The organism is Rhodococcus sp. KRD197, from assembly GCF_017168235.1.
Classification (GTDB): domain Bacteria; phylum Actinomycetota; class Actinomycetes; order Mycobacteriales; family Mycobacteriaceae; genus Rhodococcoides.
In genome coordinates this window covers 655,895-711,723 of the sequence record NZ_JABFAO010000004.1, presented here as the reverse complement: position 1 = coordinate 711,723, position 55,829 = coordinate 655,895, and the positions used below count along the sequence as shown (strand labels likewise).

66 protein-coding genes (1 of these 66 cut by a window edge) are annotated in these 55,829 nt (G+C 64.7%); 12 read left to right on the top strand and 54 right to left on the bottom strand.

Annotated features, from left to right (window positions below):
* From tsaD to glmS, 8 genes are all read right to left on the bottom strand, one after another.
* Positions 1-371, bottom strand: partial view of a tRNA (adenosine(37)-N6)-threonylcarbamoyltransferase complex transferase subunit TsaD gene (gene tsaD, locus J1M86_RS09655; RefSeq protein WP_206510026.1) — the beginning only. 673 nt of this gene lie to the left of the window's left edge; 371 of the gene's 1,044 nt are visible here — the first part of the coding sequence; its start codon is at positions 369-371; the stop codon falls past the left edge of the window.
* Positions 372-382: 11 nt separating this feature from the next.
* Positions 383-859 carry a ribosomal protein S18-alanine N-acetyltransferase gene (gene rimI / locus J1M86_RS09650; RefSeq protein WP_206509653.1) on the bottom strand — a complete coding sequence of 159 codons (477 nt, stop codon included), beginning with the start codon at positions 857-859 and terminating at the stop codon, positions 383-385.
* Positions 856-1,545, bottom strand: coding sequence for a tRNA (adenosine(37)-N6)-threonylcarbamoyltransferase complex dimerization subunit type 1 TsaB (gene tsaB / locus J1M86_RS09645; protein WP_206509652.1), 690 nt, complete (start codon positions 1,543-1,545; stop codon positions 856-858). Before tsaB ends, rimI begins: the two co-directional genes overlap by 4 nt.
* Before the next feature lie 52 nt (positions 1,546-1,597).
* On the bottom strand, positions 1,598-2,104 hold the full coding sequence (gene tsaE / locus J1M86_RS09640) for a tRNA (adenosine(37)-N6)-threonylcarbamoyltransferase complex ATPase subunit type 1 TsaE (protein ID WP_206510025.1): 507 nt from the start codon (positions 2,102-2,104) through the stop codon (positions 1,598-1,600).
* A gap of 13 nt (positions 2,105-2,117) precedes the next feature.
* Positions 2,118-3,116, bottom strand: coding sequence for an alpha/beta fold hydrolase (locus J1M86_RS09635; RefSeq protein ID WP_230557630.1), 999 nt, complete (start codon positions 3,114-3,116; stop codon positions 2,118-2,120).
* Positions 3,117-3,154: 38 nt separating this feature from the next.
* A complete protein-coding gene (gene alr / locus J1M86_RS09630) occupies positions 3,155-4,327 on the bottom strand; it encodes an alanine racemase (protein ID WP_307786618.1) in 1,173 nt (390 codons plus the stop codon).
* A 152-nt stretch (positions 4,328-4,479) separates the two neighbouring features.
* A complete protein-coding gene (locus J1M86_RS09625) occupies positions 4,480-5,913 on the bottom strand; it encodes an NAD(P)H-hydrate dehydratase (RefSeq protein WP_206509650.1) in 1,434 nt (477 codons plus the stop codon).
* A gap of 24 nt (positions 5,914-5,937) precedes the next feature.
* A complete protein-coding gene (gene glmS / locus J1M86_RS09620) occupies positions 5,938-7,800 on the bottom strand; it encodes a glutamine--fructose-6-phosphate transaminase (isomerizing) (protein WP_206509649.1) in 1,863 nt (620 codons plus the stop codon).
* A gap of 75 nt (positions 7,801-7,875) precedes the next feature.
* Between glmS and J1M86_RS09615 the strand changes: the two genes are divergently transcribed.
* A complete protein-coding gene (locus J1M86_RS09615) occupies positions 7,876-8,730 on the top strand; it encodes a dienelactone hydrolase family protein (RefSeq protein WP_206509648.1) in 855 nt (284 codons plus the stop codon).
* A gap of 35 nt (positions 8,731-8,765) precedes the next feature.
* Here the strand turns inward: J1M86_RS09615 and J1M86_RS09610 are convergent, their stop codons facing one another.
* From J1M86_RS09610 to J1M86_RS09600, 3 genes are read right to left on the bottom strand one after another with little or no spacing between them, the layout of a single operon-like run.
* On the bottom strand, positions 8,766-9,071 hold the full coding sequence (locus J1M86_RS09610; RefSeq protein ID WP_206509647.1) for a hypothetical protein: 306 nt from the start codon (positions 9,069-9,071) through the stop codon (positions 8,766-8,768).
* On the bottom strand, positions 9,068-10,849 hold the full coding sequence (locus J1M86_RS09605) for a hypothetical protein (RefSeq protein ID WP_206509646.1): 1,782 nt from the start codon (positions 10,847-10,849) through the stop codon (positions 9,068-9,070). Before J1M86_RS09605 ends, J1M86_RS09610 begins: the two co-directional genes overlap by 4 nt.
* Positions 10,846-11,145: a hypothetical protein gene (locus tag J1M86_RS09600; RefSeq protein ID WP_075838849.1), complete on the bottom strand. Its 300-nt coding sequence runs from the start codon at positions 11,143-11,145 to the stop codon at positions 10,846-10,848. The genes J1M86_RS09605 and J1M86_RS09600 overlap by 4 nt, the downstream gene beginning before the upstream one ends.
* Before the next feature lie 152 nt (positions 11,146-11,297).
* On the opposite strand from J1M86_RS09600, the gene J1M86_RS09595 reads away from it, so the two are divergent.
* Positions 11,298-12,338, top strand: coding sequence for an LLM class F420-dependent oxidoreductase (locus J1M86_RS09595; RefSeq protein WP_206509645.1), 1,041 nt, complete (start codon positions 11,298-11,300; stop codon positions 12,336-12,338).
* 4 nt (positions 12,339-12,342) lie between these two features.
* On the opposite strand, the gene glmM is transcribed toward J1M86_RS09595, so the two are convergent.
* From glmM to eccCa, 8 genes are all read right to left on the bottom strand, one after another.
* Positions 12,343-13,683, bottom strand: a complete 1,341-nt coding sequence (glmM, locus tag J1M86_RS09590; RefSeq protein WP_206509644.1) for a phosphoglucosamine mutase — start codon at positions 13,681-13,683, stop codon at positions 12,343-12,345.
* 118 nt (positions 13,684-13,801) lie between these two features.
* Entirely contained in the window at positions 13,802-14,338 is a 537-nt protein-coding gene (rpsI, locus tag J1M86_RS09585) for a 30S ribosomal protein S9 (RefSeq protein WP_206509643.1), read from the bottom strand.
* Complete coding sequence (gene rplM, locus J1M86_RS09580) at positions 14,335-14,778, bottom strand: 50S ribosomal protein L13 (RefSeq protein ID WP_075838880.1); 444 nt, start codon at positions 14,776-14,778, stop codon at positions 14,335-14,337. Before rplM ends, rpsI begins: the two co-directional genes overlap by 4 nt.
* Before the next feature lie 177 nt (positions 14,779-14,955).
* Entirely contained in the window at positions 14,956-15,309 is a 354-nt protein-coding gene (locus J1M86_RS09575; protein ID WP_206509642.1) for a TraR/DksA C4-type zinc finger protein, read from the bottom strand.
* A 103-nt stretch (positions 15,310-15,412) separates the two neighbouring features.
* Positions 15,413-15,706: a WXG100 family type VII secretion target gene (locus J1M86_RS09570; RefSeq protein ID WP_075838847.1), complete on the bottom strand. Its 294-nt coding sequence runs from the start codon at positions 15,704-15,706 to the stop codon at positions 15,413-15,415.
* Positions 15,707-15,839: 133 nt separating this feature from the next.
* On the bottom strand, positions 15,840-16,148 hold the full coding sequence (locus J1M86_RS09565) for a WXG100 family type VII secretion target (protein ID WP_075838846.1): 309 nt from the start codon (positions 16,146-16,148) through the stop codon (positions 15,840-15,842).
* A 169-nt stretch (positions 16,149-16,317) separates the two neighbouring features.
* Positions 16,318-17,934, bottom strand: a complete 1,617-nt coding sequence (locus J1M86_RS26830) for a type VII secretion-associated protein (RefSeq protein WP_206509641.1) — start codon at positions 17,932-17,934, stop codon at positions 16,318-16,320.
* On the bottom strand, positions 17,931-21,941 hold the full coding sequence (eccCa, locus tag J1M86_RS09555; RefSeq protein ID WP_206509640.1) for a type VII secretion protein EccCa: 4,011 nt from the start codon (positions 21,939-21,941) through the stop codon (positions 17,931-17,933). Before eccCa ends, J1M86_RS26830 begins: the two co-directional genes overlap by 4 nt.
* 204 nt (positions 21,942-22,145) lie before the next feature.
* Here eccCa and J1M86_RS09550 point away from each other — a divergent pair, with 204 nt between their 5' ends.
* The 3 genes from J1M86_RS09550 (at position 22,146) to mycP (ending at position 26,252) form a co-directional block, all read left to right on the top strand.
* Positions 22,146-23,156, top strand: a complete 1,011-nt coding sequence (locus J1M86_RS09550) for an LLM class flavin-dependent oxidoreductase (RefSeq protein WP_206509639.1) — start codon at positions 22,146-22,148, stop codon at positions 23,154-23,156.
* A 109-nt stretch (positions 23,157-23,265) separates the two neighbouring features.
* Positions 23,266-24,813 carry a type VII secretion integral membrane protein EccD gene (gene eccD, locus J1M86_RS09545; RefSeq protein WP_206509638.1) on the top strand — a complete coding sequence of 516 codons (1,548 nt, stop codon included), beginning with the start codon at positions 23,266-23,268 and terminating at the stop codon, positions 24,811-24,813.
* A complete protein-coding gene (gene mycP, locus J1M86_RS09540; protein ID WP_241259744.1) occupies positions 24,771-26,252 on the top strand; it encodes a type VII secretion-associated serine protease mycosin in 1,482 nt (493 codons plus the stop codon). Before eccD ends, mycP begins: the two co-directional genes overlap by 43 nt.
* On the opposite strand, the gene eccB is transcribed toward mycP, so the two are convergent.
* Complete coding sequence (gene eccB, locus J1M86_RS09535) at positions 26,201-27,652, bottom strand: type VII secretion protein EccB (RefSeq protein WP_206509636.1); 1,452 nt, start codon at positions 27,650-27,652, stop codon at positions 26,201-26,203. The genes mycP and eccB overlap by 52 nt on opposite strands.
* A gap of 186 nt (positions 27,653-27,838) precedes the next feature.
* On the opposite strand from eccB, the gene eccE reads away from it, so the two are divergent.
* Entirely contained in the window at positions 27,839-29,551 is a 1,713-nt protein-coding gene (eccE, locus tag J1M86_RS09530; RefSeq protein WP_206509635.1) for a type VII secretion protein EccE, read from the top strand.
* On the opposite strand, the gene J1M86_RS09525 is transcribed toward eccE, so the two are convergent.
* The 23 genes from J1M86_RS09525 to J1M86_RS09415 form a co-directional block, all read right to left on the bottom strand.
* On the bottom strand, positions 29,545-30,111 hold the full coding sequence (locus J1M86_RS09525; RefSeq protein ID WP_307786580.1) for an NAD(P)H-dependent oxidoreductase: 567 nt from the start codon (positions 30,109-30,111) through the stop codon (positions 29,545-29,547). The two genes, eccE and J1M86_RS09525, sit on opposite strands and share 7 nt — an antisense overlap.
* A gap of 46 nt (positions 30,112-30,157) precedes the next feature.
* On the bottom strand, positions 30,158-31,057 hold the full coding sequence (gene truA / locus J1M86_RS09520; RefSeq protein ID WP_206509633.1) for a tRNA pseudouridine(38-40) synthase TruA: 900 nt from the start codon (positions 31,055-31,057) through the stop codon (positions 30,158-30,160).
* A 5-nt stretch (positions 31,058-31,062) separates the two neighbouring features.
* A complete protein-coding gene (rplQ, locus tag J1M86_RS09515; RefSeq protein WP_206509632.1) occupies positions 31,063-31,638 on the bottom strand; it encodes a 50S ribosomal protein L17 in 576 nt (191 codons plus the stop codon).
* A 34-nt stretch (positions 31,639-31,672) separates the two neighbouring features.
* Entirely contained in the window at positions 31,673-32,737 is a 1,065-nt protein-coding gene (locus J1M86_RS09510) for a DNA-directed RNA polymerase subunit alpha (RefSeq protein WP_075838841.1), read from the bottom strand.
* A 101-nt stretch (positions 32,738-32,838) separates the two neighbouring features.
* The gene (rpsD, locus tag J1M86_RS09505; protein WP_075838840.1) at positions 32,839-33,444 is read right to left on the bottom strand and encodes a 30S ribosomal protein S4; all 606 of its coding nucleotides are present in this window, start codon (positions 33,442-33,444) and stop codon (positions 32,839-32,841) included.
* A 21-nt stretch (positions 33,445-33,465) separates the two neighbouring features.
* A complete protein-coding gene (gene rpsK / locus J1M86_RS09500) occupies positions 33,466-33,879 on the bottom strand; it encodes a 30S ribosomal protein S11 (protein WP_019663574.1) in 414 nt (137 codons plus the stop codon).
* Positions 33,879-34,253 (bottom strand): 30S ribosomal protein S13, encoded by a 375-nt coding sequence (gene rpsM / locus J1M86_RS09495; RefSeq protein WP_206509631.1) that lies wholly within the window; start codon positions 34,251-34,253, stop codon positions 33,879-33,881. The genes rpsK and rpsM overlap by 1 nt, the downstream gene beginning before the upstream one ends.
* 220 nt (positions 34,254-34,473) lie before the next feature.
* The gene (gene rpmJ, locus J1M86_RS09490) at positions 34,474-34,587 is read right to left on the bottom strand and encodes a 50S ribosomal protein L36 (protein ID WP_003938068.1); all 114 of its coding nucleotides are present in this window, start codon (positions 34,585-34,587) and stop codon (positions 34,474-34,476) included.
* 99 nt (positions 34,588-34,686) lie between these two features.
* On the bottom strand, positions 34,687-34,908 hold the full coding sequence (infA, locus tag J1M86_RS09485) for a translation initiation factor IF-1 (protein WP_005140011.1): 222 nt from the start codon (positions 34,906-34,908) through the stop codon (positions 34,687-34,689).
* A 269-nt stretch (positions 34,909-35,177) separates the two neighbouring features.
* Positions 35,178-35,975 carry a type I methionyl aminopeptidase gene (map, locus tag J1M86_RS09480; protein ID WP_206509630.1) on the bottom strand — a complete coding sequence of 266 codons (798 nt, stop codon included), beginning with the start codon at positions 35,973-35,975 and terminating at the stop codon, positions 35,178-35,180.
* Complete coding sequence (locus tag J1M86_RS09475) at positions 35,975-36,529, bottom strand: adenylate kinase (protein ID WP_075838837.1); 555 nt, start codon at positions 36,527-36,529, stop codon at positions 35,975-35,977. The genes map and J1M86_RS09475 overlap by 1 nt, the downstream gene beginning before the upstream one ends.
* Positions 36,526-37,848, bottom strand: coding sequence for a preprotein translocase subunit SecY (gene secY / locus J1M86_RS09470; protein WP_075838836.1), 1,323 nt, complete (start codon positions 37,846-37,848; stop codon positions 36,526-36,528). The genes J1M86_RS09475 and secY overlap by 4 nt, the downstream gene beginning before the upstream one ends.
* Positions 37,849-38,195: 347 nt before the next feature.
* Positions 38,196-38,639 carry a 50S ribosomal protein L15 gene (rplO, locus tag J1M86_RS09465; RefSeq protein WP_075838835.1) on the bottom strand — a complete coding sequence of 148 codons (444 nt, stop codon included), beginning with the start codon at positions 38,637-38,639 and terminating at the stop codon, positions 38,196-38,198.
* 2 nt (positions 38,640-38,641) lie between these two features.
* A complete protein-coding gene (rpmD, locus tag J1M86_RS09460) occupies positions 38,642-38,821 on the bottom strand; it encodes a 50S ribosomal protein L30 (protein WP_075838834.1) in 180 nt (59 codons plus the stop codon).
* Positions 38,821-39,489 carry a 30S ribosomal protein S5 gene (gene rpsE, locus J1M86_RS09455; protein ID WP_075838833.1) on the bottom strand — a complete coding sequence of 223 codons (669 nt, stop codon included), beginning with the start codon at positions 39,487-39,489 and terminating at the stop codon, positions 38,821-38,823. The genes rpmD and rpsE overlap by 1 nt, the downstream gene beginning before the upstream one ends.
* A 34-nt stretch (positions 39,490-39,523) precedes the next feature.
* On the bottom strand, positions 39,524-39,940 hold the full coding sequence (gene rplR, locus J1M86_RS09450; RefSeq protein ID WP_075838832.1) for a 50S ribosomal protein L18: 417 nt from the start codon (positions 39,938-39,940) through the stop codon (positions 39,524-39,526).
* 1 nt (position 39,941) lies between these two features.
* The gene (gene rplF, locus J1M86_RS09445) at positions 39,942-40,481 is read right to left on the bottom strand and encodes a 50S ribosomal protein L6 (protein WP_075838831.1); all 540 of its coding nucleotides are present in this window, start codon (positions 40,479-40,481) and stop codon (positions 39,942-39,944) included.
* A gap of 14 nt (positions 40,482-40,495) precedes the next feature.
* Positions 40,496-40,894: a 30S ribosomal protein S8 gene (gene rpsH / locus J1M86_RS09440; RefSeq protein WP_072806577.1), complete on the bottom strand. Its 399-nt coding sequence runs from the start codon at positions 40,892-40,894 to the stop codon at positions 40,496-40,498.
* A gap of 583 nt (positions 40,895-41,477) precedes the next feature.
* Positions 41,478-41,663 (bottom strand): type Z 30S ribosomal protein S14, encoded by a 186-nt coding sequence (locus tag J1M86_RS09435; RefSeq protein ID WP_072806574.1) that lies wholly within the window; start codon positions 41,661-41,663, stop codon positions 41,478-41,480.
* A 4-nt stretch (positions 41,664-41,667) separates the two neighbouring features.
* Positions 41,668-42,240, bottom strand: coding sequence for a 50S ribosomal protein L5 (gene rplE / locus J1M86_RS09430; protein ID WP_075838830.1), 573 nt, complete (start codon positions 42,238-42,240; stop codon positions 41,668-41,670).
* Position 42,241: 1 nt separating this feature from the next.
* The gene (rplX, locus tag J1M86_RS09425) at positions 42,242-42,559 is read right to left on the bottom strand and encodes a 50S ribosomal protein L24 (RefSeq protein WP_206509629.1); all 318 of its coding nucleotides are present in this window, start codon (positions 42,557-42,559) and stop codon (positions 42,242-42,244) included.
* Positions 42,560-42,928: a 50S ribosomal protein L14 gene (gene rplN, locus J1M86_RS09420; RefSeq protein ID WP_008718280.1), complete on the bottom strand. Its 369-nt coding sequence runs from the start codon at positions 42,926-42,928 to the stop codon at positions 42,560-42,562.
* A 155-nt stretch (positions 42,929-43,083) separates the two neighbouring features.
* Positions 43,084-44,022 carry a glycosyltransferase family 2 protein gene (locus J1M86_RS09415; RefSeq protein WP_206509628.1) on the bottom strand — a complete coding sequence of 313 codons (939 nt, stop codon included), beginning with the start codon at positions 44,020-44,022 and terminating at the stop codon, positions 43,084-43,086.
* A gap of 257 nt (positions 44,023-44,279) precedes the next feature.
* On the opposite strand from J1M86_RS09415, the gene J1M86_RS09410 reads away from it, so the two are divergent.
* Positions 44,280-45,569: an AIM24 family protein gene (locus tag J1M86_RS09410; protein ID WP_206509627.1), complete on the top strand. Its 1,290-nt coding sequence runs from the start codon at positions 44,280-44,282 to the stop codon at positions 45,567-45,569.
* A gap of 89 nt (positions 45,570-45,658) precedes the next feature.
* On the opposite strand, the gene rpsQ is transcribed toward J1M86_RS09410, so the two are convergent.
* Genes rpsQ through rpsJ form a run of 11 tightly spaced genes read right to left on the bottom strand, consistent with a single transcriptional unit; the run spans position 45,659 to position 50,951 of the window.
* Positions 45,659-45,937, bottom strand: coding sequence for a 30S ribosomal protein S17 (rpsQ, locus tag J1M86_RS09405; protein ID WP_075838828.1), 279 nt, complete (start codon positions 45,935-45,937; stop codon positions 45,659-45,661).
* Positions 45,934-46,179, bottom strand: coding sequence for a 50S ribosomal protein L29 (rpmC, locus tag J1M86_RS09400; RefSeq protein ID WP_019663551.1), 246 nt, complete (start codon positions 46,177-46,179; stop codon positions 45,934-45,936). The genes rpsQ and rpmC overlap by 4 nt, the downstream gene beginning before the upstream one ends.
* A complete protein-coding gene (gene rplP / locus J1M86_RS09395; RefSeq protein WP_075838827.1) occupies positions 46,179-46,595 on the bottom strand; it encodes a 50S ribosomal protein L16 in 417 nt (138 codons plus the stop codon). The genes rpmC and rplP overlap by 1 nt, the downstream gene beginning before the upstream one ends.
* A gap of 2 nt (positions 46,596-46,597) precedes the next feature.
* Entirely contained in the window at positions 46,598-47,401 is an 804-nt protein-coding gene (rpsC, locus tag J1M86_RS09390; protein ID WP_206509626.1) for a 30S ribosomal protein S3, read from the bottom strand.
* On the bottom strand, positions 47,401-47,820 hold the full coding sequence (rplV, locus tag J1M86_RS09385) for a 50S ribosomal protein L22 (protein ID WP_075838825.1): 420 nt from the start codon (positions 47,818-47,820) through the stop codon (positions 47,401-47,403). Before rplV ends, rpsC begins: the two co-directional genes overlap by 1 nt.
* Positions 47,817-48,098, bottom strand: a complete 282-nt coding sequence (gene rpsS, locus J1M86_RS09380; RefSeq protein WP_008718309.1) for a 30S ribosomal protein S19 — start codon at positions 48,096-48,098, stop codon at positions 47,817-47,819. Before rpsS ends, rplV begins: the two co-directional genes overlap by 4 nt.
* Positions 48,099-48,111: 13 nt before the next feature.
* Positions 48,112-48,951 carry a 50S ribosomal protein L2 gene (rplB, locus tag J1M86_RS09375; RefSeq protein ID WP_075838824.1) on the bottom strand — a complete coding sequence of 280 codons (840 nt, stop codon included), beginning with the start codon at positions 48,949-48,951 and terminating at the stop codon, positions 48,112-48,114.
* Between the two features lie 38 nt (positions 48,952-48,989).
* Positions 48,990-49,295, bottom strand: a complete 306-nt coding sequence (gene rplW, locus J1M86_RS09370; protein WP_068432316.1) for a 50S ribosomal protein L23 — start codon at positions 49,293-49,295, stop codon at positions 48,990-48,992.
* Complete coding sequence (gene rplD, locus J1M86_RS09365) at positions 49,292-49,969, bottom strand: 50S ribosomal protein L4 (RefSeq protein WP_075838823.1); 678 nt, start codon at positions 49,967-49,969, stop codon at positions 49,292-49,294. Before rplD ends, rplW begins: the two co-directional genes overlap by 4 nt.
* The gene (rplC, locus tag J1M86_RS09360) at positions 49,966-50,631 is read right to left on the bottom strand and encodes a 50S ribosomal protein L3 (RefSeq protein WP_206509625.1); all 666 of its coding nucleotides are present in this window, start codon (positions 50,629-50,631) and stop codon (positions 49,966-49,968) included. Before rplC ends, rplD begins: the two co-directional genes overlap by 4 nt.
* Before the next feature lie 14 nt (positions 50,632-50,645).
* Positions 50,646-50,951 (bottom strand): 30S ribosomal protein S10, encoded by a 306-nt coding sequence (gene rpsJ / locus J1M86_RS09355; RefSeq protein WP_003938093.1) that lies wholly within the window; start codon positions 50,949-50,951, stop codon positions 50,646-50,648.
* A 482-nt stretch (positions 50,952-51,433) separates the two neighbouring features.
* Between rpsJ and J1M86_RS09350 the strand changes: the two genes are divergently transcribed.
* From J1M86_RS09350 to J1M86_RS09330, 5 genes are all read left to right on the top strand, one after another.
* Entirely contained in the window at positions 51,434-51,946 is a 513-nt protein-coding gene (locus tag J1M86_RS09350; RefSeq protein ID WP_206509624.1) for a hotdog fold domain-containing protein, read from the top strand.
* Between the two features lie 29 nt (positions 51,947-51,975).
* Entirely contained in the window at positions 51,976-52,875 is a 900-nt protein-coding gene (locus J1M86_RS09345; protein ID WP_206509623.1) for an NAD-dependent epimerase/dehydratase family protein, read from the top strand.
* Entirely contained in the window at positions 52,872-53,828 is a 957-nt protein-coding gene (locus J1M86_RS09340; RefSeq protein ID WP_206509622.1) for a diiron oxygenase, read from the top strand. The genes J1M86_RS09345 and J1M86_RS09340 overlap by 4 nt, the downstream gene beginning before the upstream one ends.
* Before the next feature lie 125 nt (positions 53,829-53,953).
* Entirely contained in the window at positions 53,954-54,925 is a 972-nt protein-coding gene (locus J1M86_RS09335) for an ATP-binding cassette domain-containing protein (RefSeq protein ID WP_206509621.1), read from the top strand.
* Positions 54,922-55,767: an ABC transporter permease gene (locus tag J1M86_RS09330; RefSeq protein ID WP_206509620.1), complete on the top strand. Its 846-nt coding sequence runs from the start codon at positions 54,922-54,924 to the stop codon at positions 55,765-55,767. Before J1M86_RS09335 ends, J1M86_RS09330 begins: the two co-directional genes overlap by 4 nt.
* Positions 55,768-55,829: the final 62 nt, after the last annotated feature.

Here is a 55,829-nt window from a genome sequence, read left to right as displayed (position 1 = left end):
TCGAGCGTGTCGACGGCAACGTGACCACCGAGGTGATTGACCGCGTAGAAGGGCACACCCCACGCAGCCGCATACGCTTTGGCAGCAGCGACGCCGACCAACAGGGCGCCCGCGAGACCCGGACCGATCGTCACCGCTACCGCGTCCGGGCGGTCGATATCGGCGGTAGCCAGTGCACGCCGCATCGTCGGCACGATCGCTTCGAGATGTGCACGCGAGGCCACCTCGGGCACTACACCGCCGTACCGTGCGTGTTCGTCGACGCTGGACGCGACCTCGTCGGCGAGTAGTTCGCAGGTTCCGGATTCATGCCAGCGCACGATTCCCACACCGGTTTCGTCGCAGGAACTTTCGATGCCCATGACCTTCAGGCCGTCGACGTTCACGCTTGATTCACCGCCCCCACGACCGGGCGCTGCATCGTGAAAGCGTCTGCGCCACTGGGTTGATAGTAGTTTCGTCGAGTGCCGACCACCACGAATCCTTCCCTGTTGTACAACTCGATGGCCGGGGTGTTGTCGGTTCGCACTTCGAGGAACACCGGGCCACCGTGCCGGTCGGCAGTATCGAGCAGCGCTTTCAGCAGGGAACCGCCGACTCCGCGGCGATGCGCGGCAGGGTCGACGCCGATGGTGTGTACCTCCGATTCGACCGCTTCCCCCCGGCCGAGCAGAGCGATGCCCGCGTAACCCACGAGGTGGTCCCCTTCTCGCGCAGCGAAGTAATGATTGTGCGGCGCAGCGAGTTCCGACAGGAAAGCACGCTCGGACCAGGGGTCGTCACCCGGGAACAACACGCTTTCGAGTTCGGCGCAACGCGCGGCATCGGCCGCCACCATCGACGTGATCTCCACGCTCATCGGCCGACCTGCTTCGCTGCTTCCCGCTCGGCGATGGTCTTCGCGTCCGGTCGCCGCAGGTACATCGGGACGAGCGGTTGCGGCGTCGCTCCGGAGATCAATGCGGTGGCCGCTACCAGCACCAGCCCGTGCGGAGTCGGCGACATCACTTCTCGCACCGGCATCTCGAACAGTGCCGCGTGCGCAGGGGAGCCTGCCGCCACGGTGGCTCCACCGCGGTCGACCGACTCGGGACCACAGACCTGCGGACCTGCCACCCGGACACCATTGCGATACCGCGCCCAATACACCTCACGCCGGCGCGCGTCTGTGACCACCAGCAACTCCGGTTCCGACAACAATTCGGCGGCGATGGCGTCGAGACTGCAGACACCGTGAACCGGTATGCCCAAGGCGTCACCGAAGGCGGCCGCGGTAGCCATCCCCACGCGTAGTCCGGTGAACGGACCGGGGCCGATACCGACCACGACGGCGTCGAGATCGGATGGGGCGAGAGCCGACTGTTCGAGACATTCGACGATGTTCGGGGTGAGCACCTCGGCATGCAGTCGCGCATCGACCACGATGCGCTGCGCGAGAGTCTCGATACCGGCATCGCTTCCCTCGGCTGCCGTCGAGCGGGGTGCGAAACGAACGACGCCGGCGGTGACAGCGGGAGTGGAGGTATCGACGGCGAGAACGAGCACGGTAGTTCAGAGTACCCGCACGGAACTACCGGTTCGGTCCGCGCCGCGAGAGTCACACCCCGCGCGCGGGCACCGCCCCGACGCGACGCACACGCACACGTCGCACATCCGACTCGTCGTCTCTGCGCAACTGGACGAGTAGGTGACTGTCCGTGAGTGTCTCCACCAAGCCCTCGCCCCACTCGACGACGACCACCGCGCCGACCAGATCGGTATCGAGATCGAGGGCATCGAGTTCGTCGAGCGCCGACTGCCCGGTCATCCCCAGTCGGTAGGCGTCGACGTGAACCAGGGTTACCGAAGGCAGCCCTCCGGGCCGCGGTCCCGGTCGATGCTCACGCGCAATGACGAACGTCGGCGAACTCACCCTGCCCTGCACACCGAGTCCGGCGGCCAACCCACGCGCCATGGCCGTCTTGCCGGCGCCGAGGGGGCCGTCGAGAATCACCAGGTCCCCGGCATTCAACGTGTGCGCGAGTTCGAACCCGAAGGCCTCGGTGTCCGCCACGGTGGGCAAAGCTCGCTCGCGGTCCTCGGCACTCTCGGCCGCGGCGGACACGTCCCCGTGTGAATCAGACAATGCCCCTCCGCCCGGATCGACGCTTCGACCGCATCTCCTTTGCCCGCGTACCCAACCGCACGAGCGCAGCGTTGACCTTGTCCGGAAACTCCAGCTGCACGAGGTGGCCGGCTTGGCGGATGCGCACCATGTCCGAGTGCGGCAGTGCATCCGCCAGCGCAACCGATTTGTCGAACGGGATTATCCAGTCGTCGTCCCCACAGACGACCGCGACTGGTATGCGGGCGAGGTGAACCAGTGCGTCGGTCTCGTCGTGCAGCTCGAGAGTCTCCAGAAAATTGACGATCGTGACCACGGAGGTGTCGTCGATCATCTGCTGTGTGAAGTCGACGAGTCTCGGGCTCACGCGGGTTCCGTAGGACGCGGCCCGCAGCACCGGAGCCACCATTGCCTTGGCCGCGCCGCGACCCAGCTGGACCACGCCAGGGGAAGTTCGCACAGCCCGACGAAATGCGTCGACCACAGGATTGGAGAGGCTTCGTCCGAGGCCGGTCTTCGTCAGGCCGGCTGCCGTCGTGGAGATCAGCGCGACCCCGATTACCCGTTCGCGCACTATCTCCGGCTTCTGACGAGTCATGGCCAGAATCGTCATGCCGCCCATCGAGTGGCCGATCAGCATGAGGTGCCCGCGGGGCGCAACCGACCTGAGCACCGCGTCGAGATCGAGTCCGAGTTGAGCGATGGTGCAGCTCTCCGGTGTTGGCAGACCCGACCGCCCGTGCCCGCGCTGATCGTAGAAGACCATGCGGACACTCGATCCCCATTCCTGCTCCAGCGCCTGGCGCTGGAAATGCCAGGAGGCCATCCGCAGGCAGTAGCCGTGTACGAACACCGCGGTGATCGGCGCGTCCGCAGGACCGACCTCGCGCACAGCGAGGGGAACCCCGTCGTCCGCGATGACGATCGAACCTCGGTCGGCGTCCATCAACTCGAAGTTCTCGGTGGCCAACGGATCCTTGTTGGAACGCAGCACTGTCTCGCGCAGGGCGATTCCGACACTGTTCAGAATTCCCAGGTTCTGTGCCAACTTCACGTCGACGTCTCCTCGGGTGCCGTCGGTTGCGGTGTCCGTTCGCCTTCCACAGGTCCAAACTGGGCCAGGCCGGTGTACCGACGTCGAGCACGTCCGCCGATGCCGGTGACGACCTCGTAGTGGATGGTGTCCAGCGTATCTGCCCATTCCTGGGCACGGGGTTGCCCTGCCTCACCCGATCCGAACAGCACGGCGGTGTCCCCCGCCTGCACGCCCGCACCATCCGGGCCCAGGTTCACCACGAACTGATCCATGCACACTCGACCGACCGACGGAAAACGGCGCCCCCCGATCGCAACGTCGAATCGGCCGCTCAAGCTCCGTGGCACACCGTCGGCATAGCCCATGGGAATCAAGCCGACGATGGTGTCCTCGGGTGTGGTCCAGGTGTGGCCGTACGACACGCTCTCCCCCGCCCCGATCTTCTTCACCAACGCCACCTGCGCGGACGCCGTCATCGCCGGCTTCAACCCGAAATCGCCGAGTTCGGGAATCGGGGACAACCCGTACATCGCGATGCCGGGTCGAATCATGTCGAAGTGAAGATCGTGGCGGGTCATTGCAGCAGCGGAGTTGGCCAGGTGCACCACCTCGGGGCGAACTCCAGCCGCCACGGCACGGGCCACACACTCCCGCAACACTGTTGCCTGCCGGTCGTTCGCCGGATGCCCCGGCTCGTCCGCGCACGCGAGGTGGGAGAAGATGCCGCGCAGGCGAACCGACTGCTCTGCCGACGACCGCGCGAGTAGCGACAAGACGGCGTCGAACTCCCCGGCCGCTATTCCGTTTCGATTGAGTCCGGTATCGACCTTGAGCGTCACCTGCGCGGTGCGATGCGCGCCACGAGCGGCATCGACGACGGCGGCCAACTGCCCGAGCGAGGACACTCCGATCTCGACGCCGGAGGCGATCGCCGGCGCGAAATCGGTGTCCGTCCGGTGCAGCCAACACAGAATCGGTGCAGTGATGCCGGCGTCTCGGAGCGCGAGTGCCTCGGCGACGGTGGTGACCCCGAGCTCGTGTGCACCCGCAGCCAGAGCCGCGTGCGCGACGTGGACCGCGCCGTGGTTGTACCCGTCTGCCTTCACCACGGCCATCGTCGCGGCGTCCCCCGCGTGCTCGCGGAGAACGCGAACATTGTGGTCGATGGCGGCGAGATCGACGACGATCGAGCCGCCGCCCCCGGTCTCGGTGAACCTGTCGGTCTCGGAGACGGTGTCGGAACTACCCGATGCACCGACCCGTCCATTCTTCACAAGTGTCGATAGTGCCACTCGTGGGCGTGCATGTTCACGCGAGGGGGAGCATTCTCGCTCTCCGCTCATCGCGTGACCGAACGCACGATCCTGATCGCGTCGCGCACCGATGCGAGCAGCGGACCGGCGGAGATCGGTGCCGCGAACTCCCCTCCCGCCCCGTAGGCGGCTGTGGCCGCGGCCAGCGCGTGCACCCGAGCACCGCAGGCCGCGGCGATCATCGGATCCAGGCCCGAGGCAAGGAGGGCCCCGAGGATGCCGGCCAGGACGTCTCCCGACCCAGCGGTCGAGGCCGCCGACCCGCCTGCATCGTTGACGAGCACTCTGCCGTTCCGGTCAGCGATCACCGTGGCACGCCCCTTGAGCAGCACGGTCACACCCCACTGCGAGGCCAACGCGCGAACAGCCTCGACGCGGTCCGGGCCGGTCGCGTGTCCGGTCAGCCGTTCGAACTCGCCGGCATGCGGGGTCAGCAGAGTCGGCGCCGCACGGCCGCTCACCAGTTCGGGCGCTGAGGCGATGACGGTGAGCGCGTCGGCGTCGAGGACAACAGGGAGGTCCGATCGAAGAACCTCGGCGAGCGACGCCTTCGAATCCGCATCCGTGCCGAAACCCGGTCCGATCACCCAGCCCTGCACACGTCCGGCATCATTCGGATCGGATGCGACTATCACCTCTGGATAGTGCGAGACCACCTCGGCGGCGGCGGTTCCCAGATAGCGAACCATTCCCGACGTGGCAGCCACCGCGGCGCCCGTACACAGCAGTGCCGCGCCCGGGTAGCGATCGCTGCCCGCCATGACACCGACGACGCCCTGCGTGTACTTGTCGTCCTCCGCGGTGGGTATCGGCCAGATCGCTCCCACCTCGGCCGGTTCGAGAGCGGACAGATACGGCTCCGGGAGCGAGAGTCCGATATCGACGAGTTCGACTCGACCGCAGTAGGGAACGGCCAGTACGTGAGCGGGTTTGCGCGCACCGAAGGTCACGGTGACCGCCGCCCTGACGGCCGGCCCGTCGACGGCCCCCGTCTGCGGGTCGACACCGCTGGGGATATCGGCCGCCACTATCGGCGCTTCGATCGCGCCGACCATGTGGGCGGCATCCGGACGCAGCGGGCCTTTCCCCGAGATGCCCACGATGGCATCGATGACGATATCGGCAGGCCCCGGAATCGACACCACACGTCCGCCCGCACGGCGGAAGGCAGCGAGCCCTGCTGGGTGGGTGCGATCCGGGTTCGACAGAACAGCCGTGACCGCGGCCCCGCGTCGGCGCAGGATCGACCCTGCCCACAGCCCGTCGCCACCGTTGTCACCGGATCCGACGAGAACGCACACCCTTCGCCCGAACACGCCTCCGGTTCGAGCGATCAGCTCGGCAGCCACCACGGTCGCCAGGCCCTGTGCAGCTCGACGCATCAGCACGCCGGATTCCAACGAGTCCAGCAGGGGCCGCTCGGCCGCCCTCACCTGATCTGGGGTGTAGTACTGCCGCATCTCGTCCCTTCCGGTGCCAGCGGGTTATTCGACGGTGACGGACTTGGCCAGATTCCGCGGCTTGTCGACGTCGTATCCGCGAGTCTGAGCCACCTCCGCGGCGAAGACCTGAAGCGGCACAGTCGACAGCAGTGGCTGCAGCAGCGTCGGGGCCGCCGGAATCTCGATCAGATGGTCGGCGAACGGCCGTACGGCCTCGTCACCCTCCTCGGCGATCACGACGGTGAGAGCACCCCGAGCCTGGATTTCGCGAATGTTGCTCAGCAGCTTGGAGTGGAGCACCGCGCGGCCCTTCGGCGACGGCATCACCACGATGACCGGGACGCCGTCCTCGATGAGCGCGATGGGGCCGTGCTTGAGCTCGCCGGCGGCGAAACCCTCCGCATGCATGTAGGCGAGCTCCTTGAGCTTCAGCGCGCCCTCCAGCGCCACCGGATATCCGACGTGCCGACCGAGGAACAGGATGGTCGGCGAATGAGCGAGCTCACGAGCCAGCTCACGCACCGGCTCGACTGTCTCGAGCACACGTGCCACCAGCGCCGGCATGGCTTCGATGTCGGCGAATTCCCTGGCCACCTCGTCCGGGTACTTGGTTCCACGGGCCTGAGCCAACGCCAGGCCGACGAGGTAGTTCGCGGTGACCTGAGCAAGGAATGCCTTGGTCGAGGCCACGCCGATTTCCGGTCCCGCCCGGGTGTAGAGAACGGCGTCGGCCTCCCGTGGGATCTGAGAGCCGTTGGTGTTGCAGACCGCCAGCACCCGCGCCTTCTGATCCTTGGCATGACGGACGGCCTCGAGGGTGTCGGCGGTCTCACCGGACTGCGAGATGGCCACTACCAGGGTCGAGCGGTCGAGGACCGGGTCGCGGTAGCGGAATTCGCTGGCCAATTCCACCTCGACGGGCAGACGAGTCCAGTGCTCGATGGCGTACTTGGCCACCAAACCGGAGTGGTAGGCGCTGCCGCAGGCAACGACGAACACCTTGTCGACGTCGCGCAGCTCCTGATCAGAGAGTCGCTGCTCGTCGAGCAGGATGCGGCCATGATCGAAGTGACCGATCAACGTGTCCGCGACGGCAGCCGGCTGCTCTTCGATTTCCTTCAGCATGAAGTAGTCGTGGCCACCTTTTTCCGCTGCCGCCAGGTCCCAGTCGATGCGGAACGGGCGGCCGGCCACCTCTTCGCCGCCGAAATCGGTGATCGTGTAACCCGCGGCGGTGATTACCACGACCTGGTCCTGCCCCAGCTCCACCGCATCGCGGGTGTGTTCGATGAACGCAGCGACATCGGATCCCAGGAACGTCTCACCCTCGCCGACGCCGACTACCAGGGGCGTCGAACGACGGGCCGCGACGATGGTGTCGGGGTGGTCGGAATGGGTGAAGACCAAGGTGAACGCGCCTTCGAGTCGACGCACGACCGTCTTGGCGCTCTCGATGAAGTCACCTGCGGTCTTGCCGCTCGCGTAAGCCTGGGAGACGAGGTGCACGGCCACCTCGGTGTCGGTATCGCTGTGAAACTCGATTCCTGCTGCTTCCAGCTCCGACCGCAGCGGCGCAAAGTTCTCGATGATTCCGTTGTGGACCACCGACACCGCACCCGACGCGTCCCGGTGTGGATGCGCGTTGCGATCGGTCGGACGACCGTGGGTGGCCCAGCGGGTGTGCCCCATACCCGTCGTACCCACGAACTTGTCGGCGCCTATTTCGTCGAGCTCGGCCTCCAGGTTCGACAACCGCCCCGCTTTGCGCTCGACGGCCGTGGACCCAGCACCGTCGAGAATGGCTATCCCGGCAGAGTCGTAGCCTCTGTATTCCATGCGCCGCAGCGCCTCGATCACCACACCCAGAGCTGGGCGGTGTCCGACGTATCCCACGATTCCGCACATGGTGGTTCAGGGTACCCGGCATTGCATCGGCCCCATACCTGCCTCGAGCCCACCCGATCCGATAGCGTTGCAGCCGTGGCGACACCCAAGAAGCTTGCAGCACTCCTCGGCAAACGCGGTCCGCACAAGGTGCTTCGCGGCGACCTTGCTTTCGCCGGCCAACCGGGAGTGGTATTCACCCCGGCCGAGGGTTACAACTTGCCTGCCGTCGCTTTCGGCCACGGCTGGCTTCTCGGAGCCAACCGATACAAGGGCACCCTCGAACACCTCGCTTCCTGGGGAATCGTGGCGGCAGCGCCCGACACCGGCCGCGGCCCGATGCCGTCACACCGCGGTCTCGCCACCGATCTCGGCACAGTCCTCGACATCGTGACCGGGGTTCGACTCGGCGGCGGCGACATCAGCGTCCACCCCGACAAGCTGGGTGTCGCAGGCCACGGAATGGGCGCCGGTGTGGCGGTTCTCGCAGCTGCAGCGCGTCACGATGTCAAAGCCGTCGCAGCGCTCTTCCCGGCGCCGACCTCGCCGAGCGCGGAGGACGCGGCCGCAACACTGACCGTGCCCGGGTTGGTTCTCGGCGACGCCGCACTGACCGACACATTGAACGACAACACGAACTCACTGGCGCAGGCCATGGGAGAGCAATCCACGTTCCGTCGGCTCGAGAAGGCATCATCCGACGGGATGGTGGAAGGCAGAAGGCTGCTGAGCCCGCTCGGGGTCGCCAAGACCGAGCGATGGACGGTCAACACCACCCGGGTACTACTGACCGCATTCATGCTCTACCACCTCACGGGTGAGTCGAAGTACGAGGACCTCGCGGGCAGCGGAGAGCTGAAGAACACCCGCGTCGTCGATCCCCACGAGCCCATCGAGGACCAGGCGAAGTCGAGCCCGATTTCCACCGTGCGCGCTCTGATCGGTCGCTGACGGTCGACCTTGCCTGCGGGATCGAAACCGAGGCTTCACTGCAGCCAGCTGGTACGAGGAAGGTCTGGGTCTTCCTCCTCCTGCGGCCATGTCGGGCGGGTTCGTCGATCGAGATGTGCCGCCACCAGGTAGGACGTAGGTTCGTCGGGAGAAGTCGGCTGCGGAGCCGTGTGCTGGCCGGTGTGCACCGATTTCCCGGCCGAGCGCACCCGAGCCGCTGCCTGCACTGTTCGACCGAACTTTCGGTCGGCCTCGGCAAGCGCTGCTGAACGCTCTGCGCTGAATTTTCGCATCTCGCTGCGCCACCACGGCATATGAGTGGTCGGCGTATGAGTGGTCACAGCGGCCCAGCCTCCATCAATCGTGCACCGGACTTACCGTGCACTTCCCCCGCCGCTGGCATCGCAGCGGGTTCAGGTGTGGGTGTGGGAACGGCAGCGGGCTCGGGCTCGGGTGCCGGTGTGGGTGCGGCAGGGGCTTGCGGCCCGTTGTCCTCCCGCTGAACCGGTGCCGGAGTGAATGCTCCGACAGTGTCCGTCGGCTCGTCCGTGCACACCACGATCGGCAGCCCGAACGGTCCAGGCTTCAGCTCGAAGCGACTGCTCCCGGTCGGCGTACCCAATTCCAATGCCACTGCCCCGTTGTGTGCCAACGCAATTCGTGCACTGTGCCCGTCGAGGGCTGCCTCGAAATGGCCGCGCTCGACGAACTCCCCGGCCGGGGGCGCTGGCTGCGAGGGTATTGGATGCGGGGGCGCCGCCTCGGGTGCCGGACGTGCTCCCGAGGCAGCGCCCTCGTCGCGGTCCACCCCGCCGAAAGCGGATGGGCGGTCGTCAGGGCTATCGGGGTTGTCGGAAGGGCTGGGAGTTTGGGAAGTTCTGGGGGTTTCGGAAGTTCCGGGGGTTTCGGAAGTTCCGGGACACCCTTGCCCACCCGTATCCGACGAACCGGCATCGTTCGCCACCAGAGCAGCGACGGCCTCGCCGAGCAGTGACTTCATCCGCTCGGTCAGCTCGTGCCCCGCCCGCTCGAACGCCCGACCGAGTTGCTCGCAGTCGGGTTCGGTTCCGAGCACCGATTCGACAGCAGCTCGCACGTCTGCAGGTCGCCCGGCAGCAGGTGTCGGTGTGGACTCCTCACCCGACGCGGGCGCAAGGGGTGAACCTCCCGACATTCGGGCACGCTCCGCTGCGGCTGAGGTGCCGGCTGGATTCTCACCGCCTACGGCGCGCGGTGTGGCCTCCGCGGTTGCTGCACGTACAGGCACCTCTGTCCCAGGAGGTCCATCGCCGTTCACTGCATCGACGACCGCCGCGAGCGTCGACAGAACGCCACGCACCTCGGTATCCGTCGCCGCACACACGTCCACGAGATTCCGGCAGGCACCGTCCACGATGGGTGCGAAGGTCTCACGCAACCACTTGTCGCTTACTGCCCGTGCGTGCCGCAACTGCTCGGTGGGCCCGTGCTCGGTGGGTCCGAAACCCTCAGGTCCGGGAGAGGCTGGTGGCGGAGCGATGACGGACGGCAGCACGGCAGCGAGTGATCGGATGTCACCGAGGCCCTGAGCGAAGGTCAACGACTCGGATGGGTCGATCGTGGCGAGAAAGTCGATAGCCCGGACTTGGTCGAATGTCATACCGTCGACCGAGGATCGCTCGTGGGGGTCGCTCGAAGTGGGATCGAATTGGCCGATCACCGCTGCCTTGTCCGCAACGGCGCTGTGGAGTGACTCAGCGGCGAACGACACGGCTCCACACAGCTCGTTCAGGGCCTCGGTTCGCGCTCGTCCACGGCGAACGTCCGATCGGAGGTCCGCTACCGCGGATTCCGCCGCGACACCGCTCCAGGCGCTGTCCAGCTGGTCTATCGATCCCTGCTGAAGAGCGAGCTGGTCTCGCGCTACCGCAACACAACCGGACAGCGTGCTCGCGTCGAGAACCAACGTGTTCGTATCCAGCCCACGTTGTTCGTCGTATCGCGCGCACAGATCGGGATGGTTCCAGTTCGATGCCGGGTCCACACGGCGCAGTATCGGAAGATAACGCTCGAAGTACAGGAGTCCACGACTGCCCTCGTCGAGCAGCGATTCGACCGTGGATTTTTCGGGCGGACTCATCGCGGCACCACCCCGCGAATCGACTGCGCCGTCCCACCATCAGCCGCGGTGTACGCAGCTACCGCGCTACGAAGCCGCGTCGCGTTGTCGTCTTCACCCTCGCTCCACCGGCGAATCACAGCCTCGACCTCGCCGTAACCCGCAGCAATTCGCGCACCGAGGTCGGTGTAGACACGGCCCGCGACAGCCGGGCCGAAACTCAGCTCGGTCACCGCATCTGCTGCGTCGGTCAGAGCGGCCGCAGACCGGACCAGCTCGTCGGCGACACCGGCCACCTTCTCGACATCGATTTCCATTGCGGATCCATTCCCCCACCGTCGAAACCCTTCGAGGCACATCAACCCCTGTCATGTTCGACGCAGCCCACGTGGAAACGGTTCCGCTCACTGCAGGTAACGTCCGAGAACATAAAGCGAGCCAGAGCACATCTCACCTGCGAGGAGCATCGATGCACATCGGAACCATGGTTAACTACTCGGGGGGATTCAATGAAACGGTCGCCGAGGTGGCCGAGCTCGAAAAAGCCGGGTTGGACATCATCTTCGTACCCGAGGCGTACTCGTTCGACGCAGTGAGCCAGCTCGGATTCCTGGCGGCCAAGACCTCGACGATCAAGATCGCGTCGGGAATCTTTCAGATCTACACCCGCACGCCGTCCCTGACTGCCATGACCGCCGCGGGCCTCGACTACGTTTCCGACGGGCGTTTCGTGCTCGGCCTCGGAGCTTCGGGACCCCAGGTGGTCGAGGGCTTCCACGGCGTCAAGTACGACGCACCCATCGCCCGTACCCGCGAGGTCATCGACATCTGCCGCCAGGTGTGGCGTCGCGAGAAGGTTCAGCACCAGGGCAAGTACTACCAGATCCCGCTCCCGGCCGAGAAGGGAACAGGTCTGGGCAAGCCACTGAAGCTGATCAATCATCCGGTGCGCGAACGCATCCCGGTCGTCATCGCGGCGCTCGGCCCGAAGAACGTCGAACTGACCGCCGAGATCGCAGAGGGCTGGCAGCCGATCTTCTACTACCCGGAAAAGGCCGAACAGGTCTGGGGCGAGGCGTTGGCTGCAGGCAAGGCCAAGCGAGACCCCGCCCTCGGCGACCTACAGGTGTTCGCGAGCCCAGCCCTCGCCATCGGCGACGATGCCGAAAAGTACCTACCGTGGGTCAAACCGCATCTCGCCCTGTACATCGGCGGCATGGGCGCAAAAGGAAAGAACTTCTACAACGATCTCGCCCAGCGTTACGGCTACGAAGCCGAGGCCGAGAAGATCCAGGACCTCTACCTCGCCGGCAAGAAGGAGGAAGCTGCCGCTGCGGTACCGGACGAACTGGTGCGGGCAGTCAACCTCATCGGACCGGAGAGCTTCGTCAAGGAGCGAGTTGCCGCGTTCGCCGAAGCCGGCGTGACCACCCTGAACGTCGCTCCGCTGGCCGCGGATACTGCCGGACGCGTCGCGCAGCTCAGCGCACTGAAGAACCTGACCGACTGACCTCTCAGACCTGTCCGACCCGGCTCGCCAGCTCCTCGGCGAGCCGGCGGGCGAGGCCGGGTTCGGCTGCCTCGACCATCACACGCACGAGTTGCTCGGTCCCGCTCGGCCGCAGCAGGACTCGGCCGGTGTCGCCGAGAACGCGCTCCACATCGGCCACCCCGTCGAGAACCGTCGGCGCGGTCGCAACTGCGGCCTTGTCCGACACCTCGACGTTGATCAGCACCTGCGGCAGCGTAGTCATCACCGAGGCCAGGTCCGCGAGTGAGCGCCCCGTCTGCGACATCCGGCCCATCACGAGCAGCGCAGTGAGCACGCCATCCCCCGTCGTGCCGTGGCGCGGAACGACCACGTGCCCGCTCTGCTCGCCACCCAGGGCGAAACCGCCCGCACGCAACTCTTCCAGAACATAGCGGTCACCTACGGCAGCGGTCCGCATGGCGATACCCGCCTCGCGCATCGCGATATGCAACCCGAGATTGCTCATGACCGTCGCCACCAGTGTGTTGTCGGTCAAGACGCCGGATTCCTTCATCCCGACCGCCAGCACCGCCATGATGGCGTCCCCGTCGACGATCGAACCCGAAGCGTCAACGGCCAGGCATCTGTCCGCGTCACCGTCGTGCGCGATACCGAGATCGGCACCGTGCTCGACGACAGCCTTCTGCAGGTCCTCCATGTGGGTCGAACCGCAACCGTCGTTGATGTTCAGACCATCCGGGTCTGCGTTGATCGCGACGACGGTCGCACCGGCGGCGGTGTAGATCGCGGGGGCGACGAACGACGCCGATCCGTGCGCGCAGTCGACCACGACCGTCAAGCCGTCGAGTCGACCGGAAAGCGCGGCGCCCACGTGGCAGATGTAGCGGTCGGCGGCGTCCGGTGCCGAGTTCACACGGCCGATACCTGCACCGGTGGGTGCCGATACCGTGTCGCCGCCGCGCGCGATGCACTCTTCGATCCGCACCTCCACCTCGTCGTCCAGCTTGTGGCCGCCTGCAGCGAAGATCTTGATCCCGTTGTCCGGCATGGGATTGTGCGAGGCCGAGATCATGACGCCCAGACACGCGCCGTATTCGGCCGTCAGAAATGCGACAGCCGGAGTAGGTAGAACACCGACGTCCACGACATCGACGCCGGATGCGGTGAGCCCAGCCGTGACAGCGGCCGCCAGCATCTCCCCACTTGCGCGTGGATCTCGGCCGACAACAGCTACCGGCCGAGCATCGCCCGAGGCCGGAACCAGCACCGTTGCCGCGGCTCTGGCGACTTTCAACGCCAGTTCCGGCGTCAACAGCCCGTTGGCCAGACCTCGAACACCGTCGGTACCGAACAGTCGAGTCATGCGGACCCGTCCCCCTATCGCCGGAGCAGAACAAAGAATCGATTGTGCGAAACGCCGCGAGGGCAGGCACCGGATACTGCATCGGCGCCTGCCCTCGCGGGTAGAACTTGGTAAAACGTCAGCGCTTCGAGTACTGCGAAGCCTTACGGGCCTTCTTCAGGCCGTACTTCTTACGCTCGACTGCACGCGCGTCACGCGTGAGGAAGCCGGCAGCCTTGAGAGCCGGACGATCCTCGGGCGTGACCTCGATGAGGGCGCGCGAGATGGCCAGACGCAACGCGCCTGCCTGGCCGGACGGTCCGCCACCGTGCAGAAGCGCGATGATGTCGAAGGACTCCGCACGATCGACGAGCACCAGCGGAGCCTTGATCAGCTGCTGGTGAACCTTGTTCGGGAAGTAGTCTTCGAGGCTGCGACCGTTGAGCTTGAAACCACCGGTTCCGCCCGAGAAACGCACGCGAGCGACAGCTTCCTTACGACGACCGACGGTCTGGACCGGGCGATCGATCGAAATCGGAGCGGGAGCGGCAGCAGCGGCCTCGATTTCCTCGACCACCTCGGGCTCTTCCACGGCCACGAACTCGTCCGCGGCGATCTCCACGACCTCTTCCGGGTTTTCCTGCGACGTCACGTCATTTCCCTCCGGCGCCGTCACTGGGACACCTGCTTGATCTCGAACGGAACGGGCTGCTGGGCGGCGTGCGGGTGGTTCGGTCCCGCGTAGACCTTCAGCTTGCCCACGATGGCATTGCCGAGCTTGTTCTTGGGGATCATGCCCTTGACGGCATTTTCCACGAGACGGTCGGGGTTCTTCGCGAGAACCTCACCGACGGTGCGCGACTTCAGACCGCCCGGGTGGCCGGAGTGGTGGTAGAGAAGCTTGTCATCGCGCTTGTTGCCGCTGATGGCAACCTTCTCCGCGTTGATGATGACGACGAAGTCGCCGCCGTCGACGTTGGGTGCGTAGGTCGGCTTGTGCTTGCCGCGGAGCAGGGTCGCTGCCTGGACGGCGAGGCGTCCGAGCACGACGTCCGTGGCGTCGATCACATGCCAAGTCCGGGTGGTGTCCCCGGCCTTCGGGCTGTATGTAGACACAGAAATTCCTGTCTTCATGATGTCGCTGCTGGCCAAGACGTGTTGATGACCTCGGCGGCCAGTTGAGACCCGAGAGCAAGAGTTCGCCGCGCAGCACATGCCGCGGCGACCCCATACACGCCAACGAGCGACGATACCGGGAACTACTCCCCCAGGTCAAAACGCCCACAGCGGAGATCAGCGCAGCCGGACGCACGCGATGCACCGTCGGGCTGCGGGCAGGGCCTCCATGCGAGCGTCCGCGATCGCCACCCCGCACCGCTCGCATCGTCCGTAGGCACCGGTCCGCACACGCTCCGCTGCCGCGTCCAGTTCCCGCAACTCAGCCTCCGCGTCCCGCGCGAGGGACAGAACTGTGGCCCGCTCGAACGCGATGGTAGATCCCTCCGGATCGTGCTCGTCGTCGTCGGTGGACCACCTCGACCCGTCGATGATCGCGCGGAATTGTCGCTGCAGCGACTCGAGACGTGCCGACACCACGGCCCGTTCCTCGGCTATCCGCTCGCGGTTGCGCTCGGCGCACTCATCCATGAAACAAGTGAACTACGGATGCGCACTCTGCACGCACATCCGACCGAAACGGCCCCGGTATCGTCGCCGATCACTCGTCGATACCGGGGCCGCTGTGCGTCGGTCAGGAAAAGCGCGACCTGTTCAGCGCTTCCTGCTCCTGCATCCGCTGATTGCCCGAGGACACAGCACCGATCAAGCTCTGCAGAACACCGTTCAGCTCCGCCTGAGCCGCGTTCCACTCCGCCTGCTTGACCTGGTAGGCATCGGAATCTGCCCCCTGCCAGGTGGCGACGAGAGGCTGAATCGACGATTTGATCTCGTCGAGCCGCTCGTTGAGGGCAGACCACTTGGTCGTCAGACCGCCAGTCAGGTCGCCGATGGCGCCGAAGTTGTACTTGATTTCACCGTTCATCATGAGTTCCTCGTGTTCGTTCGGTCGACCGTTGTCGACTCCGCATCGCGCAGTGGATTGTGGGTTGAATTCTCAATCATGTTTTCGTGTAGCCGAATTCGACTCTGCGATCAGATCGGAGAATCGGGTGAGCAGATCAGAGGTTGAGCGATCCGCCCACGCTGCGCAGCTGCGACGCGTTGTCCTGCTCGGACTGGTCGTACTGAATACCGCTCGTCTTGATCGACTCGCTGATGCCCGACAGCGCGTTCTCGAGCTTGAAGGCGCTGGAGTCCCAGCTGGTCATGACCTGCGCGAATGTCGTCGACGCGGAACCCTTCCAGATTCCCGATGCAGCCATGTCGACGTCCGCGCGCAGCGCGCGCAACAAGCCGCCGATCTGCTCGCGCAGGCCGTCGACCTTCGCGGCGACGGCGAGCATGGTCGCAATATCGGTTTCTGCCATGTCGACTCCTCTTGTGTTCTTCGGTTGCGAGCACTCGGGCGAATACTCGGTCGAGGCTGCGGTTCGCTACGGCAAACCTGCGGATGTCCCCCCTACATCTGATTGGACGCACCCACACCATCGGAGGTTCCATTTCGATGGTGATCTTTCCGAAGAACCGAGCGGTCGGTCACGGAGGCGAGACCCGCAGGGTGCTCGCAGCACGGGAACAGTCGTCCTCGAGTGCAGCTTCCGCACCCAGCAAGGATTGACATCCGATGCCGATTTGAATGCCGTCCTCGACGAATACGCGCCATCGGACGACGGAGTACTCGTCCGGGGACTCGACATAGGAGATACCCACCCGTCCGCCGAAGTCCGTGGCTCGGGTGTAACCGTCGATGGTCGGCCTCTCACCGCGCGCGGACACTTGGTCGGCCAGATCATCGGCGACATCGTCGAACGACACGCCAGGAGCCAACTCGACGGTGGTGAGCACGATGCGACGATCCGGCCCATCCGGCGGAATCAGAAGCGACCGGTCCGTCTCCGCTCGTTCGGACCACGTCGCGGGCAGTTCGACACTCGCGCGACCGAACGAATAGGTGCCGGGCGGCGGCATTGGCGAGGACGACGGTGCCGGCGGCGGTGACACCGAGGAGGACGGTAGTACTGGCGGCGGTGACACCGACGAGGACAGTGGCACAGTCGAGGGGTCCCCCAGCGTCTGCACCGCGACCGGGGACGGGTTCGGCCACAGAGCGCGGATCCCGGTGACGGCCACAGTAGCCAGAACGAGCGCACCGAGGGCGCCCACGATGACGGCACCGGTCCGTCGTTCTGCGCGTGGTGGTGTGTGGACCTCGTCGAGCCAGGCTGCGGCGCGCGACGAGGTCAACGGCAGAGGATCTTCGGCCAGATCGTGTGAAAGCACGGGACGGGACAAGCGCGGACCGAATGGGTCCGCCTGCTCGGCGATCCCGACGCGCGCGGCCATCGAGACGACCACGTCGGGTCCGCGCAGCCGGTGCACCCTGTACCCGGTGTCGGCGAGTAGTGCTCTTGCGCCACGGCGACGCGAGGCATCCAACACGAACACCTCCACCGGGTCGGTCCGCACACCGGCCGCTACGTGGCCGGCGACGGTGTCGCGGATGGATCCTTCGCTACTCGGCTCCGAGTCCAGGTCACGGCAACCGATCGCTTCCCAGTGCGCCGACCTGTCGTAGTCGTCCTCGGATCCGTCTGCCTCGGCACGAAGTGACAGTGCGCTGATGGTGCAGGACAGCTCACCGAGTTCGACCACCACTGCGAAGGCGGGTACCCGCTCTCCCCGTGATCGAGCCGCGGCAGTAGCTGCGTCCACCACCAGCACCTCGCGAGCCACCGGCTGCACTGCCCGCCGAAGGGTGGCGCGCCGCGGTGGACCCCACGAGGACGGGCACGCAATTTCCAGCAGATCCACCGGGCATACGGCGCCCGCACCGCGCAACGCTTGCTCCACCAGCGCACCGAGAACATGCTCGGTGCGGACCAATGTTTCGCCGACGAGGATGTCGGGATCGTCGATGAAGGCCCATGGGAAGCTCTCGACACCCTCCCCCTCGGACGAAGCGACGTCCCGCTCCCTGTCATGCTCGCCGATCTCCGCACGCGAATCGCGGTCGTCGAGGCACACCAGCACCCCTTCGTGCATCGCCACTTGCGTCCGGAACTCGCGATGTGTGACGTGCGATCCCGTCGCCAGCAGGATCGAAATGGAACCGTCGCCGAGATGGATCGCAGCGTAAGTCCGGTCTGTGCTCACTGCGGCGACCATGCAAGCTGGATCAGCGATTGCCCACGACGGTCGACCAGCATTCCGCGCCCTGGCGGCATCGGCCCCGGCTTGACCGATCCGATCAGATTGCCCTCGTCGCGGTTGCCGTTCATCACCAGGCCAGGTGAGACGAGGTCACGCATACGCGAGACGACCTGGTCGTACATCGTTCTCGAAGCACCACCGGAGCGCCGGGCAACCACGAGATGGAACCCGATGTCGCGGGCATGCGGGAGGTAATCCGCCAGCACCGTCAGCGGATTTCCCGACGCGGTCGCGACGAGATCGTAATCGTCGACGATCACGAAGATCTCGGGTCCGCTCCACCATGACCGCTCACGGAGTTGCTGCGGCGTCACGTCCGCTCCCGGCATCCGCTCACCGAGTTTCGTTGCCAGCTCCGCCATCATGGTCGACAGGACAGGCGCAGATGCTGCGTAGCCCGCGAGGTGCTCGGCATCGATCGCACCGAGCATCGTGCGCCGGTAGTCGACGAGGACGATCTTGACCTGCGCGGGGGAATTCGATTCCACCAGCGAGGAGCAGATCGACTTCAGCAACGCGGTCTTTCCGCATTCGGTGTCCCCGAACACGAGGAAGTGCGCTTGCTCGGCGAAATCGACGGCAACTGGTTTCAGCTCTGCTTCGTCGATTCCGACGGGGACCCACAATTCCGGGGTGTTCTCACGCGACCTGGGCCAACGGTCGACCAACTGGCGTCGGAGTTCGACGAGAGTGAGGTTGTCGGGCAGCATCCGGACAGGCGGGGCCGCTCTACCGTCGTACTCGGCAGCTATCTTCGCCACTGCCGATTGGATACCGGCTCCGAGGTCGACCGAGGAGGAGGACCCGTCGATTCTCGGCAGGGCCGTCAGCAGGTGTAGTCCGTCCTTCGTCATCCCTCGTCCTGGACGGTCCTCGGGAACTCGACCGGCTTTCGCTCGGCCGACCTCCGAGTCCGAAGGATCGCCGAGTTTGAGTTCCACACGGGTACCGATGAGGTCTTTGGTTGCCGGTCGAATCTCGGCCCACCTGCTCGCGGTGATCAACAGGTGTATGCCGTAGGACAAGCCCTGAGCGGCGAGCGATGCCAACTGTGTCTCGAGTGTCTCGAAGTCCGAGCGAATGCTCGCCCACCCGTCGACCACGAGAAACACGTCACCGAAGCTGTCTTCCGCGTCGATCGGCTGTTCGGCCCGGCGCCGACGGAAGTCGGCCATGGAGTCGATTCCGCGTCGCCGGAAGAGCTGCTCGCGTTGGCCGACGACGGTGGCGACCTCGGCGACTGTCCGGCGCACTCGATCGACGTCGAGTCGGCTCGCAACGGAACCCACGTGCGGGAGATCTATGAGCCCGTTCAGAGTTCCCCCGCCGAAATCAAGGCAGTAGAACTGAACCTGTTCGGGCGTGTGGGTCGACGCCAGCGACATCACGAGCGTGCGTAGAGCAGTCGACTTCCCGGACTGCGGACCCCCCACAATTGCCAGATGCCCCTGCGCACCGGCCAGATCGACTTCCAATACTTCGCGTCGCTGATCGTAGGGCCGGTCCACTACGCCGACGGGAACGCGCAGTGTTGCATTCGCCCTGCCCGCGGAGCTGGTTCTGGTATCCGCTATCAACTGATCGAGGCTCGGTGAGCGATCGAGCGGCGGTAGCCACACCTCGTGGGCCGGCGCTCCGTGACCTCGGACTCGATCGACGACCACATCGAGCACCGTGCGCCCATCCGCGCGATCGATGGAGGCATCTGCGCCGAGCTCATCGGGGATCGACGTGATGGACGCCGGAAGCGTCTCATCGGTCACCGACCGTTCGATCTGCACAGCGAAGGCGCCGAAGTAGCGCGGCCGGATGTCGGCGCCCGAGCGCCTGGTTCTGCCTGCGCTACGACGGGGAGGTACATAGGGTCCGGAGACGTACGACGCCGCGAACCGTACGATCTCGGCGGAGTCGCATTTGAGGTAACCCGCGCCGGGTTGGGCGGGTAGATGGTAGGCATCGGGGACCCCGAGTACCGTCCGAGATTCGTTCGCCGAGAACGTTTTCAGCCCTATCCGGTAGGAGAGGTGGCTGTCCAGTCCGCGGAGCTTGCCTTCCTCCAACCGCTGACTCGCCAGCAGCAGATGCATGTGCAGGGACCGTCCGAGACGACCGATCGCCACGAAGAGGTCCGCGAAATCCGGTTGTTGACTGAGCAATTCGGAGAACTCGTCGACGACTATGAACAGTGCAGGCATCGGTGCGAGAGCGGCTCCCGTGGAGCGCGCCCTCTCGTAATCGGTGACATTCGCGAAATTCCCCGCGTCACGCAGGAGCTCCTGACGCCTGTTCATCTCACCGGCGAGGGCGTCCTTCATCCGATCTACCATCGCGAGATCGTCCGACAGGTTCGTGATGACTGCTGCGACGTGCGGTGCCTCGTCGAGGCCGGCGAACGTCGCACCGCCCTTGAAGTCGACGAGAACGAGATTGAGCTGCTCCGGAGCATGCGTCGCAATCAGGCCGAGTACCAACGTCCGGAGAAATTCGGACTTTCCGGAGCCGGTTGCACCGATGCACAGCCCGTGCGGGCCCATGCCGTTCTCCGCAGACTCCTTCAGATCGATCTCGACCGGACTTCCGTCCGGTGCGATTCCGATGGGCACACGCAATCGATCTCGTCCTCGACGTGGCACCCACACTCGTGCCGGTTCGAGCTGGCCTACGTCGGCTATAGCGAGCAGGGTGTTCCAGCTCGACATCGACGAGAGGTCGTCTGCCACCGACTCCGCGCCGAGACGTGCGGTCGTGCGATACGGCGACACGCGCCGCGAAACCGTCTCGGCCTGAGCCACACTCATCGCGTCGGCCGAACCGAAGACTTCGACGTGCGCCCCGGTCAAGGCTCCGATGGAACCGTTCTCGGTGAACAGGCGCAACCCTCGGCTCGCTGCGAGGGCAGTCGCTACATCGGTCAGATCGACTATTGTGACCGCGTCCAATCCGGTCCGGAGAACATCGGTGCCACTGTTGTCGAGTAGGCCGCCATCGACCACGATGACCAGGTGCGGAACACCTGCTGCGACAGGGGCTCCCCTGGTGAAACGGTTTCGAAGCGCGAGGTGTTCACCGAGGGCGCCCTCGAGTTCGAGGAACGACCCGTAGATCATCCGAGCAGTCCCGACGCCGTCCCGATCGATGTCGTGCTGGGTGTGCGGAAGCCATTTCGTCCAGTCCCAGTGCGCCACGGTGTCGGGCCCGCAGACCACTGCGACCCGAACCTGATCCGGATCGTGAAATGTGCACAACGAAGCCAGGATCGCGCGTACGGTCGCACGTCCGGCGTCGCGATCCCCGGCCACGGACACGGCCGCGAAACCTCTCAACGACACCGCGGTGGGAAGATGCTCGACCACGGAGTGGGCGCGTACGAACCGTCGCAGCGAGACAGCCGAAACCGGTTCGAGTTCGTCCACGGGACCGGTCTCCGGCGGCACGAGCCGCGTCGCCAACCGCTGAGCCCCGCGGCCGATACGAACGTGACAGAAATCAGGATCTGTGCCGCGGCGCTCCCACATTCGGGCAGTACCGACCATCGTCCACAGCACATCGGGATCCGGATGCGACCATTCGAGGGCCTCGCGCTGACGCGCTGCCGTGCCGCCGACGTCTTTGCGCAGTTGGTCCAGGTAGCGCAGATAGTCTTTGCGATCCTCGTTCGCCTCCGCGGTGCGCGCACCGTTTCCTCGACCACCGCCGGCGACCATACCGAGCATCGAGACCAGCATCATCGCCGGGAACATGAGCATCATGGGGTTCGCAGCCATGCCCGAGGTGAACATCAGGGCCACCATGCCCACCATGGCCGCGACCATGACCACGGGCATCAGCTTGGTCATGAGGTTGCCGGGGACCACACGTGGGATCTCCGGCGGCGCCTGCAGTGCCACCTCACCGCCCGGTGTGCGCGGCACCGGGCGGCGCGCACCCCTGTCGAACCGAACCGTACTCACGCTGTGAAAGCCCCCACCCGTGTCGGTATCCCCCATTACCGCAGACACTCTCGTTCCCAGGCGAGCTGTCTGTTATCCGCGCAAGGCTAGCCCATCGACGATCACTCGGCCAGCCTGCTCCGGTGCCGGAAGGCGGAATACCTGACCACCGATACCGGTTGAGTCGCTGTGCGACGTTTGCACCGATTCGAAAGGCTGGCCACCGTGTCCGTACCCCTGTCCATTCTCGACCTCGCACACATCGGCGAGGGCGAAAGCGTCAGAGACAGCTTCGACGCCAGCGTTCTACTCGCACAGCAGGCAGAGGAGTGGGGATACCAGCGAATCTGGTACGCCGAGCATCACAACATGAGCTCGATCGCGTCCTCGGCCACCAGCGTTCTCATAGGCCATATCGCCGCCCACACGAGTCGAATCAGGCTCGGATCCGGTGGGGTGATGCTGCCCAACCATGCGCCGCTGACCATTGCCGAACAGTTCGGCACGCTCGCGACGCTGCACCCGGGCCGGATCGACCTCGGCTTGGGTCGCGCGCCCGGTAGCGATCAACAAACGATGCGCGCCATGCGCAGAGATCCGGCCGCGGCCGAACGATTCCCCCAGGACGTGCAGGAATTGCAGGGGTACCTCTCCAATGAGTCACGGGTGCCCGGCGTCGTCGCCACACCCGGGTCGGGTACCGAGGTTCCGCTGTACATACTCGGGTCCTCACTTTTCGGCGCCCAGCTGGCAGCTGCGCTGGGCCTTCCGTTCGCGTTCGCCTCGCACTTCGCTCCGGATGCACTCGAGCAGGCCGTCGAAATCTATCGTCGAGAGTTCCGGCCGTCCGAACAGTCGCAGACCCCTCATGTGATCGCCGGTGTCAACGTCATCGCCGCGGACACCGACGAGCAAGCGCAGCAACAGTTCCTGGCCACCAAACGAAGCCGCGTCCGCCTACTTCTCGGTCGAGGACGGAAGTTCACCGACGAGGAAGCCGACTTGATCCTGGATGCACCGCAGGGCAGACAGATCCTGCAGATGACGAAGTATTCCGCGGTGGGCACGCCGTCGGCGGTCAAGGACTATCTGGAGCGCTTCACACGCCACGCGGACGCCGACGAGCTCATCGTCGCCTCGGGCTCCGGTGATCGCCGGTCGTGGTTACGGTCCTACGAACTCCTCGCCGAGGTCACCGATCTCAGGAATCGAACGCACGCGGGCACACCTGCCTGAGCCCTCCCCGGGCAATCCCCTGCCCCCGCTACCGTCCGCGCTCGGCTGCACATCGATGTCGTAGAGTCGCTCCTGGGCAGGGGGACGCGCATATTCCGGGGGGAAACGCATGACAGGGGATCTTTCGCAGGCCGTGAACGCGGCCGGCGTGCCGGCGCCCGCGTCGCAGAACGGTAGTTCCGGCACACGGGAGCTCGACAACACTGCACCTGTCGAGCCCGTCGAACTGTGTCGGCTCACCGTCCTCGCCGACTCGGTCCAGGTCGACCTCGCCTTGCCCACCGATGTGCCGATCTCCGTGCTCGTCCCAGGGATCGTCGGGCTGCTCAATTCGCGTGCGGGTTCGAGCGGCACCGGACACGAGACCGCCGCCGACCGACAGGGTCGCCCCTGGGTGCTGTCGAAGATCGGCCGATCGCCGCTTCACGGGACCATGACGCTCGACGAGGCATCGATCCGTGACGGCGAGATTCTCGTTCTCGGCACCGCGGACTCGCCCGCGCCACCGCCGCTGTTCGACGACCTGATGTACGCGGTCGCCACGACCGGCCATGCCCCGAGCGGGCTGTGGACGGCACGTACTGCGCAACTCGTCGGTTTCGGCGTCGGCGCGTTCGCCATCGCGCTCGCCTGCCTGTCGCTGCTCGAGTCGCAGTTCGGCGCCCTGTCCGGCACGCCGCGTGTCGGCGACACCGGAATCTCGTTCGATGCAGGCATCGGCGCTGCCACCGCAGCAGTGCTCTTTCTCGTCGCGGGCTCGATCGTTGGGCGGATCTACGGCGACGACAGGACAGGGATCTTCCTTTCCGGCTGTGCGCTACCGCTGATGTTCACCTCGGGAGTGATGTTCGTGCCCGGGTCCCTCGGCGCGCCGCATCTGCTTCTCGGAGCCGCCGCGACAGGTGCGGGTGCGGTGCTTGCACTGCGGTTGGGCGCACACGGATACGCGCTCTTCACTGCGATGGCCACGGCCTCGGCAATCGCGTCCGCAGCGGCGGCGACGGCTTCGTTCACCGAACTTCCGCTCAGCACAGTCGGCGCCGGCGTCACACTCGTCGCACTTGCAGCCCTGGCCACCGCGCCGCGCCTGTCGATGATGCAAGCACGCCTGCCCCTGCCGCCGGTACCTACCGCCGGCGCTTCCCTCGACGAGGTCGCGGACGAGGAGCTACCAACCGTCGCCGAGCTCGAGAGCGCCTCCGGACGGGCCCGCAGTTACCTGACCGGGCTCGTGTGTGCCGCCGGCGCCGCAGCAACGACCGGTGCTTTGCTTGCCGCGTTCGGCTCCGAGCCACCGCGTGGCATGTATTGGCCGGGTGTGTTGCTGGCACTGGTGACGGCGTTGGCCCTGACCCTGCGCGGGCGAACCTTCGCCGAGGTACAGCACGCGGTCCCACTCGTGGCAGCGGGATCGACCATCGGGCTGAGCCTGCTCGGGGTCGTCGTTTTCGCGGCACCGCTCCCGCAGATCGGGGCCTTCGTCGCGGCACTCGCCGTAACCGTGGCGGCGTTGATATTCGGTTCCCTCGTGCCCACTCGCGTCTTCTCACCCGTGTTGCGCCGCGCCGCGGAACTCGTCGAATACGCCGCTATCGCCGCTGTCATTCCGCTCGCTTGCTGGGTATGCGGTCTGTACGCGGCGATGCGCGGACTGTGAACGCCCCGGCCGCAACCGCGCGAGTCGTATTCGTCCTCGGACTCGCGGTGAGCTGCGCTCTGATGCCCTTCGGAATGCGGTCCGCCGCCGCCGACCGCCCATTCGTCGATCCGGGACTGCTGCCGGAACCTGCACCCGCGGCGCCACTCGAGCCGACCGAGCAGCGAAACGCCTGCATGCCCGTCTCGTCCGTACCCGACGGGCCCGCAGTCCCGGTGGCGATCGACGCGCTCGATTTCGGCGCCGTCTGGCCGATCACCCGTGGAGCAGGTCAGGTCGTGGCCGTGATCGATACCGGTGTGACTCCCCACCCCAGATTGCCGGGATTGAGGGCGGGCGGGGACTACGTGCACACCGGCGACGGGCTCTCGGACTGCGACGCGCACGGCACTCTGGTCGCGGGGCTCATCGCCGGATCGTCGGTGGACGGTAGCGGATTCTCCGGTGGAGCTCCCGAGGCGCAGATCATCTCGATCAGGCAGTCCAGCAATGCATTCCAACCTGCGCGCACCGCCGAAGACGAGGGCGATCCGAGCGCCGAGAACGCCTCAGGATACGGCAATGTCATGACGATGGCCATGGCCGTGCGCACTGCCGCCGATCTCGGTGCAACCGTCATCAACATCTCGGAGGTCGCCTGCGTACCGAGCGGAGCGGGATACGTCGACGGCCCGCTCGGAGCGGCAATCGACTATGCAGCACGCGTGAAAGATGTCGTCGTGGTCGCGGCGGCCGGGAACACCGGCGGGACATCACCGTGCCGAAGCCAAAACCCACCCCCTGATCCCGCGGACCCCTTCGCCGACCAGTGGGGACGTATCGCCACCATCGCAACACCGGCGTGGTTCGACGATCAAGTGTTGACGGTCGGTTCGGTGAACCCGGACGGCACTCCCGCAGCCTTCACTCTCGCCGGGCCCTGGATGGACGTCGCCGCGCCCGGGACCGCGATGAGGTCACTGTCACCAACGGGCTCAGGCCTGGCCGACGGCACCGTCGACAGTCAGGGAGGATTCGCGCCGATCCAGGGCACCAGCTTTTCGGCTCCCCTTGTCGCGGCGGTAGCTGCGCTGGTGCGGGCCCACCGACCCGACCTGAGCGCAGCGGAGGTCATCGAACGCATCGAAGCGACCGCGCATGCGCCCGCCGAGGGATGGAACCATCTCGTCGGCCATGGCGTCGTCGATCCGCTGGCAGCTGTCACCGGCAACATCGACAGCAAGTACGTTCCAGCACCGGCCGAACCGTCGGCGATGGCCGCACCGATTCCGGCTGCCCCGCCCGATCTGCGCCCCAGGACCGTCGCTGCAACCGGGACGGCGGTGGTGCTCGTCCTTCTTTGCGCCGGACTGAGCGTGTCCGTCCTATTACCGAAGAGGACGAGGCGTCATCCCGCGGGAAGCGCAGCCCCGGCCGGGTCCGGACCGACTCCGTCGTGAGCGGTGAGGGCATCCGCCCGGCTCAACGTAGGGCCCGTTCCCAACAATTCGACGATCGGCCACGGGGCTGGGGCGGCCGCGCCGAAGCCGAGTGCAGCGGCGGCCTCGCCGTCGGCAACCCCGAATCGAACTCCGGTGTCCGCCACGAAGAAATGGCCGTCGCGGCGCGAGCTGGTCGGTGCGATTCCAGTGCTCTGCACGAACCCGCCGCTGCCCGGCGACAGATAGACTTCGTCGGCTGCGGGACCGCCACCGTCCGCCTGCGCCAACCGGACCGGTGCAGCTGACTCCTGCAACGGCAGCGTCCTTCCGGCGGACAATTCCAGACGCGCTTTCGGTCCGCCATCCGGTGCGTTCTGCGGAATCCAAGACAGGCAGCTCACCGGCTGGGCCGAGGTGTCGACGATGGTCGGCGCAATATCCGGAAACGAGCCGACTGCGAGACGGGTCACCGTCGGTGCTCGCCTCAGGACATCCGGATTGAGCGCCTCGATCTCCGGGCTGCCCTGCGAGTCCGCGAATTTCACGAGTTGAGCGGTCGCCTGGCTCACCGGTTGGATGCCATCCTCGAGCACCACGTAGTAGTCGACCGCGACCCCGGACACCTTGACCACCGAACCGATGGTCTTGCCTGCGATCTCGTAGTCGGGTATCTCACCCGCCCGGGGTATCGGGGGCGGTGAGATGGCAGGGACGACCGGGACGGCGTTCGCGAGCGCCGAGCTGACACTCGACGGTTCTGCGCCTTCGAGTCCCAGCGCGCGCACCACCGATCGGTCGGCAAGATCGATCCGAGCCCGAACACCGTCGTACACCAGATAGGTACCGTCCGATGTTCGCCACAGGAAAGCCTGCGTATCGGACAAGGGCGCGCTGTCCTCGTCGTACTGGGGATCGCCGGCCAGCACGGTGGTTCCCGCTGTCGCGCCACTGCTTCCGAGCGTGTCGCACACTGTCCAGGGAACCGCGATGCCTGCCTCGTCGTGCGGCAGCGAGGAGGGAGCGCCGGGAATGCCGACGAGCGGGCCACGCCTGCGATCTGCAAGTTCGGCCGAATCGACCATCGTCGGGGTGTCCGGGCTTCCGACGATCAAACGGGCCGACGCGAGATTGAGTACCGGATGCAGAGTGTCGTCCATCCGAACGAACATGGCGCCGGAATCCTTCGCAACCACGATGGACGCGTCGCCGATCTTGTCCTGAGGTCGTAGCAACGCCAGCGCCGCGCACCCGGCCAGTCCGAGACACGCCACCACCATTCCCACCGCGAACGCACGCGAATGGGACCGCATCGGATCGTGCAGCATGCGCACGTCGCGACGCACCAGGGCGTGCTCCATCCGTCGGACGAGAAACCTGTATCCGCCGACCTGCCACTTCGTTGTCGGCGTCGCCGCCACGAGCCCTCCCCCGAACCGATCCGTCGGCCCGTTCCCCCACGGGCCGCCCCGCGGGTCACAGTACCCACTCGGTGGCCGTCGAGGTACCCGGGTCACCCGAGCCTTGTAGAGTGCACCGGACGAGTGATGAACGCGCTGTGCGGCGCACGCTCGTGGCACAGCCTTCGGGGGGAGGGATCGACGGATATGACTGGCGCGCAGCGTGCTGCCGATCCGCTCGATCGTGTTGCACCCACACGGCGGAGTCGGTCCGGCGTGCGGCTCGGAATCGGACTTCGCGTCCCGACGCTCCGGCGGCTGGTCTGTATCGAACTGGTGTTGGCCCTGCTGTGCGCCGCCGCCATAGCCGCCGGCTTCTCGATGCGCACCGTGCTCGTCGTGGCGGTGCTGACCGCAGCGATCCCGTTCGTCACCACAGCGGGTAGGACACCGTTCGACTGGGCAGTGACGGCGATTCGATACGCGTCCGGGTGGGCGCCGTCCGTCGGCACGACCACCGACCATATCGATGTCGACGGCAATCCCTTCGGAGTCCACCGAAACGGCGACCTGGTGTCCTGCATTCTCGAGCTTCGCCCGGCCGAGGGTGCGGCGACCCGCCTCGGTCGCGCGGGTGCCACGACGGACTCCACACTGGATCTGGGCACTCTGGCACGGTGTCTGACCCAGCACGACATCTCACTGTCGGGCATCGATGTCGTCTCGCACGGCCGGCGGACTGCTTCGGGCACACCCGCAGCGGATGTGTACGAACGTTTGATCGGGCCGCTCCCTGCTGTCGCGGACAGGACGGTCTGGGTCACGGTCACCGCAGACCTGAGATCCAACACCGAGGCGGTTCGAGTGCGCGGCGGAGGCAGTGTCGGAGCTGCCGCCACCGTGCGTATCGCGACCGAACGCGTTGCGCGAGCGCTCGATGCGCAAGGAGTTGCGTCGGCGGTCCTGACGCGCAACCAAATTCGCGACGCCGTATTGCACCTGTGCCGCGGTGTCGCCATCGATGACCTCACCCAGAATTGGCGGACGGCACCTTTACCCGGCGCGGCTGCCACCGGTTACGAAATCGACTGTCGGGCAATCGACGAGGAACTCCTGGCGGATGTGTGGGCGACGCCGTCGCTGTCGACGACGGTATCCCTTCGGCTGACGCCAGGTGCCGCCGACGAGCAGGTGAACATGAGCGGCTTCTGCAATCTCGTCACGCGTTCGGGCGCACCAGCACTGGATGCACCCGGGTTGTCGTCTATGAACGGTAGACACCGCCTGGCCCTTCTGTTGACTCTGCCCATTGCCGTCCCGGCTCCCGGCCACACCGAGCCCGGGCGGCGCATCGCACGCACCCGAGCATCCGAACTGAGCCCACCCACGAGCGGATGTGGGCAACTGCTGGGCTCGGACGCGTCCGGCCACGGCATCGCCACGCGCATGCACGGCCGTGGAGTGCGCTCCGTACTCGTCGCCGGTGAGTTGTACCTCGCGCAGCAACTTGTCTTTCGCGCGGTTGCCACCGGCGCAAGAATTCTCGTCCGAACCGACCGACCGCATGCCTGGCGGCCCCTCGTCGACTCGCTGGCAACGCCTGACAACCTGCGGATCGACGACGGCGCGCGCCGCAACGGTCCATCCATCGACCTTGTCGTGCAGGACTTCACGGACGCGGTGGATGTGGGGCTACCGAGCCGTTTCGACGGCACCACGGTGTTGACCCTGACCGAGCATCCCTCGCTGACACCGATGCGCGATCCCGACGTGAGTATCGTGCAGCCGGGCGCCGCCGGGGACCGAGTTCTCGTAAGAACATCTCGTCACGACATCGAGTTGATACTGGTGACCATCGCGCAGGAAACTGCATTCATCGGACGACCCCGGAGTGTTCGAAACCCGGTCGGAACCTACTGACCGGGGTAGGGCCGAGCCGACGCCGCCATCGTCGACGCGGTCGCCCACCAGTGCAGCTGGTCGAGCATGCGCGTCGCAGAATCGGCGGCAGCCTCGTTCGATGTGCAACCCTGTTCGTCGAACGCCCTACGGGCGCGCGGGAAGGCAACACTGTCCCGGACCGATACCATGTGCAGTTCCGCCGCGACCTGTCGAAGTTGTTCGGTTGCGCGCATGCCTCCCGAGACGCCGCCGTAGGAGACGAACCCGATCGGCTTTCCGCGCCACTCGTACTTGACGGTGTCCAGCGCGACCTTCAGTGATGCCGGATATCCGTGGTTGTATTCGGGAGTCACGGCGACCACTGCTTGCGCAGCGCCGATCGCGGAGACGAGGACTTCGGCCCCCTGCGAGGGTGACAGGTCGATCGGGAGGTCGAGGTCGATGAGGTCCAGTGTCGAGGCTTCGAAGTCGGAGCGCTCGGCCACGGTACGCGAAAACCACTCGGCCACCACCGGACCGAAACGCTCGGGCCTGACGCTGGCAACGACTACGGCGAGCCGAACAGGTGCTGGTGTCACGGTCCCAGCGTAGCCAGTGCGCAGCACCAGCTTCGAGCGGCAGACATCAACAGCAACCAGGCCCGGAGGGGATGCCGCTTCGCATTTCCCGGGTCGCGACATTGCGGCTCGCCAGCTCGGCTGCGTCCGGATAGTCGACGGCGACGAGTGCGAGTCCGTGCGCCGGTGCCACCGTCACCGAACTCGAACGCGATCGTGCATCGAGAAGAGCGGCGGTCCACTCGAGAGTGCGTCGCCCCTCCCCGACTGCCTGGATCGCACCGACCAGGCTCCGCACCATGGACCAGCAGAACGCATCAGCGCTGACGTAGGCGGTCACCCGATCTCCGACGCGCTCCCAATCGAAACGTTGCAGTTCGCGCACCGTCGTCGCACCCTCACGTCGCTTACAGAAGGCAGCGAAGTCGTGCAGCCCCAGCAGTGTCGACGATGCCTCACGCATGGTGTCGAGGTCGATGTCGCGGGGCCAGGACACCACGCCGCGAACGTCGAGCGGGTCGACTCCGTACCGGGCCGTGCTGAACCTGTATTCGTAGTGGCGGCGGAGGGCAGAAAACCGGGCGTCGAAGTCCGCGGACACTCGGGTGATTGCCTTGACCCTCACATCCGTCGGAAGAAATCGTGCCATTCTGCGGACGAGACGCTCCGGTTCTTCGATTTCGCCGACTACATCGAAGTGCGCCACCTGCCCGCTGGCGTGAACTCCGGCGTCGGTACGTCCCGCGACCGTCAGCTCGATCGGTTCACGGAGCACCGTCGAGAACGCTTGCTCGAGAACTCCACACACCGTGCGGATACCGGGTTGGCGGGCCCAGCCGGAGAACTCGGTGCCCTCGTAAGAGATGTCGAGACGGTACCGGCGCGCGGCAGCAGCGGTACGCAAAGAAGCGGACCCGCCATCCTCGGAAGGAATGGCGGGCCCGCTTCGTTCGTGCTCCGAAACCAAGAGGACTAGTCCTTCTTGGCGTCTTCTGCGTCGGACGCGTCCGACGCGTGTGCGTCCTTGTCTTCGATGCCGTCGACGACTGCTTCGGCGTTCTCGACCTCGGCATCGGTCGCGTCGGCTTCGACAGCCTCGACGACGTTCTCCTCGGCCGGTGCCTCGGCGGCAGCCGGAGCGGTCTTCGAAGCCTTCACGCGGCGAGCGCGATCTGCTTCGTTGGACACCGTCTGCTCGTTGACGAGCTCGATGATGGCCATCGGCGCGTTGTCACCCTTGCGGGGGACGGTCTTGATGATGCGCGTGTAGCCACCGTCGCGATCGGCGAAGAAAGGCCCGATCTCGGCGAACAGCTTGTGCACGACATCTTTGTCGTTGATCGTCTTGAGTACCTCACGACGATGAGCCAGGTCACCCTTTTTTGCGTGGGTCACCAGCTTCTCGGCGTGCGGACGAAGGCGCTTGGCCTTCGACTCTGTGGTGGTGATGCGGCCGTGCTCGAAGAGTGCCGTCGCCAGGTTGGCCAGGATGGCCTTCTGGTGCGACGCCGACCCGCCGAGACGGCGGCCCTTGGTGGGCTTGGGCATGATGAATCTCCTAGTAAGAGCTCCAACGAGCTGATTACAGCTGTTCTGTCTCGGCGTAGTCCTGCTCGGTACCTTCACCGTCGGTGAAGGTGCTTGCGTCCGTATCGCTCCACGTTCCCGTGGTGGCGTCGTATCCGGGCACTGTGGTCGGATCGAAGGAAGCGGGGCTGTCCTTGAGCGAAAGGCCCAACGAGTGCAGCTTGACCTTCACCTCATCGATGGACTTCTGTCCGAAGTTACGGATGTCCAGCAGATCGGACTCGGTACGACCAACCAGCTCGCCGACGGTGTGAACACCTTCGCGCTTGAGGCAGTTGTAGGAACGGACCGTCAGGTCCAGATCCTCGATGGGGAGTCCGAAGGAAGCGATGTGATCGGCCTCGGCGGGCGAGGGTCCGATCTCGATACCTTCTGCTTCGACGTTCAGCTCACGGGCGAGGCCGAAGAGCTCAACCAGGGTCTTGCCCGCCGAAGCGAGCGCGTCCCGCGCGGTGATGGAATTCTTGGTCTCCACGTCGAGAACGAGCCGATCGAAGTCGGTGCGCTGTTCGACGCGGGTGGCCTCCACCTTGTAAGTGACCTTGAGTACGGGCGAGTAGATCGAGTCGACCGGAATACGGCCGATCTCTGCGCCCGATGCCTTGTTCTGGACGGCAGGAACGTAGCCGCGGCCACGCTCGACAACGAGCTCGACCTCCAACTTGCCCTTGTCGTTCAAGGTCGCGATGTGCAGATCCGGGTTGTTCACCGTGACGCCGGCCGGGGGAACGATGTCGCCTGCAGTCACAGCGCCTGGGCCCTGCTTGCGGACGTACATGGTGACCGGCTCGTCCTCTTCGGAGCTCACCACGAGGCCCTTGAGGTTCAGGATGATGTCGGTGACGTCTTCCTTGACTCCGGGGACGGTGGTGAACTCGTGGAGAACGCCGTCGATACGGATGCTGGTGACAGCGGCTCCGGGGATCGACGACAGCAGGGTACGGCGGAGCGAGTTGCCGAGTGTGTAACCGAAGCCAGGCTCGAGCGGCTCGATGACGAATTTCGAGCGGTTGTCCGCGATGACCTCTTCGGTCAGCGTCGGTCGCTGTGAAATGAGCATTGTGTGTTCCTCCTGTACGGACGTCCGCTATTTGACGTCCACGTGTGGAGGCGAGAACGTCTGCGGGTGACCGGGACGGCCACCCGCAGACGCGCTACGCCTTACTTCGAGTAGTACTCGACGATGAGCTGCTCCTGGAGCGGCACATCGATCTGTGCGCGCTCCGGTACCCGGTGAACCAGGATGCGAAGACGGTTCGGGACGACCTGCAACCACGGCGCGACCGTACGATCCCCGTAGCTCTCGCGAGCGATCTGGATCGGCAAGGTCTGTGCGGACTTCTCGCGTACATCGATGATGTCGTACTGCGAGACGCGGTAGCTGGGGATGTCCACGCGCTTGTTGTTCACGAGGAAGTGACCGTGCGTGACCAGCTGACGAGCCTGGCGACGCGTACGTGCCAGACCGGCGCGGTAGACGACGTTGTCGAGACGGGTCTCGAGGATCGTCAGCAGGTTCTCGCCGGTCTTGCCGGGACGCCGGTTGGCTTCCTTGTAGTACAGGCGGAACTGCTTTTCCATGACGCCGTAGGTGAAGCGAGCCTTCTGCTTCTCCTGAAGCTGGAGCAGGTACTCGCTCTCCTTGATCCGCGCGCGACCGTGCTGGCCGGGCGGGTAGGGGCGACGCTCGAATGCCTGGTCTCCTCCGACGAGGTCGACGCGCAGACGACGAGACTTGCGGGTGATAGGACCGGTATAACGTGCCATTTTCTAAACCTTTCCTTCCCGCTAGACCCGACGCCGCTTCGGCGGACGGCAACCGTTGTGCGGCTGGGGGGTGACATCAGAGATGGTGCCAACCTCGAGGCCTGCGGCCTGAAGCGAGCGGATGGCGGTCTCACGGCCGGAGCCGGGTCCCTTGACGAACACGTCGACCTTCTTGACGCCGTGCTCCTGAGCCTTGCGCGCTGCGTTCTCGGCAGCGAGCTGAGCAGCGAACGGAGTCGACTTGCGCGAGCCCTTGAAGCCCACGTGGCCCGAGGACGCCCACGAGATGACGTTGCCGGCCGGGTCGGTGATCGACACGATCGTGTTGTTGAAGGTGCTCTTGATGTGCGCAGATCCGTGGGGGACGTTCTTCTTGTCCCTGCGACGCGTCTTCTGCGTCTTCTTCGGACCGGTACCGCGTGCTTTAGGGGGCATTACTTCGCCTTCTTCTTGCCGGCAATGGTGCGCTTGGGGCCCTTACGGGTGCGCGCATTGGTCTTGGTGCGCTGTCCACGTACGGGCAGACCACGACGGTGGCGAAGGCCCTGGTAGCAGCCGATTTCGATCTTGCGACGGATGTCGGCCTGCACCTCGCGACGCAGGTCGCCCTCGACCTTGAGGGACTCCTCGATGTACTCGCGGAGCTTGGTCAGATCTTCGTCGGACAGATCCTTGCTACGCAGATCCGGGTTGACGCCGGTTGCGTCCAGGATCTCCTTCGAGCGGGTACGGCCGACGCCGTAGATGTAAGTCAGTGCGATCTCCATGCGCTTTTCGCGCGGAAGATCCACACCTGCGAGACGTGCCATGTGGCATTCCTTTTCGTGTGCCGGAGGTCTGCTCCCAGTCCGTCCCCTGTGTCCTTCTCACCTGTGGGCGTGAACCCGTAGGCAGGAGAAGCGTCTTTCAACTAACTCAGTGGGGCCCCGGCCTCCGTGCCGGGGGTGTGCCGTAACGCGTGTGTCACGGTTGGTGCTGGGAGGTCTTCTTCTTGCTGTGTGCCAAGCAGAAACGCGAAATGCTCGGTGGTTATCCCTGACGCTGCTTGTGACGCAGGTTCTCGCAGATCACCATGACTCGTCCGTTACGACGAATCACCTTGCACTTTTCGCAGATCTTCTTGACGCTCGGCTGAACCTTCACGTCGCTGATCTCCTGTGTGTAGCTCGCGCACGCCGCACGAATACCTGCGGCGCGATTCGAGCATGGTTCTCTCCGACCGGACCTGGCCGGAGAAGCTTGTTACTTGTAGCGGTAAACGATGCGACCCCGCGTGAGGTCGTATGGAGAGAGCTCCACGACGACTCGATCCTCCGGGAGGATACGAATGTAGTGCTGGCGCATCTTTCCACTGATGTGTGCGAGCACCTTGTGACCGTTCTCCAGCTCAATGCGGAACATCGCATTGGGCAAGGGTTCGACTACTCGGCCCTCGACTTCGATGGCACCGTCTTTCTTAGCCATATCCTCCGCGTCCCTGGTTTGACACCTGGTTGATTGCATCTGTTTCCGTTAACGTGATGCTCACTGGCCACCGACTTGCGTCGGCGGTGTGGACCGGTCGATGTAAGGCCGGCTCGCGCAGGCATGCAAACAACCGGTACGCAGAGCGCACCGTCGAACTATGTTACCGGCAAACTCTCACCAGGCCAAATGCCGTGCTGTCGAGTACTGTCCCGCGATCGGATTTCGCGGTCGAAGGAGCACGGTCGGCCGACTGCGCTCGGACTCGTCTATTCGGGACGAAGCGTCAGGATTCGCGGGCCGTCTTCTGTCACGGCAACGGTGTGCTCCCAATGCGCAGCCCGCGATCCGTCGGTGGTGACCACGGTCCAATCGTCATCGAGGATCTCGGTCTCGTAGGTTCCGAGGGTCAACATCGGCTCGATGGCCAGGGTGGAGCCGATCACCAATTCGGGCCCCTTACCGGGTGCACCTTCGTTGGCGAGGAATGGCTCCATGTGCATCTCACGGCCGATTCCGTGCCCGCCGTACCCGTCGACGATGCCGTACTTGCGCCCGTGCAGCTTCTCCGCATCGTGTGTACCGGTCTCGATTGCATGCGAGATGTCGGTGAGACGGTTGCCTGGGAGCATCGCGGCAATGCCGGCCTCCATCGACAGCCGAGTTGCCTCGCTGAGCAGTGCATCTGCTTCGATGATTTCGCCGATTCCGAATGTCCAGGCCGAGTCACCGTGCCAGCCGTCGAGAACTGCGCCGCAATCGATGGAAATGATGTCGCCCGCGGCGAGAACGTCCCGTGCGGACGGGATGCCGTGAACCACCCGGTCGTTCACGGACGAGCAGATGCTCCCCGTGAAGCCGTGATATCCGAGGAAAGACGGCACGGCACCGGCATCCCTGATGACAGCCTCGGCGACACGGTCCAGTTCGAGAGTCGAGACGCCGGGCTTCGCTGCGTCCCGCACCGCCACCAGCGCAGCGCCGACGATCGCACCCGCCGCAGCCATCGCGTCGAGTTCACCGGCGCTGCGGAACGGGACAACCTTGCGTTTGCGACCGAAGGCCATTACTTGCCGAGGCCCTCGATGGACTTCAGCGCGCGGGCGCTGACCTCGTCGACCTCGCCCATCGCATCGACGGAGAGGATCTGGTCCGAGTAGTGGTCAAGCAGGGGTGCGGTCTCGTCGCGGTAGACGTTGAGCCGATTGCGGATGACGTCTTCCTTGTCGTCCGCACGACCTCGCGAGAGCATGCGTTCGACTACGACATCCTCATCGACCACGAACGAGAGCACAGCATCGAGCTTGGCGCCCAGGTCTGCGAGGATCTCGACGAGCGACTCGGCCTGACCGACCGACCGAGGGAAGCCGTCGAGCAGAAATCCGTTGACCGCATCGGGCTCGGCCAAACGACTGCGAACCATGTCGACAGTCAGTTCACTGGGAACCAGGTCACCGGCGTCGAGGTATTTCTTCGCCTCGATTCCGAGCGGGGTCTTCTCGCCGATGTTGGCGCGGAACAGGTCACCGGTCGAGATGTGGGGTACACCCAACTTCTCGGACAAGATCTCGGCTTGGGTGCCTTTGCCGGCACCGGGAGGACCAAGAAGTACGAGTCTCACTTGAGGAACCCTTCGTAGTTACGCTGCATCAACTGACTTTCGATCTGCTTCACGGTGTCGAGGCCGACACTCACCATGATGAGGACGGCGGTGCCGCCGAACGGCAGGTTCTGCGCTCCCCCACTGTTTCCCATGTCGAGGAAAACATTCGGGAGCACGGCGATGGTGCCCAGGTAGACCGAACCCGGAAGGGTGATGCGGCTGAGCACGTAATTGAGATAGTCGGCTGTCGGCTGGCCCGGCCGGATCCCGGGTATGAATCCACCGAACTTCTTCATCTCCTCGGCCCGTTCCTCCGGGTTGAAGGTAATGGCGACGTAGAAGTACGTGAAGAAGACGATCATGCCGAAGTAGATGGAGATGTAGACCGGGTTCGACGGGTTCACCAGGTACTCGTTGATGATCCGCTGCCACCAGCTGGGATCCGTCGCGGTACTTGCCGAGGTCAGCTGCGCGATCAGGTTCGGCAGGTACAGCAGCGAGGACGCGAAGATGACCGGGATGACACCCGCCTGGTTCACCTTGAGAGGCAGGTACGTAGACGATCCGCCGTACATCTTGCGGCCGACCATCCGTTTTGCGTACTGCACCGGGATGCGGCGCTGGCCCTGCTCGACGAACACCACGCCGACGATGATCAGGAAAGCGGCCACACAGACCATCGCGAAGACGAAGCTGCCGCGGCTGTCGAGGATGGACTTGCCCTCGGACGGGATTCGCGATGCGATACCGGCGAAAATCAGCAGGGACATACCGTTGCCGACGCCACGTTCGGTGATCAATTCACCGAACCACATGACCATGGCCGCACCGGCGGTCATGACCAGCACGATGATGACCAACCCGAAGATGCTCTGGTCCGCGATGATGTCCTGCTGGCATCCCTGAAGGAGCTGCCCACGCGAAGCCAGGGCGACGAGTCCGGTGGCCTGGAGGATAGCCAGCGCGATCGACAGATAACGCGTGTACTGCGTCATCTTGGCCTGGCCGGACTGTCCCTCTTTGCGGAGCTGCTCGAACTTGGGGATGACCACCGTCAGTAGCTGAACGATGATGCTCGCGGTGATGTACGGCATGATGCCGATCGCGAAGACCGACAGCTGCAGCAGCGCCCCACCCGAGAAGAGATTGATCAGCGAATAGATACCGGCCTGATCGCCACCGGAGACCTGTTCGATACAGGCTCGGACGTTGGCGTAATCAACACCGGGCGAAGGCAGGGTAGCGCCGAAGCGGTACAAGGCGACCAGACCGAGCGTGAAAAGGATCTTTCGTCTCAGGTCAGGAGTCCTGAAGGCCGACACGAAGGCGGAAAGCAAAGATCCTCCTGGCACGAGGCGCGTTGGTGTCGAACAGCCGTCCGGTCACATTCGACCCACACGACGTCCGACCTTGGATTGCGGGTAACACGAGTCACCCGCATGAAAGGCATTGTCACGTAACTCTAGAACTCTAACAGTGTGCATCCGACGGCCGGTCGATCAGTGCGCACCCGCCCATTCGGACGATGCAGCGACCTACCCGCGCAGTGTCCCGACCGGGCGGCCGACGACCTGGTCGACCCAGCGGCCACAACGGCGCGATGGCCGCAGCGAGAGCCTCTACCGAGGCTCGTTGCTGCGGCCATCGACACACGATGAGCGTGATCGACCGGAGTCGATCTGGGTTATACCTCGGTTGCGGAACCGCCGGCAGCGGCGATCTTTTCCTTGGCAGAACCGGTGAACTTGTTGACGGAGACATCGACCTTCACGGTCAACTTGCCGTCGCCCAGCACCTTGACGGGCTCGTTCTTGCGCACTGCGCCCTTGGCGATCAGATCGGCGATGCCGACCTGTCCACCCTCGGGGAACAAGCGCTCGATGTCGCGAAGATTCACGACCTGGAACTCGACACGGTTCGGGTTGGTGAAGCCCTTGAGCTTCGGGAGTCGCATCTGGAGGGGCATCTGGCCACCCTCGAAACGCGCCGGCACGTTCTTGCGTGCGCCGGTTCCCTTGGTTCCGCGACCCGCGGTCTTGCCGCGCTTGCCGCCTTCACCGCGGCCGACGCGAATCTTGGTCGACTTGGATCCGGGAGCGGGACGCAGGTGATGCAGTTTGATGGTCATGGTTAGACCTCCTCAACAGTTACGAGGTGGCGCACCACATTGACCAGTCCGCGGGTCTGCGGGGTGTCCTCACGGACGACGGACTTGCGGATCCCCTTGAGGCCGAGAGTCCGCAGGCTGTCCCGCTGGTTCGACTTCTGGCCGATGGTGCTTCTGATCTGGGTGACCTTGAGCTGTGCCATTACTTGGTCGCTCCTGCCTGTGCACGCGCACGGAGCATGCCTGCGGGCGCAACCTCTTCGAGGGTCAGACCGCGACGAGCCGCGACCTCCTCGGGACGCTGCAGTGCCTGCAGGGCAGCCACGGTGGCATGGACGACGTTGATCGCGTTGTCGCTACCGAGCGACTTCGAGAGCACGTCGTGGATGCCTGCGCACTCCAACACGGCGCGGACAGCACCGCCGGCGATGACTCCGGTACCCGGGCTGGCCGGACGGAGCATGACGACGCCTGCTGCTGCTTCACCCTGAACGGGGTGCGTGATGGTGCCCGCGATCATCGGAACGCGGAAGAAGCTCTTGCGAGCCTCCTCGACGCCCTTCTGGATCGCCGCGGGAACTTCCTTGGCCTTGCCGTAGCCGACGCCGACCAAGCCGTTGCCGTCTCCGACGATCACGAGGGCGGTGAAGCTGAAGCGACGACCACCCTTGACGACCTTGGAGACGCGGTTGATCGCGACTACGCGCTCGATGAAGTTCGACTTCTCGGCAGCGTTGCCGCCACGCGAGTTGTCACGACGGTCACGTCCACCACGGTTGTCACCGCGCTGGCTGTTGTCACCGCCGCTGTTCGGTCCACTGTTCTGTCCGGCGGGGCCGCTTCCGCCGTCACGCCGTTGACGTCCCGGCATCAGGCTGTCCTTCCGTTGTCAGTTTCAGTCATCATCAGAATGCCAACCCGCCTTCGCGAGCGGCATCTGCCAGCGCCGCGATGCGGCCGCTGTAGTCGTTGCCGCCACGGTCGAAGACGACCGTTTCGACGCCGGCTGCCTTTGCGCGAGCAGCGATGAGTTCGCCGACCTTTGCGCTCTGGGCCTTCTTGTCTCCGTCGAGGGCACGCACGTCTGCTTCGATCGACGATGCACTGGCCAGCGTGTGGCCGGCGAGGTCGTCTACGAGCTGCACGTGAATGTGCCGCGAGGAGCGGTTGACGACCAAGCGAGGACGCTCGGGCGTGCCGGAGATCTTCTTGCGAAGACGGAAGTGGCGGCGCGCCTTCGACAGGCGACGCTTGGTCGACACGTCCGTGCCGCGCGGAGTGCGCTTCACGACGTTCGCCTTGTCTGCTGTTTGCTGGCTCATATCACTTACCCGTCTTTCCGACCTTGCGGCGGATAACTTCACCCTCGTAGCGGATGCCCTTGCCCTTGTACGGGTCCGGGCGCCGCAAACGACGGATGTTGGCAGCGATCTGACCGACCGCCTGCTTGTCGATGCCGCTGATGGTGAATCGCGTGGGCGACTCGACCGTGAACGTGATGCCGTCCGGTGCTTCGATCAGCACAGGGTGGCTGTACCCGAGCGCGAACTCGAGATCCTTGCCCTTGAGGACAACGCGGTAGCCGACGCCGTGGATCTCCATCTTGGTGGTGTACCCGTTGGTGACACCGGTGATGAGATTCGCGACGAGGGTGCGCGAGAGGCCGTGCAGCGAGCGGCTACGACGCTCGTCGTCCGGGCGGGTGACGGCGATGGTGCCGTCGTCCGAGCGGGCGATCTGGATGGGCTCGGCGATCGTCAGTGCAAGAGACCCCTTGGGACCCTTGACCGCGACATTCTGGCCGTCGATCGTGATGTCGACGCCCGCGGGGACCGTGACCGGCAATTTTCCAATACGTGACATGGTGGTGGCCTCCCCTACCAGACGTAGGCGAGGACTTCTCCGCCCACACCCTGCTTGGCCGCCTGACGCTCTGTGAGCAAACCGGTGGACGTGGAGATGATCGCCACGCCCAGGCCGCCGAGAACCTTGGGCAGATTGGTGGATTTTGCGTACACACGAAGACCTGGCTTCGAGATGCGACGCACGCCTGCGAGGCTGCGCTCACGGCTGGGTCCGTACTTGAGATCGACGATGAGGGTCTTGCCCACCTCGGCGTCCTCGGTACGGAAATCAGCGATGTAGCCCTCACGCTTGAGGATCTCGGCGATGTTCGCCTTCAGCTTCGAATGGGGAAGCTTCACCTCGTCGTGGTACGCCGAATTGGCGTTGCGCAGACGGGTCAAGAAGTCTGCAATTGGATCGGTCATCGTCATGGTGTGACCTGTGCACCTTTCTCGCAGCGGTTCCCATGCAGCACGCGCGAGCTGGTGCCCCTGGGTTGTTCTCGACCCGGGGGGCCTGGCTCGTCACATCGTGGGCCTACAGCGAAGTGAACATGTCCTGACCGACTGTTGACGGTCAGGGGTTGCGCTCCAAGCAATGCATCACTGCACTGCCAGGTGTTTCGAGCTTCCGCGTGTTCTTCTTTCCAAGTGCGGAGAACCCGAGGTTGCGTTGAAACTGCAAGGACTCGCGTGCAGGCACGACGAAGCCCGGGCAACCGCACAAGTGTAGGCAACCAGGCCGAAAACACCAAATCATCCGCTCTGAAGGTTGCCGGCGCGGTGCACTGATCACGGCCCGAAGCGGCTCGCGCTCGTGTCTCACGGCGGGCTCGATGCCTGCAGAGCTGACACCGTTTTTGCCGAGTACGCACAGGCGCTATGACCCGAACCGATGTGCGGGGTCGGCAATATCGGTGCTAGGTCACGGCAGGACATACAACAAAACGGGCGTGGGTTCCGTAAAGGAACCCACGCCCGTCAGCGTGATGCGGTGAGGCCCGAAGGCCTCAGTTCACCAGGAGCTCTTGCGAACGCCGGGCAGCTCGCCGCGGTGTGCCATCTCGCGAACGCAGATACGGCACAGGCCGAACTTGCGGAACACCGAGTGGGGACGGCCGCAGCGGTTGCAGCGTGTGTATCCACGCACTGCAAACTTCGGCTTCTTGTTGGCCTTGTTGACCAGTGCCTTCTTAGCCATGGACTCAGTTCTCCTTGAACGGGAAGCCGAGGTGCTTGAGCAGCGCGCGGCCTTCTTCGTTGTTGGTTGCGGTGGTCACCACAGTGATGTCCATGCCGCGCGGACGATCGATCTTGTCCACGTCGATCTCGTGGAACATCGACTGCTCGTTGAGGCCGAACGTGTAGTTGCCGTTGCCGTCGAACTGCGTGCCGGAGAGGCCGCGGAAGTCCCTGATTCGGGGAAGGGCAATGGAGGTCAGGCGGTCCAGGAACTCCCACATGCGGTCGCCACGGAGCGTGACGCGTGCGCCGATGGGCATTCCCTCACGAAGCTTGAACTGCGCGATGGACTTGCGGGCCTTGCGGATCTCCGGCTTCTGACCGGTGATCGCGGCGAGGTCGGCAACTGCACCGTTGATCAGCTTCGCGTCACGGGCAGCGTCACCGACACCCATGTTGACGACGACCTTGACGACACCCGGGATCTGCATGACGTTGTCGTATGCGAACTCGGTGTTGAGGGCGTCTTTGATCTCGGCGCGGTAGCGCGCCTTGAGGCGAGGCTGCACGCCTGCCTTGTTCTCAGTGGTAGTCATCTCAGATGTCCTTCCCGTTCTTCCGGGAAACACGAACGCGCTTGCCGGACTCTTCGTCGGTGCGGTAGCCCACGCGAGTGGGGTTTCCGTCCGAGTCGATGACTGCGACGTTCGATACGTGGATCGGGGCTTCCTGCGTGACGATTCCGCCCGAGGATGCGCCGCGCTGGTTCGCGGAGATCGCGGTGTGCTTCTTGATGCGGTTCACGCCCTCGACGAGGACCTTGGAGTTTTCGGGGTAGGCCTGGATGACCTTGCCCTTGGCGCCCTTGTCCTTGCCTGCGATCACGAGAACGGTGTCGCCCTTGTGCACCTTCATTTACAGCACCTCCGGGGCGAGCGAGACGATCTTCATGAACTTCTTCTCACGCAGCTCGCGACCCACCGGGCCGAAGATGCGGGTTCCGCGAGGATCGTTGTCCGGCTTGATCAGCACGGCAGCGTTCTCGTCGAAACGGATGTACGAACCGTCCGGGCGGCGACGCTCCTTGACGGTGCGGACGATGACGGCCTTGACGACCTCACCCTTCTTGATATTTCCACCTGGGATGGCGTCTTTCACCGTAGCTACGATGATGTCGCCGATCCCGGCGTAGCGACGTGACGAGCCACCGAGAACGCGGATGCAAAGGATTTCCTTCGCGCCCGTGTTATCAGCAACGCGTACTCGCGACTCCTGCTGAATCACTAACTTCTCCTAGACCTGGATGTACAGACGTGCCGGATTTCCGTCCCGACACGCGCGGTCGGCTGCCTGGCCCACGGGCGCACGAAGGCACACCGCTGCCACAGGCAACTGGTCAAGTGTAGGGAACTACGCCGCCGAATCCAAATCGATGCTGGTCACCACACAAATGCTCGATACTTGACGCCGCCTCGCACCTCTCCGATGTGCGCGGCGACCGCCCGCAGCCACTGCCCCTTGGATATGCCAGTGAGAACGCGCGGTACGAGTGGATTAGCCAACAGCAGCAGGCCCCACCACCGCAGCACACGGCGCACGTGCACCGGCGGACATCCCTGGGCGCGGTAGATCCCCTGCAACTGCGCGAAGCCGTATCCCAATTGGTAGGACTGTTTCATCAAGGGAATCAATTCGGCTCGCAGTCGATATCCCACCAACGGTGTCTGTGCAAATGCAAAACGGTACCCATTCAATTGGGCCCGCCAGCAGAATTCGACATCCTCGCTTGCACGCAACTCGCAGCTCATTCCGCCGAGTTCCCGATATACAGCCGCCCAACAACCGAAACTCGCACCGATAGCGTGCGGTAGAAATGGTGTTTTTCCCTGTTTTTCCGGGGGCGTGGTAGGCGTCCAGTCGAGCGCGCGCGGCGAATTGATGGATTCGGTCTCTATTGCTGTACCGACTACGTCGTTCTTTTCTGCCAGCTCGACGAGTGCGGAAAGCCACTCCGGATGCACTACGTCGTCGGCGTCACAGAACGCGAGGAAATCGCCACGTGCCGCTTCCGCGCCGCGATTGCGGGCGTACGACGCCCCAGCGCGTTCTCCAGCGTCGATGTGCCGCACGGACAGCAGACCTCTCTGCGCATATTCGCGGAGGTGAGCCTGGAGATCGTCCTCGGAACCGTTGTCCGCGACGATTACTTCGATCGGCCCCGTGTACGTCTGTTTGGCAAGCCCGTCCAACTGGTCGTCGAGATCGGGCAGACAATTGCGTGCGGGAATGACGACGGATACGAAAACCACTTCTTTACCATCAGGCGTGGAACCCTTTGCCGGCTGATTGTTGGACGCAGTTCTGCTCGTGTCGGTCATGACTGCTTCACTCTCTCGGGTGGTCGCGCATATCGACGATTTTAGAAAGATGAATTGCAGTCACACTATCGACAATAATGATCGTGCGCAGCGCGAACAATTCCCGGACAACTTTCATCTACCGCAAGCGCCCTGGGTATACCCGGTACGACAGCAGTGAAACAGGGACGGTCGCCGGGCGCGTGTTCGTCTCGGGCACACTGGACCGGGTGAAGCCCCTCGCTCGCGGGGAAAATTGCCCCGCTCCGACTTCGAAGATGACTGCCACGCTCGAGACGTCCACACGCGTGGACGTCTCGGCGCTGTTGCTCGGAACCGATGGCCGAGTTCGCTCGGACGCCGATCTGATCTTCTACAACCAACCCATAGGCCTCGGGGTCGAGTACCAGGCCCACGGCGGCTCTCATCGCATCATCCTCGACTGCGCGGCCATCCCGGCCGAGATCGTCACCGTTGCAATAGCCGCCTCGCTTGACGGAACTGGACCGCCGACGTTCGCAGATGCTGGGCCGGTATCGACGACGATCGCCGATGCCGCCGGCACACCGTTTGCTTCCTACCGCGCCGACGCGCTCGGACAGGAGAACGCCTTGGTCTGCCTCGAGATCTACCGACGCGGTGAGGTTTGGAAGGTACGCGCGATCGGCCAGGGGTTTCTCGACGGCCTAGCCGGGCTGGCGACGGCTTACGGCATCGAGATCGAGAGCGCGGACGAGGACCAGAGCGCACCCTTCGCAACCGCACCTCCGACCGGTGCCGGACAGAGCAGCATCCCGCCACTCCCCTCCGCCACGACAGAAGGGTCCACACCCGTGAGAAGTGAACTGTTCGCGCCCGCACACGCCGAGGTTCCCGGCGCCGGCATCCAGAAGCAGGGCAGCAAGATGTGCCGTGTGGGGATGAACGGCGAGATCATGGCCCGCGCAGGGTCGATGGTCGCGTACCAGGGCGATCTGAAGTTCGAGGCCAAGGGGGCGGGCGGTATCGGACGCGCTTTCAAGCAGGCACTGTCCGGTGAAGGCGTTCCGCTCATGACGGTGTCCGGGCGCGGCGACCTCTTTCTGGCAAACGCCGCTCAGGACGTCCACCTGATCGATCTCGACGGCACCGACGGCCTCACCATCAACGGTGCGAACGTGCTGGCGTTCGATTCGTCCCTGTCCTACGAAGTCAAGCGAGTACAAGGCGCGGCGTCGGGGGGCAATGCGGGCTTCTTCAATTGCGTGTTCACCGGTCGCGGTCGAATCGCCATCACGACCGACGGGGTTCCCGTTGTGCTGCAGGTCGACCAGGCCACGTTCGCCGACCCGCAGGCGGCAGTTGCGTGGTCGTCGAGCTTGTCTACCAGGGTGAAGAAGAATGACTCGTTCGGTCTCGGGACCTTGATCGGACGTTCCACCGGCGAGCGCTTCACGCTCGAGTTCGTCGGCCGAGGCTTCGTCGTGGTGCAACCGTCCGAGCAACCGCCGGGCGGGATTATCGGCGGCTCCGGCAGCGGTGAACAAGCTGGCGTCGGCGGTGCGCTCGGCGGGCTGCTCGGACGCTAGAGCACGAGAAAAGCGCTGGACGAAAACCTGCCTCGAACACGACAATGCCCGCCCCCGGAACGGGAGCGGGCATTGTCGCAGCGAATTGCTTACTTGGCCTTTTCGAGGACCTCGACCAGTCGCCAGTGCTTCGTGGCGGACAGCGGGCGGGTCTCCATGAGCTGAACGCGATCGCCTACTCCGGCGTCGCCCTTCTCGTCATGTGCCTTGACCTTGGTGGTACGACGGATGATCTTGCTGTAGAGGGGGTGCTTGACCCTGTCCTCGAGCTCGACCACGATCGTCTTTTCCATCTTGTCGGATACGACATAGCCGATCCGGATCTTACGGTTGTTGCGCTCTTCTGTCACAGTGTTTTCCTCGCTCATGCCGCGTCACCTGCAGTGTCGTCGGCGGGACCTGTCGCCAGGCCGAGCTCACGTTCACGCAGAACGGTGTAGATGCGCGCGATCTCGTGACGAACGGTGCGCAGTCGACGGTTGTTGTCCAGCTGGCCGGTAGCCATCTGAAAACGAAGGTTGAACAGCTCTTCCTTCGACTCACGCAGCTTGGTGACCAGCTCTTCACCGGTGAGCTCGCGGAGCTCTGCGGCTGGGGTTCCAGTAGCCATCAGAACTGCTCCTCCCTGGTGATAATGCGTGCCTTCATCGGCAGCTTGTGAATTGCGCGGGTGAGCGCCTGACGTGCAGTGGCCTCGTCCGGGAACGAGAGCTCGAACATCACGCGACCCGGCTTGACGTTCGCGACCCACCACTCGGGCGAACCCTTACCGGAACCCATGCGGGTCTCGGCAGGCTTCTTCGTGAGCGGGCGGTCCGGGAAGATGTTGATCCAGACCTTGCCGCCACGCTTGATGTGGCGAGTGATCGCGATACGAGCGGCCTCGATCTGACGGTTGGTGACGTAGGCAGGCTCGAGAGCCTGAATGCCGTACTCACCGAACGTCACAGCGGTTCCGCCCTTGGCAGCGCCCGATCGCTTCGGGTGGTGCTGCTTGCGGTGCTTGACCCGGCGGGGGATCAACATCGTCAGCCCTCCTTGTTCGGCTCGGTCGAGGCCGGAGCCTCTGCGGATGCCGCGCGGCCGGCTTCGGTGCTCGTCGCCGTGGTACCCGAGGCACCGGAGCGACGCGGACGCGAAGGACGCTCGCGGCGCGGGCGGTCGGCGCCTGCAGCGGGTGCTGCAGCGGCGAGCTCGCGCTTGCCTCCGACGATGTCGCCCTTGTAGATCCAGACCTTCACGCCGATACGACCGAAGGTGGTCTTGGCCTCGTACAGTCCGTAGTCGATGTCCGCGCGAAGCGTGTGCAGTGGCACACGGCCTTCACGGTAGAACTCCGACCGAGACATCTCGGCGCCGCCGAGACGACCGGAGCACTGGACACGAATGCCCTTGACGTTCGGCTGACGCATGGCCGACTGAATGGCCTTACGCATCGCGCGACGGAATGCGACGCGGTTGCTGAGCTGCTCTGCAACACCCTGGGCCACGAGCTGAGCCTCGGACTCAGCGTTCTTGACCTCGAGGATGTTGAGCTGAACCTGCTTGCCGGTCAGCTTCTCGAGAGCTCCGCGGATGCGGTCTGCCTCGGCGCCACGACGACCGATGACGATGCCGGGGCGTGCCGTGTGGATGTCCACGCGAACACGGTCACGGGTGCGCTCGATCTCGACCTTGGCGATGCCCGCACGCTCCATGCCGGTGGCCAGGAGCTTGCGGATCGCGACGTCTTCCTTCACATACTCCGCGTACTGCTTGTCTGCGTACCAGCGCGACTTCCAATCGGTGGTGATACCCAAGCGGAAGCCGTGCGGGTTGATTTTCTGACCCACTACTGAGCCCCTTCCTTGGATGCCTGGCCCTTACGGCGGTTACGGCTGGTTCCACCGGTCTTGGGCAGGCTCTCGACGATCACCGTGATGTGGCTCGTGCGCTTGCGGATCCGGAATGCCCGACCCTGAGCGCGCGGCTGGAATCGCTTGAGGGTGGTGCCCTCGTCCACGAATGCCGTCGCCACGATCAGAGTGCTGGGATCGAGATCCAGGTTGTTCTCGGCGTTCGCAGCTGCGGACGCGATCACCTTGGCGACCGGTTCGCTGGCGGCCTGCGGTGCGAACTTCAGGATGTTGAGCGCATCCTCGACGGAACGCCCACGAACCAGGTCCACGACGCGACGTGCCTTCATGGGCGTGACGCGAACGTGCTTAGCGACTGCCCTGGCCGTCGGGTTGGCGGTTTCGGTGTTGCTCATCGCCTCTTCGCCTTCCGGTCGTCCTTGATGTGACCCTTGAACGTGCGGGTCGGTGCGAACTCCCCGAGCTTGTGGCCGACCATCGAGTCGGACACGAAAACCGGCACGTGCTTGCGACCGTCGTGGACGGCGAACGTGTGACCGATGAAATCGGGAAGAATTGTCGAGCGACGGGACCAGGTCTTGATGACCTGCTTGGTCCCCTTATCGTTCTGGACGTCGACCTTCGCGAGGAGGTGATCGTCTACGAACGGGCCTTTCTTCAGGCTGCGTGGCATTCTGAACTCCCTCCTAGCGCTTGTTCTTGCCGGTACGGCGACGACGGACGATGAGCTTGTCGCTCGCCTTCTTCTTACTGCGGGTACGGCCTTCGGCCTGTCCCCACGGGCTGACCGGGTGGCGTCCACCGGAAGTCTTGCCCTCACCACCACCGTGTGGGTGGTCGACCGGGTTCATGACGACACCACGGACGGTTGGGCGCTTGCCCTTCCAGCGCATACGGCCGGCCTTGCCCCAGTTGATGTTCGACTGCTCGGCGTTGCCGACCTCGCCGACGGTTGCGCGGCAGCGCACGTCGACGCGACGGATCTCGCCGGAGGGCATACGCAGGGTGGCGTAGGGGCCTTCCTTGCCGAGGAGCTGGATGCTCGAACCGGCAGAGCGGGCCATCTTCGCGCCGCCGCCCGGACGGAGCTCGACCGCGTGGATGGTCGTACCCGTCGGGATGTTGCGCAGCGGCAGGTTGTTGCCCGGCTTGATGTCGGCGCCGGCACCGGACTCGATGGGCGAGCCCTGAGCGATGCCCTTCGGTGCCACGATGTAGCGCTTCTCGCCATCTGCGAAGTGCAGAAGGGCGATGTTGGCGGTGCGGTTGGGGTCGTACTCGATGTGAGCGACCTTGGCCGGCACGCCGTCCTTGTCGTTGCGACGGAAATCGATCAGACGGTACGCGCGCTTGTGACCGCCACCCTTGTGCCGGGTGGTGATACGACCGTGTGCGTTACGTCCACCGCGACCGTGCAGGGGGCGAATCAGCGACTTCTCGGGCGTGCTGCGAGTGATTTCCGCGAAATCGGAAACACTGGAGCCGCGACGGCCCGGAGTGGTCGGCTTGTACTTACGGATTGCCATGAGTCTTCTCGTCCTCTATATCCGAAGAGTCCCAGCCGCTATGCGACCGGACCTCCGAAGATCTCGATGGGCTTGCTGTCGGCGGAGAGCGTTACGAGCGCGCGCTTGGTGTCCTTGCGCTTGCCGTAACCGAATCGGGTCCGCTTGCGCTTGCCCTGACGGTTCTGCGTATTGACGCTGGTCACAGTGACGTCGAAAATCTTCTCGACGGCGATCTTGATCTGCGTCTTGTTCGAGTCCGGGTGGACCAGGAAGGTGTATGTGCCTTCCTCGATCAGTCCGTAGGACTTCTCCGAAATGACCGGCGCCAGCAAGATGTCGCGGGGATCGGCGATCGTGGTCACTTGCTTCCCTCCTCGTTCTTCGCAGGCCCTGCGATGAACGTGTTCAGCGCTTCCACGCTGAAGATGACGTCATCTGCTTCGAGCACGTCGTACGTGTTGAGCTGGTCGGGTGCGATGGGATGCACGCCTTCCAGGTTCTGGACGCTCTTCCACGCTGCGGTGTCTTCGCGACCGACGACGAGCAAGACCTTCTTACGGTCCGAGATCTCGGCGAGGAACGTCTTGGCACCCTTGGTGGACGGAACCTGTCCGGCAACCAGTTCGGTGATGACGTGAATACGCTCGCTGCGTGCCCGGTCCGAGAGGGCACCGCGCAGAGCGGCTGCCTTCATCTTCTTGGGTGTGCGCTGGCTGTAGTCACGCGGCTGCGGTCCATGGACCGTGCCACCGCCGACGAACTGAGGTGCACGCGTCGAACCCTGACGGGCGCGACCGGTTCCCTTCTGGCGGTACGGCTTCTTGCCGCCACCGCGAACCTCGCCACGAGTCTTCGTGGAGTGGGTTCCCTGACGAGCAGCAGCGAGCTGTGCAACGACGACCTGATGCAGGAGCGCGATGTTGGCAGGAGCGTCGAAGATCGTGGCAGGCAGATCAACGGTTCCGTTGGTCTTGCCGCCGAGCTCCTTGACGTCCAGCGTCAGCTTGGTTTCGGTCTTCTTCTCGAGGCTGGTCATGCCCGTGCACCACCCTTCAATGCAGACTTGACGATCACGACGTTGCCGCGACGGCCCGGGATTGCTCCCTTGATCAGCAGAAGACCGTTCTCGCTGTCCACCTTGTGGACCGAGAGGTTCTGCGTGGTAACGCGGTCGCCACCCATACGTCCGGACATGCGCATTCCCTTGAACACGCGACCCGGTGTGGCGCAGCCACCGATGGATCCCGGACGACGGTGCACGGCCTGAGCGCCGTGGCTCGCGCCCTGGCCCTTGAAGCCGTGACGCTTCATCGTTCCGGCGAAGCCCTTGCCCTTGCTGGTGCCGGTGACGTCGACGAAAGCGCCGTCCTCGAACACAGCTGCGGTGAGCTCCTGGCCGACCTCGAACTGGGAGGCGTCGGCGACGCGGATCTCCACCACATGGCGGCGAGGCGTGACGCCTGCCTTCTCGAACTGGCCGGTGGTCGGCTTGTTCACCTTGCGGGGATCGATCGCGCCGAAGGCGACCTGGACGGCGCTGTAGCCGTCGCGCTCCAGCGTGCGGACCTGGGTGACCACGTTGGGTCCAGCCTTGATCACGGTCACGGGAACGACGCGGTTGTTCTCGTCGAAGACCTGGGTCATTCCGAGCTTGGTGCCCAGAATGCCTGTGGCAGGTCGATTCTTGTTATCAGTCATCGTTGTCTCCGCGCTCACTGGATGTTGACGTCGACACTGGCGGGCAGATCGATGCGCATGAGCGCGTCGACCGTCTTCGGCGTCGGGTCGAGGATGTCAATGAGCCGCTTGTGAGTACGCATCTCGAAGTGTTCGCGCGAATCCTTGTACTTGTGGGGCGAACGGATGACGCAGTACACGTTCTTTTCGGTCGGCAACGGCACCGGTCCGACGACGCGGGCACCCGTACGGGTGACCGTCTCGACGATCTTGCGCGCTGACGCGTCGATCGCCTCATGGTCGTAGGCCTTGAGCCTGATGCGGATCTTTTGTCCCGCCACGCTTAGTGTCCTTTTCTTGCCGCTTGTCGTGAGGCCTGCCGTTCGGCCTGCCCCACCTCGTCTGCACAGTCCCCGAGTCGCTCGACCGAAGCCGAAAGGACTCGAACTGCCCTCGTGCTCACACGACGAACCGAACGTTGGCGATCAGGAAAGACCCGATCCGTTGCCGCTGTTCATCTGTCATGGTTCTCCGGTCCACGCGGTCGGGCGTGTCGGATTTCTACTGACACTTCTTTCCGCTTGCTCTTCTTCGATGACCGTGAGCGCGAGGCTTCCGATGCATCTCCGAGCTGGTGAACCGGACGCACTCACGTGGAGTGCTGGTTCCGTTCTGCTTCAACCTGGTCGTGGCCGCACGAAGGCGCGTCCCGTGTCCAGGCAACCCGACCAGTATGCCGTACGCGGCCGTCGAGTTCAAATCCGGGGCGCACGGGCTGCGCACAGGACTCATGCCGGATATTACCGAGCGGTAAGATCGACCGATGAACTCCACCTCACCCACCTACGGACCGACCTTCGGCCTCTGGCGTCGACTGCCCGACAACCTGCTGGGATCCGCAGTCTTCTCCGTCGGAATGTGTCTGCGAGTGCCCTACTTCGGTTCGGTACTCCCCCGAGTCCGCACATTGGAACCGGGCCGATGCACGGTGAGCGCGCCGAAATGGTGGGGCATTCGAAACCACCTCGGCACCTTCCACGCCATCGCCGCCTGCAATCTCGCCGAGGTCGCGATGGGGATGCTCGCCGAGACCACAGTGCCCACCTCGCATCGCTGGATCCCCAAGGGTATGCAGGTCCAATACTTGCGCCCCGCAACGACCTCGCTGACAGCAACAGCCGAGTTGCCGCAGCTCCCGGATTTCGCCGCGATCACCGAGGGCGCCGATGTCGTCATTCCCGTCTACATCCGAGATCGCACAGGCGCAGAGGTAGTGCACGCCGATATCACCGTCTGGGTCTCCGCGACACGGAAGCCGGTGACCGACTCGTCGTAAGGATCAGCCCGCACACGCATACTCGAACGATGAGAAAGCACGACGCTGTTGTGGTGGGCGGCAATGGTGCGGTCGGTTCATTGCTGTGCCAGGCTCTCGCGCGCGACGGGTACTCCGTCCTGGCGACAGACGTATCCGAGCGCACCTCGCCGTCCTCGCCGGAGGGGGTCGAGCACGAGGTCGCCGACATTCTGAATCCGTCGGCTCGATTGATCCAAGCAGTGGCCGATGCCCGTCTCGTGGTCTTGGCGGTCCCCGAGCACATTGCGCTCGGTACGGATCTGTCTCTGTTCGACAGGGTTGCGCTGGTGGTCGAAACACTGTCCGTCAAATCCGCGTTCGCGGCTGCCGTCGAGGCGTCCGGCCGAGCGCACGCCGTCCTGGGCATCAACCCGATGTTCGCTCCTGCACTCGGATTCGACGGGCGTCCAGTGGCGTGCGTGAGACACCGCCCCGGTGTGGCCGCCGAGGACTTCGTCGCTCGCATCACGGCCTGGGGCGGACGAGTCGTCGACGTCGATTCCGACATGCACGATCGAGCGGCGGCCGCGACCCAGGCCTTGACCCATGCAAGCGTGCTCGCGTTCGGGTCCGCCCTGGGCTCGCTCGGCCTCGACCCGTCACTGGTCGACGCAATCGCGCCGCCACCGGCACGCACCTCGCTGGCATTGCTCGCACGGATCGCCGGCGGCGAACCCGAAGTGTATTGGGACGTGCAGGCCGGCAACCCGTACGCCCACCAGGCCAGAATGGCGCTCGTCGAAGCTGCGTCGCGGCTCGATGCAGCCGTCGGCAGCGGCACCGGCGAAGAGTTCGGCGCTCTGGTCGAACGGGCTGGTGCTGCCGTACCCGACGGCGAGTCGTATCGCAGACTGTGCGCCGATCTTTTCGGTATCGTTCGAGACCAAGGACCCGAGGGGAACCGATGACGATCCAGATGCCACAGCTACCCGAGCACGACCCGAACGACGCCGTGGAGAGTGCCGTTGTGTCGCGGTTGGCCGGTAACTGGGGCAAACGCGCCACCGTCAAGAAGCCGGAGCCCGACCTCGACGATCTGTTCGACCTCGCCAAGCACGACTACCCCGAGGCGTTGATTCCGTTCGCGGACCACGACGTCTACCGGGCCCTGCCGGAGACCACGCAGGAACGGATCCGCGCCTGGGGATGGATCGCGTTCAACAAGAACGTCATGGACGTGGAGCAGCACGTCGTCAACCCCGGATTCGCGCTTCTCGCTGCCGACGCCTTCGACACCGGAATGGGCGACGTTCTCGCCGTTGCGGTGACTCAGGCGATGGTCGACGAGCAGTACCACACGCTGATGCACCTCAATGCCTCCGCGCTCACCCGGCGACAGCGCGGATGGGCGATGCCCGATCGAACCCTCCCCGTCAGCGCCACAGTTCGTCGCCAACGTGCCGCTCAGCTCGGTGCCGTCGACGAGTCTGCGGCCGCGCTCAGCACGCTCGCATACACCACGGTCGCGGAGATCTCGATCACGTCCTACCTGGACCTGATCGAGGACGACGAGGCGATTCAACCCGTCAATCGCGCCACCGTGAAGTTGCACAACCGTGACGAGCACTGCCACGCCTCGATCGCCGACGAGATGGCTGCGATCGTGTTCGAGACGTTGAGCGCAGGCGATAGGCGTCATTTTCTGGAAGGGCTCGCCGCGGGCATGGACGCGTTCTCCAGCAACGACTTCGGTACATGGGCGGCCATCCTGCGCGCCGAGGGCGTCGTCGACGCCGACCGGATGCTCGCCGACACCGCCGCCGACGACACCCGCCGCCAGCTGGTACAGGACTACAGCGGGATCCGGTCGCTGTGCCGCCGACTCGACGTCGAGGACGAAATCGGGATCGCCTGGACGTAAGCGGGCGGCGGGCCACGCCTTTGCGGCGGGTAACGTTTTCGGCGGATGCCTGGATTGACTACGGGTAGGACAAAGTCCCACGATCGTCCGCACACTCTTCTCGACACCGACCGCACGGAGAATCGATGCCCTTACCCGAGGACGTAGCTGTACTGGTGGAGGACGTCCACAAGTCCTTCGACGACGTCCACGCGCTACGTGGGATCAGCTTCTCTGCGCCGCGTGGCAGCGTCCTGGGAATTCTCGGCCCGAACGGCGCGGGCAAGACCACCATGGTCAAGGTGCTCTCGACTTTGATCCGTCCGGATTCCGGTCGCGCCGTCGTAGCGGGACACGACGTTGCCGAAAGCGCTGCCGAGGTTCGCCGCTCGATCATGATGACCGGGCAGTACGCCGCTCTGGACGACACGCTCTCCGGGCGGGAGAACATCGAACTGTTCGGCCGCCTGATGGGCCTGGACAAGAAGGCCGCCCGCACCCGCGCACACGCCCTGCTCGAGGAATTCGACCTGGTCGACACCGGCAAGCGGCCGGTTCGCGGATACTCGGGCGGGATGCGCCGACGCATCGACATCGCGTGTGGGCTGGTCGTTCGACCCAAAGTGGTCTTCCTCGACGAGCCGACGACAGGTCTGGACCCGAGGTCCAGGCAGGGCGTCTGGTCACTCGTCGAGGCCTTGAAGGCTCAGGGAATCACAGTGCTGCTCACCACGCAGTATCTCGAGGAAGCCGACGTACTCAGCGACAACATCATCGTGATCGACAAGGGCACCGTCATTGCCGAGGGCACCTCGGACCATCTCAAGGCGATGACTGGCGGAAACTTCTGCGAGGTGGTCCCGGTCGATCCAGACGAGCTCCCCGCCGTGGTCCGCGTGCTGGGCGAGCTCGTTCCGGCTGCGGTGGCCACCGATCTTGCGCCGGGTGCTGATCGACTATCGATTCCGGCTCCGGACGGCGCGGCCACCTTGTCCGAGGTCCTGCGTCGCATCGACCAAGCCGGCATCGCGCTGGCCGATATCGCGTTGCGGCGACCCTCGCTCGATGACGTGTTCTTGTCACTCACCGGTCACACCAACACGGTTTCGACGCAGTGACGACGACAGCCCAAGATACGACGGTCGGTTCCGCTTCCACCCCCACGGTCGGACGTGCGAGTGCGTCCAAGAAGCGGCGCTTCGAGCCCTCCGGCTTCGTTCAGTGGCGGGTGTTGACGGCCCGGACCGTTCGAACGATGGTGCGCAAGGGCGAACTGCTGGTCGCTGTCATCGCGCCGCTCATCTTCACCATCGGGTTCTACCTACCGCTGAAGTTCGTCATGCAGTTTCAGGGCATCGACTACGCACAGTTCCTCATGCCGATCATCGTCCTACAGGCGATGGCATTCACGGCCATTTCGTCCGCGCAGCGCGCGTCGACCGAGGCAGCGACAGGTCTGTCCACACGGCTCAAGACCATGCCCGTGGTCATCGGTGCTCCGCTGATGGCTCGGATGTCGAGTGCGTTCATCCGATCGACGGTGACACTGACCGCGGCACTGCTCTTCGGCCACGTCATCGGCTTTCGCTTCAGTGCAGGCGTCGGGCAAGCACTCATGTTCGGCGCAATGGCATTGGCGATCAGTACTGTCCTGTCGTTCGGCGCCGACGCGATCGGCACCTTGTCTAAAAGCCCCGAGGCCACGAGCCAGGCACTGACGCTGCCGCAGTTGATCCTGGGCATGGCATCGACCGGATTCGTACCCGAAAGCGGCTTTCCCGAGTGGATTCGGCCGTTCGTGCGCAATCAACCGATCTCGCAGTTCTCCTCGGCCATGCGCGATATGGCAGAGGGGACCGTCACGTTCGCGGGCGTGTTCCCAGCCATCGCGTGGATCGTCGGTCTGACGGTCGTCCTCATTCCGCTGGCACTGTGGGCCAGCCTTCGACGGAGGGACTGACCATGACCGACATTCAGCAGCGCCGAACCACGCAGAGCACGCTCGATTTCCCGGAACCCACC

Bases quoted from the DNA above. Each gene is read 5' to 3' on its own strand.
- rimI (WP_206509653.1), bottom strand. From the start codon at position 859: ATGAGCGTGGAGATCACGTCGATGGTGGCGGCCGATGCCGCGCGTTGC.
- J1M86_RS09625 (WP_206509650.1), bottom strand. From the start codon at position 5,913: ATGCGGCAGTACTACACCCCAGATCAGGTGAGGGCGGCCGAGCGGCCC.
- glmS (WP_206509649.1), bottom strand. From the start codon at position 7,800: ATGTGCGGAATCGTGGGATACGTCGGACACCGCCCAGCTCTGGGTGTG.
- J1M86_RS09605 (WP_206509646.1), bottom strand. From the start codon at position 10,849: ATGAGTCCGCCCGAAAAATCCACGGTCGAATCGCTGCTCGACGAGGGC.
- J1M86_RS09600 (WP_075838849.1), bottom strand. From the start codon at position 11,145: ATGGAAATCGATGTCGAGAAGGTGGCCGGTGTCGCCGACGAGCTGGTC.
- J1M86_RS09595 (WP_206509645.1), top strand. From the start codon at position 11,298: ATGCACATCGGAACCATGGTTAACTACTCGGGGGGATTCAATGAAACG.
- glmM (WP_206509644.1), bottom strand. From the start codon at position 13,683: ATGACTCGACTGTTCGGTACCGACGGTGTTCGAGGTCTGGCCAACGGG.
- J1M86_RS09575 (WP_206509642.1), bottom strand. From the start codon at position 15,309: ATGGATGAGTGCGCCGAGCGCAACCGCGAGCGGATAGCCGAGGAACGG.
- J1M86_RS09570 (WP_075838847.1), bottom strand. From the start codon at position 15,706: ATGATGAACGGTGAAATCAAGTACAACTTCGGCGCCATCGGCGACCTG.
- J1M86_RS09565 (WP_075838846.1), bottom strand. From the start codon at position 16,148: ATGGCAGAAACCGATATTGCGACCATGCTCGCCGTCGCCGCGAAGGTC.
- eccD (WP_206509638.1), top strand. From the start codon at position 23,266: ATGACAGGGGATCTTTCGCAGGCCGTGAACGCGGCCGGCGTGCCGGCG.
- eccE (WP_206509635.1), top strand. From the start codon at position 27,839: ATGACTGGCGCGCAGCGTGCTGCCGATCCGCTCGATCGTGTTGCACCC.
- rplQ (WP_206509632.1), bottom strand. From the start codon at position 31,638: ATGCCCAAGCCCACCAAGGGCCGCCGTCTCGGCGGGTCGGCGTCGCAC.
- J1M86_RS09510 (WP_075838841.1), bottom strand. From the start codon at position 32,737: ATGCTCATTTCACAGCGACCGACGCTGACCGAAGAGGTCATCGCGGAC.
- rpsD (WP_075838840.1), bottom strand. From the start codon at position 33,444: ATGGCACGTTATACCGGTCCTATCACCCGCAAGTCTCGTCGTCTGCGC.
- rpsK (WP_019663574.1), bottom strand. From the start codon at position 33,879: ATGCCCCCTAAAGCACGCGGTACCGGTCCGAAGAAGACGCAGAAGACG.
- rpsM (WP_206509631.1), bottom strand. From the start codon at position 34,253: ATGGCACGTCTCGCAGGTGTGGATCTTCCGCGCGAAAAGCGCATGGAG.
- infA (WP_005140011.1), bottom strand. From the start codon at position 34,908: ATGGCTAAGAAAGACGGTGCCATCGAAGTCGAGGGCCGAGTAGTCGAA.
- map (WP_206509630.1), bottom strand. From the start codon at position 35,975: ATGGCCTTCGGTCGCAAACGCAAGGTTGTCCCGTTCCGCAGCGCCGGT.
- rplO (WP_075838835.1), bottom strand. From the start codon at position 38,639: ATGACCATCAAACTGCATCACCTGCGTCCCGCTCCCGGATCCAAGTCG.
- rpmD (WP_075838834.1), bottom strand. From the start codon at position 38,821: ATGGCACAGCTCAAGGTCACCCAGATCAGAAGCACCATCGGCCAGAAG.
- rpsE (WP_075838833.1), bottom strand. From the start codon at position 39,489: ATGCCGGGACGTCAACGGCGTGACGGCGGAAGCGGCCCCGCCGGACAG.
- rplR (WP_075838832.1), bottom strand. From the start codon at position 39,940: ATGAGCCAGCAAACAGCAGACAAGGCGAACGTCGTGAAGCGCACTCCG.
- rplF (WP_075838831.1), bottom strand. From the start codon at position 40,481: ATGTCACGTATTGGAAAATTGCCGGTCACGGTCCCCGCGGGCGTCGAC.
- rpsH (WP_072806577.1), bottom strand. From the start codon at position 40,894: ATGACGATGACCGATCCAATTGCAGACTTCTTGACCCGTCTGCGCAAC.
- J1M86_RS09435 (WP_072806574.1), bottom strand. From the start codon at position 41,663: ATGGCTAAGAAGGCACTGGTCAACAAGGCCAACAAGAAGCCGAAGTTT.
- rplE (WP_075838830.1), bottom strand. From the start codon at position 42,240: ATGACTACCACTGAGAACAAGGCAGGCGTGCAGCCTCGCCTCAAGGCG.
- rplX (WP_206509629.1), bottom strand. From the start codon at position 42,559: ATGAAGGTGCACAAGGGCGACACCGTTCTCGTGATCGCAGGCAAGGAC.
- J1M86_RS09415 (WP_206509628.1), bottom strand. From the start codon at position 44,022: ATGACCGACACGAGCAGAACTGCGTCCAACAATCAGCCGGCAAAGGGT.
- J1M86_RS09410 (WP_206509627.1), top strand. From the start codon at position 44,280: ATGACTGCCACGCTCGAGACGTCCACACGCGTGGACGTCTCGGCGCTG.
- rpsQ (WP_075838828.1), bottom strand. From the start codon at position 45,937: ATGAGCGAGGAAAACACTGTGACAGAAGAGCGCAACAACCGTAAGATC.
- rpmC (WP_019663551.1), bottom strand. From the start codon at position 46,179: ATGGCTACTGGAACCCCAGCCGCAGAGCTCCGCGAGCTCACCGGTGAA.
- rplP (WP_075838827.1), bottom strand. From the start codon at position 46,595: ATGTTGATCCCCCGCCGGGTCAAGCACCGCAAGCAGCACCACCCGAAG.
- rplV (WP_075838825.1), bottom strand. From the start codon at position 47,820: ATGAGCAACACCGAAACCGCCAACCCGACGGCCAGGGCAGTCGCTAAG.
- rpsS (WP_008718309.1), bottom strand. From the start codon at position 48,098: ATGCCACGCAGCCTGAAGAAAGGCCCGTTCGTAGACGATCACCTCCTC.
- rplB (WP_075838824.1), bottom strand. From the start codon at position 48,951: ATGGCAATCCGTAAGTACAAGCCGACCACTCCGGGCCGTCGCGGCTCC.
- rplD (WP_075838823.1), bottom strand. From the start codon at position 49,969: ATGACCAGCCTCGAGAAGAAGACCGAAACCAAGCTGACGCTGGACGTC.
- rplC (WP_206509625.1), bottom strand. From the start codon at position 50,631: ATGACTGATAACAAGAATCGACCTGCCACAGGCATTCTGGGCACCAAG.
- J1M86_RS09350 (WP_206509624.1), top strand. From the start codon at position 51,434: ATGAACTCCACCTCACCCACCTACGGACCGACCTTCGGCCTCTGGCGT.
- J1M86_RS09345 (WP_206509623.1), top strand. From the start codon at position 51,976: ATGAGAAAGCACGACGCTGTTGTGGTGGGCGGCAATGGTGCGGTCGGT.
- J1M86_RS09340 (WP_206509622.1), top strand. From the start codon at position 52,872: ATGACGATCCAGATGCCACAGCTACCCGAGCACGACCCGAACGACGCC.
- J1M86_RS09335 (WP_206509621.1), top strand. From the start codon at position 53,954: ATGCCCTTACCCGAGGACGTAGCTGTACTGGTGGAGGACGTCCACAAG.